At 57.3% G+C, this 57671-nt stretch carries 54 protein-coding genes and 1 tRNA gene (2 of these 55 cut by a window edge); 49 read left to right on the forward strand and 6 right to left on the reverse strand.

Annotated elements, in window-relative coordinates; all coding sequences use genetic code 11:
- The 5 genes from GJT30_16465 to GJT30_16485 form a co-directional block, all read left to right on the forward strand.
- Positions 1 to 501: the 3' portion of a (d)CMP kinase gene (locus GJT30_16465; GenBank protein ID MSM41212.1), read on the forward strand. It extends 219 nt beyond the left edge of the window; only the last 501 of its 720 coding nucleotides appear in the window; the start codon falls outside the window, past its left edge; its stop codon occupies positions 499 to 501.
- 33 nt (positions 502 to 534) lie between these two features.
- A complete protein-coding gene (gene ispH, locus GJT30_16470) occupies positions 535 to 1383 on the forward strand; it encodes a 4-hydroxy-3-methylbut-2-enyl diphosphate reductase (GenBank protein MSM41213.1) in 849 nt (282 codons plus the stop codon).
- A gap of 76 nt (positions 1384 to 1459) precedes the next feature.
- Positions 1460 to 3214 carry a 30S ribosomal protein S1 gene (locus GJT30_16475; protein ID MSM41214.1) on the forward strand — a complete coding sequence of 585 codons (1755 nt, stop codon included), beginning with the start codon at positions 1460 to 1462 and terminating at the stop codon, positions 3212 to 3214.
- Between the two features lie 50 nt (positions 3215 to 3264).
- A complete protein-coding gene (locus GJT30_16480; GenBank protein MSM41215.1) occupies positions 3265 to 3549 on the forward strand; it encodes an integration host factor subunit beta in 285 nt (94 codons plus the stop codon).
- A gap of 31 nt (positions 3550 to 3580) precedes the next feature.
- Positions 3581 to 3668, forward strand: a tRNA-Leu gene (locus tag GJT30_16485).
- 88 nt (positions 3669 to 3756) lie between these two features.
- On the opposite strand, the gene GJT30_16490 is transcribed toward GJT30_16485, so the two are convergent.
- On the reverse strand, positions 3757 to 4302 hold the full coding sequence (locus GJT30_16490) for a tetratricopeptide repeat protein (protein MSM41216.1): 546 nt from the start codon (positions 4300 to 4302) through the stop codon (positions 3757 to 3759).
- 189 nt (positions 4303 to 4491) lie between these two features.
- On the opposite strand from GJT30_16490, the gene cysE reads away from it, so the two are divergent.
- The 4 genes from cysE (at position 4492) to mtaB (ending at position 8138) form a co-directional block, all read left to right on the forward strand.
- Complete coding sequence (cysE, locus tag GJT30_16495; GenBank protein MSM41217.1) at positions 4492 to 5202, forward strand: serine O-acetyltransferase; 711 nt, start codon at positions 4492 to 4494, stop codon at positions 5200 to 5202.
- Positions 5202 to 5663 (forward strand): Rrf2 family transcriptional regulator, encoded by a 462-nt coding sequence (locus GJT30_16500; protein ID MSM41218.1) that lies wholly within the window; start codon positions 5202 to 5204, stop codon positions 5661 to 5663. The genes cysE and GJT30_16500 overlap by 1 nt, the downstream gene beginning before the upstream one ends.
- 115 nt (positions 5664 to 5778) lie before the next feature.
- Complete coding sequence (gene mnmA / locus GJT30_16505; protein MSM41219.1) at positions 5779 to 6840, forward strand: tRNA 2-thiouridine(34) synthase MnmA; 1062 nt, start codon at positions 5779 to 5781, stop codon at positions 6838 to 6840.
- Positions 6834 to 8138: a tRNA (N(6)-L-threonylcarbamoyladenosine(37)-C(2))-methylthiotransferase MtaB gene (gene mtaB / locus GJT30_16510; GenBank protein MSM41220.1), complete on the forward strand. Its 1305-nt coding sequence runs from the start codon at positions 6834 to 6836 to the stop codon at positions 8136 to 8138. Before mnmA ends, mtaB begins: the two co-directional genes overlap by 7 nt.
- Positions 8139 to 8181: 43 nt before the next feature.
- On the opposite strand, the gene GJT30_16515 is transcribed toward mtaB, so the two are convergent.
- Entirely contained in the window at positions 8182 to 9351 is a 1170-nt protein-coding gene (locus tag GJT30_16515) for an aminotransferase (GenBank protein MSM41221.1), read from the reverse strand.
- 174 nt (positions 9352 to 9525) lie between these two features.
- Between GJT30_16515 and GJT30_16520 the strand changes: the two genes are divergently transcribed.
- Positions 9526 to 9855, forward strand: coding sequence for a cupin domain-containing protein (locus GJT30_16520; GenBank protein MSM41222.1), 330 nt, complete (start codon positions 9526 to 9528; stop codon positions 9853 to 9855).
- A gap of 478 nt (positions 9856 to 10333) precedes the next feature.
- On the forward strand, positions 10334 to 11992 hold the full coding sequence (locus tag GJT30_16525) for an AMP-binding protein (protein MSM41223.1): 1659 nt from the start codon (positions 10334 to 10336) through the stop codon (positions 11990 to 11992).
- 93 nt (positions 11993 to 12085) lie between these two features.
- Here GJT30_16525 and GJT30_16530 read toward each other — a convergent pair whose 3' ends face one another.
- Positions 12086 to 12682: a methyltransferase gene (locus tag GJT30_16530; protein ID MSM41224.1), complete on the reverse strand. Its 597-nt coding sequence runs from the start codon at positions 12680 to 12682 to the stop codon at positions 12086 to 12088.
- Between the two features lie 302 nt (positions 12683 to 12984).
- On the opposite strand from GJT30_16530, the gene GJT30_16535 reads away from it, so the two are divergent.
- Entirely contained in the window at positions 12985 to 14178 is a 1194-nt protein-coding gene (locus GJT30_16535; GenBank protein ID MSM41225.1) for a M24 family metallopeptidase, read from the forward strand.
- A 273-nt stretch (positions 14179 to 14451) separates the two neighbouring features.
- Positions 14452 to 15780: a citrate (Si)-synthase gene (locus GJT30_16540; protein MSM41226.1), complete on the forward strand. Its 1329-nt coding sequence runs from the start codon at positions 14452 to 14454 to the stop codon at positions 15778 to 15780.
- 111 nt (positions 15781 to 15891) lie between these two features.
- On the opposite strand, the gene amrA is transcribed toward GJT30_16540, so the two are convergent.
- On the reverse strand, positions 15892 to 16437 hold the full coding sequence (amrA, locus tag GJT30_16545; GenBank protein MSM41227.1) for an AmmeMemoRadiSam system protein A: 546 nt from the start codon (positions 16435 to 16437) through the stop codon (positions 15892 to 15894).
- A 93-nt stretch (positions 16438 to 16530) separates the two neighbouring features.
- Here amrA and GJT30_16550 point away from each other — a divergent pair, with 93 nt between their 5' ends.
- The 4 genes from GJT30_16550 to rlmN all read left to right on the forward strand — a co-directional run bounded on the left by GJT30_16550 (position 16531) and on the right by rlmN (position 20042).
- Positions 16531 to 17958: an aldehyde dehydrogenase family protein gene (locus GJT30_16550; GenBank protein ID MSM41228.1), complete on the forward strand. Its 1428-nt coding sequence runs from the start codon at positions 16531 to 16533 to the stop codon at positions 17956 to 17958.
- A 227-nt stretch (positions 17959 to 18185) separates the two neighbouring features.
- Positions 18186 to 18380 (forward strand): hypothetical protein, encoded by a 195-nt coding sequence (locus tag GJT30_16555; protein MSM41229.1) that lies wholly within the window; start codon positions 18186 to 18188, stop codon positions 18378 to 18380.
- 153 nt (positions 18381 to 18533) lie between these two features.
- Positions 18534 to 18947, forward strand: a complete 414-nt coding sequence (locus GJT30_16560; protein MSM41230.1) for a nucleoside-diphosphate kinase — start codon at positions 18534 to 18536, stop codon at positions 18945 to 18947.
- Positions 18948 to 19016: 69 nt separating this feature from the next.
- Complete coding sequence (gene rlmN / locus GJT30_16565; protein ID MSM41231.1) at positions 19017 to 20042, forward strand: 23S rRNA (adenine(2503)-C(2))-methyltransferase RlmN; 1026 nt, start codon at positions 19017 to 19019, stop codon at positions 20040 to 20042.
- Between the two features lie 84 nt (positions 20043 to 20126).
- Here the strand turns inward: rlmN and GJT30_16570 are convergent, their stop codons facing one another.
- Complete coding sequence (locus GJT30_16570; protein ID MSM41232.1) at positions 20127 to 20717, reverse strand: protein yceI precursor; 591 nt, start codon at positions 20715 to 20717, stop codon at positions 20127 to 20129.
- 277 nt (positions 20718 to 20994) lie between these two features.
- On the opposite strand from GJT30_16570, the gene GJT30_16575 reads away from it, so the two are divergent.
- The 26 genes from GJT30_16575 to GJT30_16700 all read left to right on the forward strand — a co-directional run bounded on the left by GJT30_16575 (position 20995) and on the right by GJT30_16700 (position 48733).
- The gene (locus tag GJT30_16575) at positions 20995 to 21891 is read left to right on the forward strand and encodes an HD domain-containing protein (protein ID MSM41233.1); all 897 of its coding nucleotides are present in this window, start codon (positions 20995 to 20997) and stop codon (positions 21889 to 21891) included.
- 213 nt (positions 21892 to 22104) lie between these two features.
- Positions 22105 to 23583 carry a lysine--tRNA ligase gene (gene lysS, locus GJT30_16580; protein ID MSM41234.1) on the forward strand — a complete coding sequence of 493 codons (1479 nt, stop codon included), beginning with the start codon at positions 22105 to 22107 and terminating at the stop codon, positions 23581 to 23583.
- Complete coding sequence (locus tag GJT30_16585) at positions 23583 to 24857, forward strand: lipoprotein-releasing ABC transporter permease subunit (GenBank protein ID MSM41235.1); 1275 nt, start codon at positions 23583 to 23585, stop codon at positions 24855 to 24857. The genes lysS and GJT30_16585 overlap by 1 nt, the downstream gene beginning before the upstream one ends.
- On the forward strand, positions 24850 to 25527 hold the full coding sequence (locus GJT30_16590) for an ATP-binding cassette domain-containing protein (protein ID MSM41236.1): 678 nt from the start codon (positions 24850 to 24852) through the stop codon (positions 25525 to 25527). The genes GJT30_16585 and GJT30_16590 overlap by 8 nt, the downstream gene beginning before the upstream one ends.
- Positions 25528 to 25607: 80 nt before the next feature.
- Positions 25608 to 27872: an outer membrane protein assembly factor BamA gene (gene bamA / locus GJT30_16595; protein ID MSM41237.1), complete on the forward strand. Its 2265-nt coding sequence runs from the start codon at positions 25608 to 25610 to the stop codon at positions 27870 to 27872.
- A gap of 26 nt (positions 27873 to 27898) precedes the next feature.
- Positions 27899 to 28429 (forward strand): OmpH family outer membrane protein, encoded by a 531-nt coding sequence (locus GJT30_16600; protein ID MSM41238.1) that lies wholly within the window; start codon positions 27899 to 27901, stop codon positions 28427 to 28429.
- 78 nt (positions 28430 to 28507) lie between these two features.
- Complete coding sequence (gene lpxD / locus GJT30_16605; protein MSM41239.1) at positions 28508 to 29545, forward strand: UDP-3-O-(3-hydroxymyristoyl)glucosamine N-acyltransferase; 1038 nt, start codon at positions 28508 to 28510, stop codon at positions 29543 to 29545.
- A gap of 73 nt (positions 29546 to 29618) precedes the next feature.
- Positions 29619 to 30065: a 3-hydroxyacyl-ACP dehydratase FabZ gene (gene fabZ / locus GJT30_16610; protein ID MSM41240.1), complete on the forward strand. Its 447-nt coding sequence runs from the start codon at positions 29619 to 29621 to the stop codon at positions 30063 to 30065.
- 55 nt (positions 30066 to 30120) lie between these two features.
- Positions 30121 to 30903, forward strand: a complete 783-nt coding sequence (gene lpxA, locus GJT30_16615; GenBank protein MSM41241.1) for an acyl-ACP--UDP-N-acetylglucosamine O-acyltransferase — start codon at positions 30121 to 30123, stop codon at positions 30901 to 30903.
- The gene (locus GJT30_16620; GenBank protein ID MSM41242.1) at positions 30900 to 31838 is read left to right on the forward strand and encodes a gfo/Idh/MocA family oxidoreductase; all 939 of its coding nucleotides are present in this window, start codon (positions 30900 to 30902) and stop codon (positions 31836 to 31838) included. Before lpxA ends, GJT30_16620 begins: the two co-directional genes overlap by 4 nt.
- A 59-nt stretch (positions 31839 to 31897) precedes the next feature.
- Positions 31898 to 32989: an aminotransferase class I/II-fold pyridoxal phosphate-dependent enzyme gene (locus GJT30_16625; protein ID MSM41243.1), complete on the forward strand. Its 1092-nt coding sequence runs from the start codon at positions 31898 to 31900 to the stop codon at positions 32987 to 32989.
- 113 nt (positions 32990 to 33102) lie between these two features.
- Positions 33103 to 34233, forward strand: a complete 1131-nt coding sequence (gene lpxB / locus GJT30_16630) for a lipid-A-disaccharide synthase (protein ID MSM41244.1) — start codon at positions 33103 to 33105, stop codon at positions 34231 to 34233.
- Positions 34230 to 35951: a lipid A export permease/ATP-binding protein MsbA gene (gene msbA / locus GJT30_16635; protein MSM41245.1), complete on the forward strand. Its 1722-nt coding sequence runs from the start codon at positions 34230 to 34232 to the stop codon at positions 35949 to 35951. The genes lpxB and msbA overlap by 4 nt, the downstream gene beginning before the upstream one ends.
- Positions 35948 to 36619: a DUF374 domain-containing protein gene (locus GJT30_16640; GenBank protein ID MSM41246.1), complete on the forward strand. Its 672-nt coding sequence runs from the start codon at positions 35948 to 35950 to the stop codon at positions 36617 to 36619. Before msbA ends, GJT30_16640 begins: the two co-directional genes overlap by 4 nt.
- Positions 36620 to 36754: 135 nt before the next feature.
- The gene (locus tag GJT30_16645) at positions 36755 to 38050 is read left to right on the forward strand and encodes a 3-deoxy-D-manno-octulosonic acid transferase (protein ID MSM41247.1); all 1296 of its coding nucleotides are present in this window, start codon (positions 36755 to 36757) and stop codon (positions 38048 to 38050) included.
- Positions 38047 to 39138, forward strand: a complete 1092-nt coding sequence (lpxK, locus tag GJT30_16650) for a tetraacyldisaccharide 4'-kinase (protein MSM41248.1) — start codon at positions 38047 to 38049, stop codon at positions 39136 to 39138. Before GJT30_16645 ends, lpxK begins: the two co-directional genes overlap by 4 nt.
- A gap of 3 nt (positions 39139 to 39141) precedes the next feature.
- Positions 39142 to 40047: a glycosyltransferase gene (locus GJT30_16655; GenBank protein ID MSM41249.1), complete on the forward strand. Its 906-nt coding sequence runs from the start codon at positions 39142 to 39144 to the stop codon at positions 40045 to 40047.
- A complete protein-coding gene (locus tag GJT30_16660; GenBank protein ID MSM41250.1) occupies positions 40032 to 41066 on the forward strand; it encodes a hypothetical protein in 1035 nt (344 codons plus the stop codon). Before GJT30_16655 ends, GJT30_16660 begins: the two co-directional genes overlap by 16 nt.
- Before the next feature lie 115 nt (positions 41067 to 41181).
- Positions 41182 to 41349 carry a Trm112 family protein gene (locus GJT30_16665; GenBank protein MSM41251.1) on the forward strand — a complete coding sequence of 56 codons (168 nt, stop codon included), beginning with the start codon at positions 41182 to 41184 and terminating at the stop codon, positions 41347 to 41349.
- A 95-nt stretch (positions 41350 to 41444) separates the two neighbouring features.
- Positions 41445 to 42428, forward strand: a complete 984-nt coding sequence (waaF, locus tag GJT30_16670) for a lipopolysaccharide heptosyltransferase II (protein MSM41252.1) — start codon at positions 41445 to 41447, stop codon at positions 42426 to 42428.
- Positions 42429 to 42437: 9 nt separating this feature from the next.
- The gene (locus tag GJT30_16675) at positions 42438 to 43544 is read left to right on the forward strand and encodes a hypothetical protein (GenBank protein ID MSM41253.1); all 1107 of its coding nucleotides are present in this window, start codon (positions 42438 to 42440) and stop codon (positions 43542 to 43544) included.
- Positions 43541 to 44332: a glycosyltransferase gene (locus tag GJT30_16680; GenBank protein ID MSM41254.1), complete on the forward strand. Its 792-nt coding sequence runs from the start codon at positions 43541 to 43543 to the stop codon at positions 44330 to 44332. Before GJT30_16675 ends, GJT30_16680 begins: the two co-directional genes overlap by 4 nt.
- The gene (locus GJT30_16685) at positions 44329 to 45459 is read left to right on the forward strand and encodes a putative lipopolysaccharide heptosyltransferase III (protein MSM41255.1); all 1131 of its coding nucleotides are present in this window, start codon (positions 44329 to 44331) and stop codon (positions 45457 to 45459) included. The genes GJT30_16680 and GJT30_16685 overlap by 4 nt, the downstream gene beginning before the upstream one ends.
- Positions 45452 to 46801 (forward strand): hypothetical protein, encoded by a 1350-nt coding sequence (locus GJT30_16690; GenBank protein MSM41256.1) that lies wholly within the window; start codon positions 45452 to 45454, stop codon positions 46799 to 46801. The genes GJT30_16685 and GJT30_16690 overlap by 8 nt, the downstream gene beginning before the upstream one ends.
- Positions 46798 to 47667 (forward strand): hypothetical protein, encoded by an 870-nt coding sequence (locus GJT30_16695; protein ID MSM41257.1) that lies wholly within the window; start codon positions 46798 to 46800, stop codon positions 47665 to 47667. The genes GJT30_16690 and GJT30_16695 overlap by 4 nt, the downstream gene beginning before the upstream one ends.
- A gap of 193 nt (positions 47668 to 47860) precedes the next feature.
- Complete coding sequence (locus tag GJT30_16700) at positions 47861 to 48733, forward strand: hypothetical protein (GenBank protein MSM41258.1); 873 nt, start codon at positions 47861 to 47863, stop codon at positions 48731 to 48733.
- A 137-nt stretch (positions 48734 to 48870) separates the two neighbouring features.
- Here GJT30_16700 and GJT30_16705 read toward each other — a convergent pair whose 3' ends face one another.
- The gene (locus tag GJT30_16705; protein MSM41259.1) at positions 48871 to 49827 is read right to left on the reverse strand and encodes a glycosyltransferase; all 957 of its coding nucleotides are present in this window, start codon (positions 49825 to 49827) and stop codon (positions 48871 to 48873) included.
- Between the two features lie 305 nt (positions 49828 to 50132).
- Here GJT30_16705 and waaC (GJT30_16710) point away from each other — a divergent pair, with 305 nt between their 5' ends.
- The 6 genes from waaC (GJT30_16710) to GJT30_16735 form a co-directional block, all read left to right on the forward strand.
- Positions 50133 to 51170 (forward strand): lipopolysaccharide heptosyltransferase I, encoded by a 1038-nt coding sequence (waaC, locus tag GJT30_16710; protein MSM41260.1) that lies wholly within the window; start codon positions 50133 to 50135, stop codon positions 51168 to 51170.
- A 37-nt stretch (positions 51171 to 51207) separates the two neighbouring features.
- Complete coding sequence (locus tag GJT30_16715) at positions 51208 to 52305, forward strand: aminotransferase class V-fold PLP-dependent enzyme (GenBank protein MSM41261.1); 1098 nt, start codon at positions 51208 to 51210, stop codon at positions 52303 to 52305.
- A 31-nt stretch (positions 52306 to 52336) separates the two neighbouring features.
- On the forward strand, positions 52337 to 53353 hold the full coding sequence (waaC, locus tag GJT30_16720; GenBank protein MSM41262.1) for a lipopolysaccharide heptosyltransferase I: 1017 nt from the start codon (positions 52337 to 52339) through the stop codon (positions 53351 to 53353).
- A 3-nt stretch (positions 53354 to 53356) separates the two neighbouring features.
- Complete coding sequence (locus GJT30_16725; GenBank protein MSM41263.1) at positions 53357 to 54313, forward strand: hypothetical protein; 957 nt, start codon at positions 53357 to 53359, stop codon at positions 54311 to 54313.
- A 64-nt stretch (positions 54314 to 54377) separates the two neighbouring features.
- Positions 54378 to 55844 (forward strand): D-glycero-beta-D-manno-heptose-7-phosphate kinase, encoded by a 1467-nt coding sequence (rfaE1, locus tag GJT30_16730; GenBank protein ID MSM41264.1) that lies wholly within the window; start codon positions 54378 to 54380, stop codon positions 55842 to 55844.
- 96 nt (positions 55845 to 55940) lie between these two features.
- On the forward strand, positions 55941 to 57671 hold the 5' portion of the coding sequence (locus GJT30_16735) for an ATP-binding cassette domain-containing protein (GenBank protein ID MSM41265.1). 75 nt of this gene lie beyond the right edge of the window; the window shows 1731 of its 1806 coding nt (coding positions 1-1731); it begins with the start codon at positions 55941 to 55943; the stop codon falls past the right edge of the window.

Consider the following 57671-nt stretch of genomic DNA (forward strand, 5'->3'; position numbering starts at 1 on the left):
TCTACGGTAGCCTTTTGCCGCAAACAGGGGCAGATTTGCGTCACGCTCAATGGCGAAGACGTCAGCGACCTGATCCGCACCCCGGAGATCAGCCTGCTCACCTCCCATATTGCCGGCATGCGGGGGGTTCGGGAGCTGCTTTTGACCCTGCAGCGGGAGATGGGACATGACGGCGGCGTTGTCCTGGAGGGGCGCGACATCGGCACCGTGGTCTTTCCCGATGCGGATGTGAAATTCTTCCTCTCCGCTTCGCCGGAAGAGCGGGGGAGGCGACGCTACCTGGAGCTGAAGGCCAAGGGAGAACCGGTCGACCTGGAGCGGACCATAGCCGAGGTCATCGCCCGTGACAACCAGGATACCGGACGGGACCACGCACCGCTCCGTCAGGCAGAGGATGCCATAGCCATAGATTCGACGGCCCTTTCCATCGACCAGGTGGTGGAGAGAATGGCGGGGGTCGTCAAAGAGCGCCAGCGCTCGGCCGGCCCGGCTGCAGCCTGACCGGAAACGTTTTGTAGTTGTAGAGGAGAGTGCATGGAAATCATCCAGGCCAAGCAGGCAGGTTTCTGCTTCGGTGTGAAGCGGGCGACCCAGATGGCCTTTGAAGCGGCGGACAAGGGGGGGCAGACCTTTACCCTCGGTCCGATCATCCATTCCCCCCAGGTGGTGCAGAAGCTGGAAGAGATGGGGGTGCGGGTCCTGAAAAAGCTTTCGGAACTGGATACCGGTACCATCATCATCCGCTCCCATGGCGTGACCTCCGAGGAGTTGGAAGAGGCGGTCTGCAAGGAGCTTGAGATCGTCGATGCCACCTGCCCCTTTGTCAAGAAGGCCCAGGAACATGTGCAGAGCCTTTCCTCGGCAGGGTACGACGTGGTGGTGGTGGGAGATGCCGACCATCCCGAGGTGCAGGGGATCGTCTCCTATGCCAAGGGAAAGGTCTACGTGGTCGGTTCCGGCGAAGAGGCGGCCCGGCTCCCCCGGATGGGGAAGATTGGTGTGGTGGCCCAGACCACCCAGTCGTTCGAGAATCTTGAGGATGTGGTGCGCGAGTGCCTGAAGCGAGCCGTAGAGATCCGGGTATTCCACACTATCTGCGATGCTACGGCAGTGCGCCAGGAAGCGGCAAAGGAGCTTGCCAAGCAGGTCGATTGCATGATAGTAATCGGTGGATTTAACAGCGCTAATACCAAGCGGCTGGCTGAGGTCTGTACCGAGCTTCAGCCCCGGACCTACCATATAGAAACAGCACAACAGCTTGATCCAGAATGGTTTGTTGCCGTTGAGCGGGTGGGGGTGACGGCCGGTGCGTCGACACCCAAATGGTTGATCGATGAAGTCATGGAACGAATCAACCAACTTGACAAGGACAAAAACGGTTGAAATTTTTTCGTTTTGTGCTACCGTATGTCGGCTAAAAGCTGAGAACGCAAAGAAACGTAACGGGGGTATCGTGTTGATGAGTGAGGACAGGAACGTGGACAGAAGGAATGACGCACCGATCAAGCGCTTTGCCGATGTGGAGGATGACCACGAGCAGGGAGCGCACGGTGAGTTCGCCGAGCTGTTCAATGACAGTATAAAGCAGCTGCAGGTTGGTGAGATCGTCAAGGGTATCGTCGTGCAGGTCAACCAGGATATCGTCCTGGTCGATGTGGGATACAAGTCGGAAGGATGCATCCAGGCCAGCGAGTTCCTCGATGAGGACGGCGCCCTGACCATCAAGGTCGGCGACGAGGTCCGGGTCCTGTTCGAGCGCGAAGAGAACGAGCGCGGCTATATCGTCCTCTCCAAGAAGAAGGCGGAAAGCCATCTGGCCTGGGAAAAGGTCAATGCTGCCGGCGGCGAAGGCGGCGTTATCGAAGGGAAGATCACCGGCAAGGTCAAGGGTGGCCTCACCGTCGACATCGGGCTTGCCGCGTTCCTCCCCGCCTCGCAGGTCGATCTGCGGCCCAGCGGGAACCTGGACAAGTACATCGGCCAGTCCGGCATGTTCAAGATCATCAAGATGAACCGGAAGCGGGGCAATATCGTCCTGTCCCGGCGCGTGCTGCTGGAAGAGGAGCGGGACAAGCTCAAGGAGCAGACCCTGGGGAACCTTGCCGAAGGGCAGGTCCTGGAAGGGATCGTCAAGAACATTACCGATTACGGCGCATTCGTCGACCTAGGCGGTCTGGATGGCCTGCTGCACGTTACCGATATGTCGTGGGGGCGCCTCAATCACCCCTCCGATGCGGTGAAGGTCGGCGAGAAGCTGACAGTCAAGGTCCTCAAGTACGACAGCGCCAAAGGGAAGATCTCCCTCGGTCTCAAGCAGACACTCCCCGATCCCTGGATCACCGTGAACGACCGCTACCAGGTCGGTTCCATCGTCGAGGGAAAGGTCGTGAGCCTGACCGAGTACGGCGCTTTCGTCGCCCTCGAAGACGGCGTGGAAGGGCTGATCCATGTCTCCGAGATGTCGTGGACCCGTCGTGTCCGCCATCCCTCCGAGATTCTCACCGTCGGGGAAACCGTTCAGGCAGTGGTTCTCGGCGTCGATCCCAATAACCGCCGCATCTCCCTCGGCTACAAGCAGACCCAGGTCAATCCCTGGACGGTGATCGGCGATCGTTATCCGGTCGGGACCAAGATCGAGGGGCAGATCAAGAACATCACCGACTTCGGCATGTTCATCGGTATCGAGGACGGTATCGACGGCCTGGTGCATGTCTCCGACATCTCCTGGACCAAGCGGATCAAGCATCCCGGAGAGATCTTCAGCAAGGGACAGTCTGTCCAGGCTGTCGTGCTGAATATCGATGTCGAGGGTGAGCGGCTCTCCCTGGGGATCAAGCAGCTTTCCCCCGATCCCTGGAGTGAGATCCCGCAGAAGTACAAGCCCGGCTCCCGCATTCGCGGCAAGGTATCCTCGGTCACCGATTTCGGCATCTTCCTGGAGATCGAAGAGGGGATCGAAGGATTGGTCCATGTCTCCGAACTGACCCAGGAGAAACTGGCAACACCCAAGGGCTTTGCCGAAGTGGGGGACGAACTGGATGCCATCGTCCTGAACGTCGACGTCAACGACCGCAAGATCGGTTTATCGATCAAATCCCTGCAGTCCGCCATCGAGAAGGCAGAGCTGGAAGACTACATGGGGTCCCAGAAAGAGGTCACCTCGAACCTCGGCCAGTTGCTGAGGGAAGGGTTCAAGAAAAACGGCGATAATTAATGCGGAATACCGTCTCCCTGGTTGGCGGTGACGAAACAAGCGGAGGATGTATGACCAAGAGTGAACTGATCGATAAAGTAGCAGAATCGAACGCTTCATTGACTCGCAAGGAGTCCGAGGCCATCGTCAATATCATTTTCGATGCCATGGGGGATGCACTGCGGCGTGGTGAGAAGGTGGAGATCCGCGGCTTCGGGAGCTTCACCGTGCGTGAGCGGAGTGCCCGCGAGGCCCGCAACCCCAAAAGCGGCGAGATCGTGAAAATACCCGCCAAGCGAGTTCCTTTCTTCAAGACCGGCAAGGAACTGCGCGAACGGGTTGACATCACGTCGTAATCGACTGCGAGGCGACGGGCAGCGATGCCGAGCCCGAATGGCGGAATTGGTAGACGCAAGGGACTTAAAATCCCTCGGCACTTAGTGCTGTGCCGGTTCGACCCCGGCTTCGGGCACCACTAGAATATCTTCCTGCACAACAAAAAAGGGCTATGCGTCGGCATGGCCCTTTCATTTTTTGCATCGAGTGTCTGGATTGATGAGGCGTTACTTCTGTCGATGCTTATTCCGGTTCAGAAGGTAGCCGAGCGACCTGTTGAGGATGTGCTCCCGCTGGAGGATGGGGATGACGGGGCGACGACGGCTTCCCATCAGTTGCAGGTCGGTGATGATTTCGGGGTCCTTTCCCTGCTGCAGTCCCTGCTGGTAGGTTGCCAGAGCCTCTTTCTTTTTTCCCTGCATCAGGTAGATGCGGGCAAGGTTCAGGTAGTGGTGGGTGGTCTTTGGCTCTTTGACCATGGCGCTCTTGCACAGGGATATGGCGCGATCGTACTGGCCGCGTTCCTTGGCCAGACAAAAACCCAGACATGAGGAGAGTTCGGGGGTTTCTGCCGCTTTCTCCACCCGTTCGAGACAGACCAGGGCCAGCAGCGTATCGTTCTCCCGGTAAGCTGCCAACCCCTTTGCAATCAGTTCTTCCTGGGAGAGGACGGCCACATCCTGCTCCAGTTGACCGATCCGTTCGTGCGGGTCGATGTCGAGCAGCTTGAGAAATGTGGCAGTGTCGTTTTCGTTTACGGGAAGTGTTGCCATGTTCACCTCCTTATGGAACGTAACATTTGCACTTTATCACATAACTTCCGGATTGCCATAACATTTTTCCCTGAGTACCGTTTTGCGGCTCCGATCCGCAAATAATAGTTGATATATCTGGTAGGGTATGTTACCAGTTAGTAAACCCTGCAATTACGGCAGGTTTGCCAAGGCATGTCCGAGCCCGTTATGGAGGGGACCACGAAAGGGGACGCCATGTTTGCGCGTATGAGAGAAGATATCCAGTCGGTTTTCGATCGCGATCCAGCGGCTCGCAATGTCCTGGAGGTCTTTTTCTGCTATCCGGGACTGCACGCCGTCTGGTTTCACCGGATAGCCCACTGGTTCTGGAACCGGCAGTTCTACTTCCTGGGGAGGCTGATATCCCATTTCGGCCGTTTCTTCACCGGCATAGAGATCCATCCCGGCGCAAAGATCGGCAGGAAATTCTTCATCGACCATGGAATGGGGGTCGTGATCGGTGAGACTGCCGAGATCGGCGATAACGTGACCATGTACCATGGCGTCACCCTGGGAGGGGTGAGCTGGGAAAAGGTGAAGCGGCATCCAACCCTGGAGGATAACGTGGTGGTCGGCTCCGGGGCCAAGGTTTTAGGGCCGTTCACCGTCGGCAATGGGGCAAAGATCGGCTCCAATTCTGTTGTTGTGAAGGAGGTTCCTCCTCATGCCACGGTGGTCGGCATCCCCGGCAGGGTGGTCATGGAGGTGGAGAAACCGCATAAGCGTGTCGATCTTGAACATGGCAAGCTCCCTGACCCGGAGGCAAAGGCCATTTCCTGCCTGTTCGACCAGATCAGGGAACTGGAGCGCAAGTACGCAGATCTTGCCACTGAACACGAAGAGCTCAAGAAACGGCTCGAAAAGGACGGCGGTGTCTGATGAGGCTGTCGACAAAGGCCCGGTACGCGGTCAGGGCCATGGTCGACCTGGCGATTTACTCCAATGGTCGACCAGTTACCCTGAAGGAGATTGCCGGCCGTGAGGAAATCCCGCTCAGTTACCTGGAACAGCTCTTCTTCAGGTTGAAGTGTGTTCGGCTGGTGGAGAGCGTGCGTGGTCCCGGTGGCGGTTACCTGCTCGCCAGGGACGGCAGCGAGATCACCGTAGGAGAGATAATTGCCGGCGTGGAGGAACAGCTCAATCCGGTGGCGTGCCTCGATAGCGGCGCTGCCGAGTGCTCCCGGATGCCGGCCTGTGTGACCTATTCCGTCTGGAAGGGACTGGGCGAACGGATTCATTCGTTCCTCGATTCGATCCGGCTCGCCGATCTAGCTGCTGATGCCCGACAGCGAATGGAGGCTGGTGCCGACCGACTCGGATCCGAAACATCTGCTTCTTGACCCCGGTACGCAGGCCGGGATATACTGCCTGAACCGTTAACGCCTCATCTTTCCATTCTTTGGAAGGTGCGGCGTTTTCTTGTGCCGGACTGACACGGCCTGCGGAAGGATTATTATGACCATTGCACAGAAAGCGCGGGTTGCGGTTGCCATGAGCGGCGGGGTGGATTCGTCGGTGACGGCGGCTCTGCTCAGCTCGCAGGGCTACGACGTCTTCGGGATCACCATGCGGGTAGCTCCCATGACTGGCCAGCAGGCGATCGACGATGCTGTACTCGTCGCTGGCCGCCTCGGCATTGCCCATCACGTGGTCGACCTCTCGACACCTTTTCGCGAATCAGTGCTGAATCCCTTTGTTGCCGACTATCGCGCAGGCAGGACCCCCAACCCGTGCGCCCGCTGCAACCCGCTGATCAAGTTCGGGCTCCTCCTGGATGCTGCGGTCGCTCTCGGTGCGGATTCCATGGCAACCGGGCACTATGCCCGCATCCAACGGGCAGAAGACGGCTCCTGCCGGCTCCTGAAGGGGGTCGATGCGGCTAAGGACCAGTCGTATTTCCTCTTTGGACTGCGCCAGGAGCAGTTGGCCAGGGTGCTTTTTCCGCTGGGCGGGATGACCAAGACCGCAGTCCGCACGCTCGCCGCCGAATTGGGGCTGCCGGTGATGGAGAAGGCGGAGAGCCAGGAGATCTGTTTCATCCCGGATAACGACTATGTCAGGTTCCTGGAGGAAGAGGAGGGTGTACCAACCCTTGCCGGCAACATCGTTACCCGCCAGGGCGAGCTGCTCGGCCGCCACCGGGGCATCCATTGTTACACCGTCGGTCAGCGACGGGGGCTCGGCATCGCCTTTCGCGAACCGCTCTATGTTCTGGGTGTCGATCCCTGCCGGCAGGAGGTGATCGTCGGCACCAGGAGCGAGCTCTTTCGCTCTGGCCTTCGCGCCGGCGGCTTCAACTGGATACTGCCGCAAGCCCTGCCGCGTCCGGCCACCTGCAAGATCCGCTACCGGCATCATCCCGTATCCTGCGAGCTGTCGGACAACGGCGATGGCCGAGTGCTGATCCTCTTCCATGCCCCGGAAAAAGGGGTCACACCGGGGCAGGCCGTTGTGGCCTACGACGGGGAGACGGTTCTGGGGGGGGGATGGATCGAGGAGGCGCTGGAGGAATGCTGAGGGTTGCCATTGCCACACTCGGGTGCAAGACCAACCAGTTCGAATCTGCCGTCATGGCCGAGAATCTCGCCAAGGACGGGTTGAGTCTGGTGCCGTTCGGCGAGGTGGCTGACGTGTATGTCATCAACACCTGTACCGTAACCGCTCGGACCGATGCCGAATCCCGGCGCCTGGTCCGCCGTGCCAGCCGGCTGAATCCGCAGGCGCGTATCGTGGTTACCGGCTGCTATGCCCAGGTTACTCCCAGCGACCTGGCTGCCATGCCGGAGGTCGGGCTGGTGGTGGGGAATGAAGAGAAGAAGGGGCTGGCTGCACTTTTACGCCGGGAGGGGGTGGACAGCCGGGTGATGGTTTCCGACATCTCCCTGCAGTCCAGGGCCGAGCCGCTCTCCCTGGAGACCTTTGCCGAGCATACCCGTGCCTTTCTCCAGGTGCAGAATGGCTGCGACAGCTTCTGTTCCTACTGCATCGTCCCCTATGCCCGGGGCCGGAGCCGGAGTGTGCCCCAGCCACCGGTGCTGGAAGGGGTTGAACGGCTGACTGGCCAGGGGTTCCGGGAGGTGGTGCTGACCGGCATCCACCTGGGGAGCTACGGCCGGGACCTCGATCCCCCGGCAAGCCTTTTGGCTCTGCTGGAGCTCTTGCAACTCCGGGGTGCCACCGGCCGGCTCCGCCTCGGCTCCCTGGAACCGCTGGACATAACCCCTGCATTGATTGCGTTCCTGGAGCGGTCGCCGATGGTCTGCCATCACCTCCACATCCCCCTGCAAAGCGGTTCGGACCAGGTGCTCGCACGGATGAACCGTCCTTACGACTCCGCCTATTTCCGGGATCTCGTGACGCGGCTCATGGCGGCCCTCCCCGGGGTCTGTCTCGGGCTTGACGTGATTGCCGGCTTCCCCGGCGAGACCGATGCGGAGTTCGCCGACACCCTGCGGCTCATAGAAGAGCTGCCGGTGGCATACCTGCACGTCTTCCCATTTTCGTCACGACCGGGAACTGCGGCGGCGGCCATGACCGGACACCTGCCGAGCCGGGTCGTCACGGAGCGCGCCCAGGCCCTGCGCCGTCTGGGTGAGGAGAAGCGTAGCGTCTATCAGAGCGGTTTCGTCGGCACGGAGCTGGATGTTCTGGTTTTGAAGCAGCAGGGTGCCGGCGTCTGGAGAGGCCTTTCGCGAAACTACCTGACCGTCAGCTTCAGCGGTCATGCGGATCTTGCCAATACCGAAGTCCGTGTCCGCGTTACCTCGGTACGCGGCTCCTCCCTTTCCGGCGATTACGTCGGCCCTTTACCGTAGGCCTTTTCCGGGCATGTCCCGGATCGATCCCTCCCCACAGCCATCATGAAAAGCTTCTGAACCGCTCCACTGCCTCGGGAATGGTCGCTTCGGTAATGTTGCCGAATGCCAAGCGGAGGTAGCGTGTCAGGTCGGATCCGAAGACCTCGCCGGGGAGGGTGAGCACCCCTGCCTCCTCCACCAGCCGTCTGGCCACCTCGCGACCGCTCAGGTCGGCAAAGGGGTGGCGCACCCAGGCAAAAAAGGCGCCGCTGGTGACCAACTCAAAGGGGTTGCCGGGTTGCGTGAAGAGTCCTTTCAGAAGATTATGGCGGCGTTCCATCAGGTCCCGGTTTTCGGCCACCCACCCGTCCAGGTGCTCGGTCCCGTATTTGACGGCCAGCTGGGTGAGGCGCGGCTGACAGACCGTCATCGAGTCCTGGGCCTTCAAGACCTGGCTGATGAATTCACCTGAGGCAGCCAGCATGCCGGCACGGAAACCGGTGAGAGCATAGGTCTTGCCGAAGGACATGATATGGATGAAATGATCGTCCCAGCCGGGCCGTTCAAAGAGACGGTGCGGTTGGACCCCGCCGGGGATGAAGTCGCTGTATGTTTCGTCCAGCACCAGGGCGATCCCTCTGTCGCGGGCAAGTTCGTAGAGCTCGTCGATGATCTCAGGCGGGGTCACCGCACCGGTCGGGTTGCTGGGGGTGACCAGGAGGATGGCGCGGGTTCGCGGGGTAATGAGGCGGGCAATGGTTGCCGGCTGCGGGATGCCCCTCTCCTCTGGGACAAAGGGGGCTGCGATGGCGCGGATGTTGAGGATGGCCAGCGCCATGGGGTGGTCGAAGTATGCCGGTTCCTGGATGATGACCTCATCTCCCGGTTGGCAGAGTCCGAGCATGGCGAGCCAGAATGCCTGGCTGGCTCCGACGGTGAGGCAGAGCTGTCCGGGTGAGAGGCGTCCCCGGTACGTGCGCGCATAGCGGGAGCAGATCGCCTCGCGCACCTCGGGCAACCCTTCGTCGGGCGTGTAGCGGGCGATGGACGGGTCGTCGAGGAGCATCTTCAGGTGCTCGATCATCCCGCCTGCAGGGGGATAAGCCGGCACCGCCTGGCAGAGATCGACCAGTGGCGGTCCGCCGGGTTGGCGTCCGGCGATCCAGCCGGTTACCTCGGTGATCGGGGGAGGGTGTACCCAGGAAAAGGATTCAGCAGTGCGATAGTTCATGGCGCGCTCCGGGATTCGACGTCTGACCGTACTCTACTCGATTGCGGCCCGATCCGCAAGACAGGTGAACCGCAGGTTCTTGATTCCGGTCAAGCCAGCCGACCCCTTTTTGTGGTACGGTTATTATATAAGAAGCGAGAGAAGATGCCGCAATGCGGAACTCTGGAGGATGCCATGAGCGGAGAAGAAACGAGACAGGCACAATTGATGACCCTCAACCAGGTGGTGGACTACCAGGCCGGCGCGGTGGTCAGCAAGACCCTGGTGGACAAGAAGATCGGCACGATCACGGTTTTTGCCTTTGCCGCGGAACAGGGGCTGTCTGAGCATACCGCCCCGTTCGATGCGGTGGTGCAGGTGATCGATGGCGAGGCAAAGGTTACCGTGGCCGGCAAGGACTACCAGGTTGCGGCAGGGCAGATGATCATCATGCCGGCCAACCAGCCCCATGCCCTGCGGGCCGAACAACCGTTCAAGATGGTCCTGGTGATGATCCGGGCCTGAGGTCGTTGTCGGGTGACAGGTGGTTCTGGTATTTTGCGCCCCTACCAAAGTGTTATGAGAAAATGCTCACAAAGTCTCGCTTTGCCTTGGCAATCGAAGAATTGGAGCCTGTTCGACATTCCACAACTCCTGTGGAAAGTGCTGTGGAAAAGATGGTGGGAGCGTAACACAACTGTCACGAAAACTAACCGGATTCTGCAAATTGCATAAAAAATGTGCACGCTGGAGTTTACGCGCTTTTTTCGAAAAAACCATTATATTCCAATGTGTTGTGCAACTATTGGAAATGGCAGTACAAACCTGTTGTCAAGTGGTTTTTCACGATTTTTTTTCGTATCAGCCCCTCCATTGTTTCAGTAGCATCGTGTTTTAAAAATCTTGACTTGCCGGGCCTGCTATGTTAATAAATAACCCCTTTTAATTCAATGGGTTAATAATTGGCAGGCATATGCGTGCCCCGGTCTGCGGGAGGTAAGTCATGATGCAACAACTGGAATGGACGGTAGGCGGGCTGCTTGACCAGATTGCGGAGACCTACCCGGACAATGACGCGTTGGTTTACCACGAACGGGGCTTGCGCTATTCCTATCGGGAATTCAACCAGGTCTGTCGGCAGGTTGCCAAAGGGCTGATGAAGCTCGGCATCGGCAAGGGGGAAAACGTTGCCATCTGGGCCTACAACGTCCCGGAGTGGGTCATCCTCCAGTTTGCCACGGCCAAGATCGGCGCCATCTTGGTAACGGTCAACACCGCCTACAAGTCGGCCGAACTCGAATACATCCTCGATCAGTCCGACTCTACCACCCTGTTCATGGTCAAATCCTTCAAGGATACGGACTATGTTGCCACGCTGAATGCAGTGGTGCCGGAACTGGCGACCGCCAAAACGGGGACGCTCAGCACCCCCAAACTCCCCTTTCTCAAGAACGTGGTCTTTATCGGCGACGAAACTCCCGGCGGCATGCTCAACTTCGCCCAGATCGTCGAGATGGGAAAAGAGGTGTCCGATGCCGAACTGGCAGCCGTGGAGGCTACCCTTGACCGGCACGACACCATCAACATGCAGTACACCTCCGGCACCACCGGGTTTCCCAAGGGGGTGATGCTGACCCATCACAACCTGGTCAACAATGGCTTTGCCATTGGCGAATGCATGAAGTTCACTGAAAAGGATCGGCTCTGCATTCCGGTCCCGTTTTTTCACTGCTTCGGCTGCGTTCTCGGGGTCATGGCGAGTGTCACCCACGGTTCCACGATGGTGCCGGTGGAGATCTTCGATCCGCTCAAGGTGTTGCAGACCATTGAAAAGGAGCGCTGCACCGCGGTCCATGGCGTCCCCACCATGTTCATCGCCGAGCTGGAACATCCGGAATTCAGTAGATTCGACCTCACCAGCATGCGCACCGGGATCATGGCCGGGTCGGTCTGTCCGATCGAGGTGATGAAGCGCGCGGTCAATGACATGCATGTCACGGAAATCACCAGCGTCTATGGCCAGACTGAGTCTTCGCCCGGCATTACCCAGACCCGCACCGAGGATTCGATCGAGCTGCGAGTGGCCACGGTGGGGCGGGCGCTGCCGGGAGCCGAGGTGAAGATCGTCGACATCGAGACCGGGGCTACTTTGCCGCCGGGCAAGCAGGGGGAGCTCTGTGCACGGGGCTACATGGTCATGAAGGGGTACTACAAGATGCCGGAGGAGACCGCCAAGGTGATCGACGCCGACGGCTGGCTGCATACCGGCGACTTGGCCGTGATGGACGAGAACGGCTACTGCAAGATCACCGGCCGGATCAAGCAGATGATCATCCGTGGCGGCGAGAACATCTACCCCCGAGAGATCGAGGAGTTTCTCTACACCCACCCAAAGATCTCCGATATCCAGATATATGGCGTTCCGGACAGGAAATACGGCGAGCAGGTGATGGCTGCCGTTATCCTCAAGAAAGGGGTGGAGATGACCGAACAGGAGGTGAAGGACTTCTGCAAGGGGCGGATCGCCAACTACAAGATCCCGCGCTACGTGAAGTTTGTCGACTCCTATCCCATGACCGCCAGTGGCAAGATCCAGAAGTTCAAGCTGCGGGAGATGGCCATCAAGGAGCTCCACCTGGAGGAAGACGGAACCGCTGCCTGACCCGTCCGCCACAATCGTTGCCGTTGACCGCCCGGAGCATCCCGCTCGCGGGCGGTTTTCGTTTATGGCGTTGCGCGGCCGGAGTTTGGGGGATCAGAGCTTGCGCATGAGGAAGGTCGAGTATTCTTCCATGATACGGCTGTCGATCTGTTCGCAGCCTTCCCTGATGAACCTCTGCTGGACATCGAACTTGTCCTGGAGAGGGATGCCGGAGAGGAGGAGGTAGCCGCCGGGGCGGGTCATGGCGACCATCTGACTGCTCAGGGCCAGATGGATGTCCGCGTAGATATTGGCGAGAAGCAGGTCGAACGAGCAGTCGGCAAGGCAGGCGAGCTCGCCGCAAACGCTCACGATTTGCTCTCCCATCTCATTCAGGCGAACATTGTCCGCGCAGGAAACCGCTGCCTTCCAGTCGATGTCCAGAGCCACCACGTGGTTCACCCCCAGCCGCGCCGCCGCTATGGCAAGTATCCCGGTGCCGCTTCCCAGGTCCAAGGCATGCATGCCGTTCAATTCCGGCAATGCCGCGATAAACTCCAGACAGGAAGCGGTGGTTTCGTGTTCTCCCGAGCCGAACGCCCCCTTCTTGCCCAGGAACAGGGGGATGGTGTCCGATCCGCTGATTGTCTCCCCTTCGGGGATAATGGTGAACTGACCGATAGCAAAGGGCCTGAAGATCCGACCGTACATTGGCATGCTCCTCATGGTGGGGTGCGGCTACGGTACACGTTTTTGCCGGCTCTGTGAAGGGGCTTGCAATAAGAACCCCATTGTTTTCTCTGGACAGGCCGGGCGGAGATTGTGTATACACGTTTCTGCGGCGGACTGCTGCCAGAGTTGTCACCGGGAGGAATGCATGCAGGTACGGGGGATCATCCTCGGGAGCGTTTTTGCGCTGTTCATCATCTGTTTTATCGCCATCATCGTTGAGGAGACGCTGCTTGGCGGCCGGCGGCGCCGCCGGATGGAAAAGAGCCTCAAGGAGCGGAAACATGCGGATAACACCAACCACTGAACTGGAATACCGCTGCAGGAGTCTGCAGGATCGCATGGCCGAGGCCGGGCTTGATGCGGTCATCGTAGCCCAGAACGCCGATCTCTTCTATTTTGCCGGGACCATCCAGACCGGCAACCTGTATATTCCTGCTCAGGGGCAGCCGCTCTACATGGTTCGCCGAGATGCAGCTCGAGCACGGATGGAATCTGGCCTCAAAGAGGTGGTCTCCTTTTCGTCACCCAGGGATATCCCGAAGATTCTCGCAGAATATGGTTATCCGGCACCGTTGCGGATCGGTCTCGAGTTGGACGTCCTGCCGGTGAACTTTTTCGAGCGCTATCGCAAGATCTTCCCTGATGCAGTGTTTGTCGATGCCACCCCTCTCATTCGCCTGGTCCGGATGAAAAAGAGCAAGTACGAGATCCACTGCATGATGGATGCCGCCAATCAGGTAGACAAGGTCTATCGTCGGGCGTGCGAGGTGATCAGGGAAGGGATGACCGATATCGATCTCGCTGCTGAGCTTGAGTACGTTGCCCGCCGGGAAGGTCACCTGGGCTTGATCCGGATGCGGGTTTTCAATGGTGAGATGCTGTTCGGCCATACCTTTTCCGGTACTGACAGCGCGGTTCCTGCCTATACAGATACGCCTCTGGGGGGGATCGGCCCCAGCCCTTCCTTTGGCCAGGGGGCCAGCTACAAACCGATCGGCCGGAACGAGCCAATCGTCATCGATTTTGCCGGGAGCTATGACGGTTATCTGGTGGACCAGACCAGAATCTTTTCCCTTGGCCCCTTGTCGGACCGTTTGCGCCGGGGCTATGACGACATGCTCAAGATTCAGCAGCTGATGATTGAGCTTGCACCCCAGCGACCCACCTGGGGAGCGCTTTACAGTGCATGCCTGGAGCTGGCGGTAGCGCTCGGTTATGTGGACAGCTTCATGGGAGCCAAGGAGAGCCAGGTCTCCTTTATCGGCCATGGTCTCGGAGTGGAAATCGACGAATACCCTTTCATCGCTCGTGGTTTCGATGAGATGGTACTGGAGCCGGGGATGGCCTTTGCCTTTGAACCGAAAGTCGTCTTTCCCGGCGAGGGTGCTGTCGGGGTTGAGAATACCTTTTATCTCGCCGATGACGGTTCCCTCAAGCGGTTGACCCATTCCCCGGATGAACTGGTTATCCTCTGATCCGACGCAAAATTTTTGTTGATTTTAATTTTTGCCAATGTTATAAGTGCCTAACCATTTTTGTATACAGTATATCGAGTCGGTGTTCCAACATCACGACAGTTCTATAGAATCTGTCGCTGTCATGGCCTTTTGGGGCTGTGCATAATGTATGCAGAACCACCAGTGAAGGAAAGGAGGGGGGAAACGGTTTAGTCTAGTAGGTTTTTCTGGTTTGCAATGAAGGCTCATTTTCATCCAAAAACCCCAACAGACGAAAGGAGAGCTAGCAACATGGCACTGAAGGACACTCTTAAACAGAAAATCGAAGAATTCCGCCCTCGCACCACCAAACTCGTGAAAGAGTTCGGCAAGGTCATCATCGACCAGGTAACCATCGATCAGGCAATCGGTGGTGCCCGTGATATCCGCAGCTTGGTAACCGATATTTCTTATCTTGACCCGCAGGAAGGTATCCGTTTCCGCGGCAAGACTATCCCCGAGACCTTCGCAGCTCTCCCCAAGGCCCCCGGCTCTGACTATCCGACCGTTGAATCCTTCTGGTACTTCCTCCTCACCGGCGAAGTCCCGACCCAGGCTCAGGTCGACGAAGTAGTTGCAGAATTCAAAGTTCGCCAGGTTGTTCCCCAGTACGTTTTCGACGCAATCCGCGCTCTGCCGAAAGAGAGCCATCCGATGGTCATGCTGTCGGTCGGTATTCTCGCAATGCAGAAAGACTCCAAGTTCGCCGGCTTCTACAGCTCGGGCAAATTCAACAAGATGACCGCCTGGGAATACGTATACGAAGATGCCAGCGACCTCGTAGCCCGTATCGCCCCCATCGCCGCTTTCATTTACAACCTGAAGTATCGTGGCGACAAGCAGATTGCTATCGATCCGAAACTCGACATGGGCGCCAACTTCGCCCAGATGATCGGCCAGAGCGAGCAGTACAAAGACGTAGCCCGTATGTACTTCATCCTCCACTCCGACCATGAGTCCGGCAACGTCTCCGCTCACACTACGCACCTGGTTCACTCTGCCCTGTCCGACCCGTACTACTCATACTGCGCCGGTCTGTGCGGCCTTGCCGGTCCTCTGCACGGCCTTGCCAACCAGGAAGTTCTCGACTGGACCATCAAGTTCCAGGAAAAATACTGCAAAGACGTCGAGCCGACCAAAGAACTCGTTACCAAGGCACTCTGGGATACCCTCAATGCCGGTCAGGTTGTTCCGGGTTACGGCCACGCCGTTCTCCGCAAGACCGACCCGCGCTACATGTCACAGCGTGAATTCTGCCTCAAGACCCCCGGTCTCAAGGACGATCCGCTGTTCAAACTGGTAGCCATGATCTTCGAAACCGCTCCTGGCGTGCTCACCGAGCACGGCAAAGCCAAGAACCCCTGGCCGAACGTTGACGCACAGTCCGGCGTTATCCAGTGGTACTACGGCCTGCGTGAGTGGGATTACTACACCGTTCTGTTCGGCGTTGGCCGCGCCCTTGGCTGCATGGCCAACATCACGTGGGACCGCGGTCTCGGTTACGCCATCGAGCGTCCCAAGTCCGTTACCACCGCGATGCTGGAGAAGTGGGCTGCAGAAGGCGGCCGCAAGCTCTCCTAAGCCGTCGAGATGTTGCATGAATGAGAAAAGGGGAGGTGCTGCGGCACCTCCCCTTTTTGCTGATGGGATGAAAATTATTGAACCCTGATCACGGCAGGGCCGTGGGAACAGCTACTCGCCGAAGACCTGGGCCGAGAAGATGTAGATGTCCGTGTTCTCTTTCCAGTCATCGCGCCCCATCCCTGCCTTGAGAGCAGTCTGCTGGAGGAAGGCGTCCCGATCCCAGCCGTATTCGGTTGCCACCTGTGGCAGGAGCACACCACGGTGGAAGTTGCGTTCGAGGTAGATGCCATGGGTTCCGACTTCGATTTCCTCAATGTCGGTGATCTTCTGCAGAGGGGAAAGCACCGAAATCTCAACCGTGAAATCGGATAGGTCCTGCTTTTTCATCGGGTAGAAACGAGGGTCTTTGGTTGCTGCTGCGACAGCCATTTCCTGAACCAGCTGTATCAAAGGCTTGTCGGAGATGAAGTTGCCGATACAGCCCCGAAGCTTGCCGTTCATTTTGATGCTGACGAAGCAGCCCTGGTGGGATTGTAGATTCTCTGCCGCAACCTCGCGAGTTTGCACTGAACCCGAGGTTATAAATGAGACGATCGCTTCCCTGGCAGTTTCCAGAAGCTGTCGTTTTTCTGCCTGTGTCAGTTGATTCAGCATGTTGTACCTCCGCAGATGGTTGCTAAGGGTGTGTTAATGTACTATATTGGGAGGACCTTTGACAAGTGATACCTTATGGGATGGGAGGTCGTCATGATTAGACGATTTAAAGTACTGGTGGGCGGTGAGTGGCTGGGAGACGACTGCCGTGGAATCGAAGTGCTGAACCCCTATGACGACTCGGTGATCGGTATCGTTCCCGAGGCTGCGCCGGATGATGTGGAGCGGGCAATCATTGCTGCACGGGTCGGTTATCAAGGTATGGCCCAGTTACCTGCTTATAAAAGATCTGAAATCCTGGCTCGTACAGCTTCGTTCATAGCACGCGACCGAGAGGAAATTGCTGCCATCATCGCCCAGGAAGCCGGGAAATCCTGGCGATACGCCCTCGCGGAGGCGGACCGGAGCGCCGAGACCTTTTCCTTTGCTGCCCATGAAGCGAAAAACGCCCATGGCGAACTGGTCCCCATGGATGCCTCTCCGGTTTCCGCTGGTAGGTTCGGGTATTACCTCCGTGAGCCGATCGGCGTTATCGGCGCCATTACCCCCTTCAATTTCCCGTTGAACCTGGTCGCGCACAAGGTCGCCCCGGCTCTGGCAGCGGGGAATGCCATTATCCTCAAGCCTGCGACCAAGACGCCTCTCTCCTCGATCAAGCTGGCACAACTTCTTGAAGAGGCCGGTCTTCCAGCCGGCGGAATCAACCTGGTTATCGGTAGTGGGTCCACTGTGGGAAACCGGCTGGTCGAGGACGAACGGCTCGCCATGATCACCTTCACCGGCAGTCCGCCGGTGGGGCGTGCCATAAAATCCCGCGCAGGTTTGAAGCGGGTTACTCTGGAACTCGGTTCCAACTCCCCGACCATCATCGAAGAGGATGGCGATGTGGAAAAGGCGGTCTCTCGCTGCGTTGTGGGGAGTTTTGCCAATTCAGGACAGGTCTGCATCTCTGTGCAGAGGATCTTCGTTCATCAGAGCCGATATGATGAATTCGTTGCCAAGTTTGTCGCTGCAACGAACATGCTGAAGGTCGGGAACCCGATGGACAAGGAGTGCGATATAGGCCCGATGATCTCCCGTGAAGAGCTCGACAGGTCGGTCGCATGGCTTGAAGAAGCCAAGGCGGCCGGAGCCCGCATCGCAGCGGGAGGGAAGGTACATGGAAATTGTCTTGAACCGACCATTCTGGTCGACGTCACCCCGGAAATGAAGGTAATGTGTTCGGAGGTCTTTGCGCCCATCGTTTCGGTTGTCGCTTATCGCGATTTCGATCAGGCCCTGGCCCTGGCCGATGATTCGGTTTACGGGCTGCAGGCCGGCATCTATACCAGCGATATCAGCAAGGCGTTCAAGGCCATTCGTCGGCTTGACGTGGGGGGAGTGATCATCAACGACGTTCCAACCTTCCGGGTTGATCACATGCCGTACGGAGGCAATAAGGAAAGCGGGCTTGGCCGCGAGGGGATAAAGTTTGCCCTTGAGGAGATGACCAATATTAAGATGGTCTGCATTAACGTTTAATGAGAAATGATTTTCCAGTTTGCGTTGTTTGGATGAATATTTTTTTAGCTGTATGCCGTATACACTTTGTAACTCATTGAAATAGCAATATGAAAAAATAAAAACACCTTATAAAAAAGTCTTGACATTTGTGGCGAAGATAGTATATTTCGCTGTCGTTGAGCTTAGAAAAGCCATGCGCTGTGCGCGAGAATGGTATTCAAAAAAGAAAAGAGGTGAAAACGTCCATGAAAAAAATGATCTCCCTTGCACTTTGCCTTTCTCTGGCTCTGGCGTTCACCGCCGGCTGCAAGAAGAAGGAAGAAGCTCCGGCTCCGGCACCTGCTCCTGCTGCTGAGGCTCCGAAGGCCCCTGAGGCCCAGAAGCCGATGTCTTCTGCTCAGGCTCCGGCCGCTCCGGCTGCTCCGGCCGAGAAGCACTAAGCATCAGGTTTCCGTTTTTTGGGAACACAATGGCCTGCAGGTATCCTCTGCAGGCCATTTCTTTTGCCAGAAACACCTTGACATGCACTTTTCAAGAGTGCTATAAAAAACGACTCCGTGCAAAGGCCGGAGAGTTTTTCCGAGGGAGGCACCATGGAAAGGACATTCGCAATAATCAAGCCCGACGCGGTTGAGCGCAACCTCGCCGGCAAGATCCTCACCAAGATCGAAGAGGCCGGTTTCAGGATTGTCGGCTTGAAGAAGATCCATCTCAGCAAGGCACAGGCAGAAGGGTTCTATTATGTGCACAAAGAGCGGCCGTTTTTCGGCGATCTCTGTACCTTCATGTCGCGAAGTCCCGTGATGGTCATGGTACTCGAAAAAGAGAATGCCATTGCCGCCTGGCGGACCCTCATGGGCGCCACCAATCCTGCCAACGCAGAGCCTGGAACCATTCGCAAGGAATTTGCCAAAAATATCGAAGAAAACTCGGCGCACGGTTCCGATGCCCCTGAAACGGCGGCATTTGAAATCCCCTATTTCTTCAGTGCACTGGAACTGGTCTGAGGCACTTTTCGGAACAGCTCGCAACAACAAGCCCTCTGACTCCAGAGGGCTTTTTTTATAGGTATGGCTATGCCGGATAAGATCGACATAAAAAATTACTCCCTTGACGAACTGGAGCAGCTGCTTGCCGGCAGGGGGAAGGAGAGATTCCGGGCGACACAGATTTTCAAGTGGCTCTATCAGCGGGATGCCCTCTCCTTCGCCGATATGACCAATCTCTCCCGTGAGTTGCGCCAGGAACTGGACGAAACTGCCTTTGTCAGCAACCTGACACCCTCGGCAGTGGAGGTGGGGAACGACGGCACGCGAAAATACCTGTTCGACCTGGAGGATGGCAATGCCGTTGAATCGGTTCTCATTCCGGACGAGGGACGAAACACCCTTTGTATATCATCCCAGGCAGGATGCGCCATGGCGTGCAAATTCTGTCTCACCGGCACGTTCAAGCTGACGCGGAACCTCACCACTGCCGAGATCATCAATCAGGTCTGCGCGGTGCGACGTGACGCGGAAATACGCAATATCGTCTTTATGGGGATGGGTGAGCCGTTACATAACCTGGATAACGTGATCAGAGCTGTCCGAATACTCGTCGACGGGAATGGGCTCCAGTTTTCCAACCGGCGGGTGACCGTTTCTACCTGTGGCCTGGTGCCAGAGATGGTGGTTCTCGGCCGAGAGGTCATCGTCAATCTTGCCGTATCCCTGAATGCCACCACCGATGCGCAGCGCGACCAGTTGATGCCGATCAACCACAGATATCCTTTGGCCGCCCTCATGCAGGCCTGTCGCGAATTTCCGCTGCCCTCGCGCCGGAAGATCACCTTCGAATACGTGATGATCGGCGGGCTCAACGATTCGCTGGAGGATGCGCGGCGGCTTCTGAGGTTGATTGCCGATATCCCGCACAAGGTGAACCTCATCCCGTTCAACGAGCATGAGGGGTGCGCTTTCAAGACGCCGACCCGGGCAGCGATCGACGCGTTTCACCGGTACCTCATCGACCGCAATGTTACGGTTATCACCCGGGAGAGTCGGGGAGGGGATATCTCTGCTGCCTGCGGACAGTTGAAGGGCAAGCTGAGAGGAGTTTGAACCGGCAGTCTGTGATGATTTGCGTAGGCAATAAGAAAACCCGCCAGGAGTGACCGGCGGGTTTTCTTATTGCGGAATCGGCCGTTATTTGCGGATCATCTCGACTTCCAGGCTGATGGTCACCTCATCGCCGACCACCACGCCGCCGGTTTCCATGGCCTTGTTCCAGGCGAGACCGAAGTCTTTCCTGTTGATCCTGGTGGTTGCCGAAGCGCCACGCCGGAAATTGCCCCATGGATCTTTCACCTCTGCGGTTGGACCCTCTACATCGAGAACGACCTCTCTGGTAATGCCTCGGATGGTGAGATCGCCGGTGAGGGCAAGGGTATTTGCACCTGTCCGGTGCACCTTTCTGGAGCTGAAGGTCATCTGGGGATACTTGGCGACATCAAAAAAATCCGCACTTCGCAGGTGCTCGTCGCGCTTGGTCACTCCGGTGTTGATCGAGGCGGTTTCGATGGATACGGAGGTTTTGGATTTTGCGATATCCTGATCGTTCAGGTCAATAGTTCCGCTCACCTTGCCGAAAACGCCCTTGACATTTGACACCATGAGATGGCGCACCTTGAACTGGATGCTCGAATGGTCCGGGTCAATGGCGTAGGTTGCTGAAAAACTAGCAGCTGGCGTAATGGCGAGTGCGACGACGATAAGCAACAGAATGAACCTGTTCATGCTGTATCCCTCCTCTGTTCCGGTTTTGGGGCATACGTTTCCCGTTTCTTTTTGCTGCACCGTCATGACCGACCTGGCCGGGTCTCGTCTCCCCTGCTTGGACTCTGCAGGTAATCAGCTGCAGACTGCATAATAGTACATTTTGCATGCGGTGCGACAGGTGTCAACCTGCAGGGTAAAGTGTCACTGTTTTGACGTGCAGTTGCCGGAATTTGCTACTAAAGTTCTGTTTGAGGGCGACGATAAGTGGCCTATAGAGACATGCAAGGAGACGAATATGCGGTACAAAATACTTGCTGACCACTTTACCACCAATTGCATGGCAGTGCTGACCGTCGGGGGGTGTCTCCTCTGGCTCTGCCTGTCGGGCTATGTTGGCGGGGCGCGGCTGGAACTGGCCGGGGTCATCGCGGTTTCCATGCTCTTGATGTATTATCTGCTCGGGTACATGGAACGGACGGCACGGCTCCGGCAGATGAAGCGGAACTGGGAAATGGCCGGCGAAAAGGTACAGCTGATGGAAAGCATCAACCGACTGGAAGAGGGGCATCTGGCGACAATCCAGACCATTGCCGCTGCCCTTGATGCCAACGATACCTATGCAAATGGCCATGCCGACAGGGTTGCCGGTTTTGCCGTGAAGATCGGCAAGGCCATGGGGCTCTGTCAGGATGAACTCGACGCGCTTGAGCGGGCAGCGCTTTTGCACGACATCGGTAGAATTTTTGTGCAGGATCATATCTGGCGGAAGGAAGGGCCGCTCACCGCCGAGGAGCAGGCGCAGATCCGTCAATATCCCGTCCTCGGGGCCGAGATTATCGACTCCATCAAGCCTCTCAAGCTTGAGGCGCAGGCGGTTCTGCATCATCACGAACGCTTTGACGGCTCCGGGTATCCCTACGGGCTGAAGGGGTTGGCAATTCCGCTGGAAGCCCGTATCCTGGCCGTTGCGGACGCCTTTGACGCGATGACATCCGAACGGCCCTTCCGGAGCGCCCTCCTGATGCGAGAGGCCCTGGAAGAGCTCTATTCCAACGCCGGCAATCAGTTCGACCCGCGGGTGGTGGAGGCATTCCTTACGGTTCTTGATGATATCTCGCGTGAGACTGAGGTCATGAGCTTCTCCCAGAAGCGTTTTGGCGCCCGGCTCTACAGCATGGTTGGGAACTGTTGACGTAAGAGGACCCGGTTGGAAAGGCAGATGGCGGGGTGGTCACGAACCACCCCGTTTTTTTGTTTCCCGAACCCTGCCACATCCCCTTCAGCCCCCTGCCAGAGCGGGCTTTCGCCCCCCTTTTTACTTGACATAACAGGATGATATGGTCTATGTTGCCAGTTTGTTGAAGCGGGCGGGAAGCGACTTCCCGCAACTTGGCGAGGAGTGCACATGGAAGAGTTAAGTGAGCTGTTGCTGCAGAGGAGACGCAAGGTTGATGCACTCTGGGAGGCCGGGATCAATCCCTATCCCAACGACTTCAAGGCGGCCCATACGTCTGCCGACCTGTTTGCCACATTTGGCGCCGTGCAGGAGATCCCGGAGCAGGCAGCCACCTTTATCATAGCTGGACGGATCATTGCCCGTCGTTCCTTTGGCAAGGCCGCATTTATCCAGGTTCAGGACCGCAAGGGGCGGATGCAGCTCTACGTCCGCAAGGACACCCTGGGGGATGAGGCCTTTGCCACGTTCGACTCGTTCGATATTGGCGATATCGTCGGCGCCTCGGGGTGGCCGTTCAGGACCAAGACCGGCGAGCTGTCGCTCCATGTCACCGAGATCAGGCTGCTGACCAAATCCTTTCTCCCCCTTCCCGAAAAATTCCATGGCCTCACTGATGTCGAGACGCGCTATCGGCAGCGGTATGTCGATCTGATCGTCAATCCGGAGGTGCGGGATGTCTTTGTCAAGCGTTCCCGCATTATCAACCTGATCCGTGAATTCATGGTGGGGCATGATTTCCTTGAGGTCGAGACTCCCATGATGCAACCGATTCCCGGTGGTGCCACGGCTCGTCCCTTTGTCACGCATCACAACGCACTGGACATGCAGCTCTATCTGCGCATTGCTCCCGAGCTGTATCTCAAGCGGCTGCTGGTAGGTGGTTTTGATCGGGTTTTCGAGATCAATCGCAATTTCCGCAACGAAGGGATCTCCATCAGGCACAACCCCGAATTCACCATGATGGAGTTCTACCGCGCCTATGCGACCTTCGAGGATCTGATGGACTTTACCGAGGATCTCCTCTGCCATGTGGCGCAGGAGCTTCTGGGCTCGCTGGATTTGGCATATCAGGGGCAGACCATCAGCTTTGCGCGCCCCTGGAAGCGGCTGACAGTGCAGGAGGCGATCCTGGAGTATGGCGACATCGACGCCAAGGCGCTGCAGGACAGGGATCTCGCCTATGCCTATGCCCAGAGCATCGGGCTCGATCTGCCCGAGGATATCGGTTATGGCAAGCTCGTCACCGAGATATTCGAGGAGGTGGCCGAGACGAAACTGATCCAGCCGACCTTCATCACCGCCTATCCCACCGAGGTGTCGCCTCTGTCCCGCAAGAGCGACCTCGATCCCGAAATTGTAGACCGTTTTGAGCTCTTCATTGCCGGACGTGAGCTTGCCAATGCCTTTTCCGAATTGAACGATCCCGTTGACCAGAAGGAGCGGTTCCTGGCCCAGGTCGCGGCCAAGGACAAGGGGGACGAGGAAGCGCACTACATGGATGAAGATTACATCAGGGCTCTTGAATACGGGATGCCGCCGGCTGCCGGCGAAGGGATCGGCATCGACCGCCTGGTCATGCTGTTCACAGATTCCCCGTCCATCCGGGATGTCATCCTCTTTCCCCAGTTGAGGAAAGAAACCCGCTGATGCCCTACGAACTCCTTATTGGCCTTCGCTATCTGAAGGCAAAGCGGAAGTCCACTTTCATTTCCATCATCACGGTGATCTCCGTCAGTGGTGTGGCGCTCGGGGTACTGGCCCTGATCGTGGTGCTGGCGGTGATGACCGGTTTCGAGGAAGACCTCAAGAACAAGATCATGGGGACCAATGCCCATGTGGTGGTCCTGGGGGGGAGCGACGGCATTGCCGACTACCCTTCCCTGATGGCACGGCTGAAAAAGTTCGACGGAGTGCTGGCGACAACGCCGTTCATCTACAACCAGGTCATGCTTACAACGGGGAAGAACGTCTCCGGCGTGGTACTGCGGGGGATCGACCCGGCAACCGACCGGCAGGTCACCAACCTGTCCAAGGCGATGGTCGACGGGAATCTCGAAGATCTTGAGCGGATCACCGCCAAACCCCTGGCTGGCAGCGAGCCGCCGTCGCCCGGCATCGTCATCGGCCGCGAGCTGGCGAGAAACCTGAACCTGTTCGTGGGGGACACCGTCAATGTGGTCTCTCCCATGGGGAACATCACTCCGCTGGGGATGATCCCCAAGATGAAGAAGTTCCGGGTAGTGGGTCTGTTCAATACCGGCATGTTCGAGTACGATACGACCCTGGCCTATGTAGACCTTCGCGAGGCCCAGAGTTTCCTTGGCATGGGGGATAGCGTCACCGGCGTCCAGCTCAAGGTCAGCGACGTCTACCAGACCGGTGCGCTGGTACGGCGGATCAACCGCGAATTGGGCGCTCCCTTCTACGCCAGGGACTGGATGCAGATGAACAAGAATATCCTCTTTGCCCTCAAGACGGAGAAGATGGTCATGTTCATCATCCTGACCCTGATCGTGCTGGTTGCCGCCTTTGGCATCGCCTCCACACTCTTTATGGTGGTGATGGAGAAGAACAAGGACATCGCCATACTCAAGTCCATGGGGGCAACCGGCCGGAGCATCATGAAGATCTTCGTCCTGGAAGGTCTCATCATCGGCATTACCGGCACAGCCATCGGCATAGCCGGAGGGCTCCTGGTCGCACTCAACCTGGAGCCGATCGTCAATATGGTTCAGCGCGTCACCGGTTTCGAGCTGTTCAGCAAGGATGTCTATTACCTGGACCACTTCCCATCACAGGTGGTGCCGGGGGATGTTGTCCTGATCGCCGTGACGGCAGTGCTCATCTCGTTCGTCGCCACGCTCTATCCTTCGTGGCAGGCGTCACGGATGGCCCCTGCCGAGGCTCTGAGATATGAATAGCCTCCTGGCTGTGAGCGATCTCAATAAATCTTTCGGCTCGGGCGATGCCAAGATCGAGGTGCTGAAGGGGATCAACCTGCAGATCGCCGCAGGGGAGACCATTGCCCTGGTCGGGGCGTCCGGGGCGGGGAAGAGCACCCTGCTGCACATCCTCGGCACCCTTGACCGGCCAACGACAGGCCAGGTGCTGTTCCGGGGGGAGGATGTCTTCAGGCTGAACGACCAGGCACTGGCGACATTTCGCAACCAGGCCATCGGTTTCGTGTTCCAGTTTCATCACCTGTTGCCGGAATTCACCGCCCTGGAGAACGTCATGATGCCGCTGCTCATTGCCGGCACTGACCGCGGCACGGCGCGTGAGAAGGCATCCGGCCTGCTCGGTGATGTGGGGCTTGCCCACCGCCTTACCCACAAGCCGGGTGAGCTGTCGGGAGGAGAGCAGCAGCGTGTCGCCATTGCCCGAGCGCTGGTCGGCTCGCCGCAGGTGCTGCTGGCCGACGAGCCGACCGGGAACCTGGATATGAAGACCAGCGACGAAATTCACTCCCTGCTGTGCGACATTCATGCCGCCCGCGGGGTTACCCTGATCATCGTTACCCATAACGAGCGGCTTGCCGCCCGCCTGGGACGGACCATTAGAATGGTTGACGGCAGGATATCAGCGGAATGAGGGTCGCAACCATTAACGCGCAACGGAAACGGCATCTGGAGGTGGATTTGCTCAGCAGGCTTTGCATACTGGTGTGCTGGATGGTGCTGTTCCTGCCCACGTCGGGCTGGTCGGTCTCAGGGTCGGGAGAGCGGATCTCCGAAGTGGAGATCAGCGGAAATCGCAGGATCGAGACAGCTGCCATCAAGAGCGTCATTACGCTCAAGGCGGGGGATCTCCTCTTTGCCGACAAGGTTGATGCCGATGTCCGGGCGATCTTCAAACTGGGGCATTTCCAGGATGTGCAGGGAGAAACCGAGCCCGGTGCCAAGGGGCTCAAGCTGATCTACAAGGTTGTTGAGAAACCGGTTATCCGTGACATCAAGATCGAAGGGAACAAGGAGCTCTCCACCGAGAAGATCCGCGATGCCCTGGAGATCCGTAACAATGCCGTCTATTCGGCAAAGGATCTGGCCAAGACCATCCGCAAGATCAAGAAACTCTACGCCGACGAGGGGTATTTCCTGGCAGAGGTGGAAGGGAAGACCGAACAGAGTTCGCCGACCGAGCTCCGCGTCGTTCTGAAGATCACCGAAGGCAGGAAGGTCCTGATCCAGGAGGTCCGCTTCGAAGGGAACACGGCATTCACGCGGCGCAAGCTCAAGGGGCTCATGGAGACCACCGAGGACTGGTGGATGGCCTGGCTGACCGGCGCCGGCGTCTACAAGGAAGAGGTGCTGAAAAACGACCTCACCCTTATCGCGGATCACTACTTCAACAATGGCTATGTAAACGTCAAGGTTGCCGAGCCGAAGGTGGAGTTGCTTCCCAGCAAGAAAGGGCTGATTGTCACCATCGGGATCACCGAGGGGGATCAGTACCGCGTCGGGCAGATCGATTTCAAGGGGGACCTGCTGGAAAAGGGGGAGGAGTACGCGAAGAAGCTCAAACTGAAGACCGGCGAAGTCTTCAGCCGGGGCACGCTGCGGGCCGATGTCTTCGGTCTGACCGATCTCTATGCCGACCAGGGGTATGCCTTTGCCAACGTGAACCCTCTCACCAAGATCAATCACGAGCAGAAGATCATCGACATCACCTTTGACATGGAAAAAGGGGACAAGGTCTATATCGATCGGATCAATATCTCCGGGAACCCCAAGACCCGCGACAAGGTGGTGCGGCGTGAGATCAAGCTGTCCGAAGGTGATCTCTACAGCGCAACAGCGCTCAAAAAGACCAAGCAGTCGCTGATGAACCTCGGCTTTTTCGAGGAGGTGGCGCTCACCACCGAACAGGCGAGCGCCAGCAACCGTCTCAATCTCAAGGTGGACGTGAAGGAAAAACCGACCGGGACGTTCAGTATCGGTGCCGGTTACAGCTCCCTGGACGGTCTGATCGGCCAGGGATCGGTCCAGCAGGCCAACTTTCTCGGACTCGGCCTGAAGGCCCATGCCTCGGCTTCTCTGGGCGGGAAGTCCCAGACCTACAACATAGGGCTTACCGATCCCTACTTCCTTGATTCCCGCTGGACCGTGGGTGCCGACGTCTACCGGACGGAGCGGGAGTATCTCGACTATACCCGGCGGGCCACCGGTGGCGATATCAAGGCGGGCTATCCGCTCTCCGATACCGTGAGCACCTTCTGGGTCTATCGCTACGAAGAAAAGGAAATCTACGACGTTTCCCAGGCGTTTCTGACCAGCGGCGAATTCTTCGAGGCGAGCTCCACCACCAGCGCCATTACCGCAAGCCTGTCGCGGAACACCACCGATTACCGGCTCGATCCCACCACCGGCATGATCAACAACCTCTCCCTGGAGTTTGCCGGTCTGGGCGGCACCAACCGCTATCTCCGCTATATCGGTTCCACCACCCAGTTTTTCCCGGCCGGCTTTGCCGGAGGGGTCTTTTCCCTGCGCGGGGAACTGGGCTATATCCAGGAGCTCGGCAAGGAACTCCCCATTGACGAGAAATTCTACCTGGGGGGGATCAACACCCTGCGGGGCTACGATGGCAGGACCGTCAGCCCGTATATCATTTCCGACGTTCCCAACAGCGTCAACGGTACGGCCCCCAATACCCGAGCATACATCGGCGGCACTACCGAGGCGATCTTCAACGCCGAATTCACCATGCCGCTCATCAAGGATGCCGGACTCAAGGGGGTGCTGTTTTTCGATGCCGGTAATTCTTACGATAGTGCCAGTCGGCTCTTTTCCACCCTGCAGACCAGCTACGGCTTCGGCATCCGCTGGTTTTCCCCGATCGGGCCGCTGCGGCTCGAATACGGTATCCCGATCAACCCTCGCGCCGGTATTGACGACAAGGGGGGCAGGCTGGAGTTTTCCATCGGCAGCTTTTTCTAATCTCAGTCAGGACAAAGGAGAGACAGATGAAAAAAGGAATGTTCAGTACGGTTGTGTTATCGCTGTGCATGCTCGTTGCCTCGGTCGTGGTTGCCGGGGCTGAAGGGGTCAAGCTGGGGGCAGTCGACATCCAGAAGGTCCTGCATAACTCCGAGGCCGGCAAGACTGCCAAGGAGCAGCTGGCTGCCAAGATCGCCAAGTACGAGGCGGAAAAGAACTCCCGCGAGGACGACCTGAAAAAACTCAAGGCCGAGCTGGAAAAGCAGAACATCATCCTTAACGAGTCGGCCCGCAATGCCAAGGAGAAGGATTACCAGCAGAAACTCAAGGAATACCAGCGCTTCATCAAGGATGTGAACGACGAGCTGCAGGGGAAGGACGATGAACTGAAGAACAGGATCATCGACGACACCCTCAGGGTCACCCAGGAATACGGCCGCAAGAATGGCTACACCTTCATCTTCGTCAAGAGCGAGGTGATGATGTACATGGACGACAAGGTGGATGTGACCGAGGATATCATCAAGCTGATGAACAGCAAGAGCGACAAAAAGTAGCCGGCGCCTCGCAGCCGGTAGATTTCACACATTTTCCTTTTTTTGCTGAGCGTTTTCCGACTATAAGGAATGAGAGATATGACCAAGACACTTGCCGAACTCGCCCAATGCCTGGGTGGCAGGGTCGTCGGCGATCCCGAAGCCACCGTGCGGGGTCTGGGGACCCTGGACGATGCGGGGGAAGGGCAGATCACCTTCCTGGCCAATCCTCGATATGCGGGGAAGGTGGCCACCTGCCGGGCAACTGCGGTGGTGCTCCCTCCGGGGGCTGAGGGGTATGGCCGCAACGTGATCGAGGTTGCCAATCCCTATCTGGCGTTTGCCAAGCTGTTGCAGATCTTCCATGTCGAACCCCGCAAGGCGCTGGGGGTGATGGCAGGAGCCCATATAGGCGCTGACGTGCGACTCGGTGCCGAGGTGACCATACATCCCGGCGCCACGGTCATGGATGGGGCGACACTGGGTGACCGTGTGACCCTCTATCCCGGCGTGGTTCTCTACCCAGGGGTCGTGGTGGGTGACGACGTCACCCTGCATGCCAATGTGACGGTGCGCGAACGCTGCCGCATCGGCAACCGCGTCACCATCCATGGCGGCACCGTCATTGGCAGCGACGGCTTCGGCTATGCACCGGACGGCAGGGAGTGGTACAAGATCCCCCAGATCGGCATCGTTGTCATTGAGGACGATGTGGAGATCGGCGCTAACGTGGCCATTGACCGGGCAGCCCTCGAAGTGACCCGCATCGGACGAGGGACCAAGATCGACAATCTGGTGCAGATCGCCCACAACTGCATTATCGGCGAGAACTGCATGGTCATCTCCCAGGTGGGGATCTCCGGCAGCACCACGCTTGGCGATCATGTGACCCTTGCCGGGCAGGTGGGGGTCGCCGGACACCTGACCATCGGCGACAATGCCATGGTCGGCGCGAAATCGGGCATTCCGGGAAACCTTCCGGCTGGCAGCATGGTGAGCGGTCTTCCCGCCTTTGAACACCGTGACTGGCTCAAAGCGATGGCGGTGGTACCGCGTCTCCCCGAGCTGCGAAAGACCATTTCCTCTCTGGAAAAAAGGATTGCACAACTGGAAGAGTCCGTAAAACGCGAGGCATGAAGCAGCCCATGCCCCGACGTTTCGCCGGCCCTTGACCGTTTATGTTTCATTGACCGTTATCAGGAGGTAAGCCATGCTGCTTGACGTGAACCAGATCATGAAGATCCTGCCCCACCGCTACCCGTTCCTGCTGGTGGACCGCGTGGTCGAACACGAACCGGGACAGAAGATCGTGGGAATCAAGAATGTCACTATCAACGAGCCGTTTTTCCAGGGGCATTTCCCCGGTCATCCGGTCATGCCGGGTGTCCTGATTATCGAGGGAATGGCCCAGGTGGGGGGCATCCTCGCCTACCTCGCCTCCAGCGACGAGATCAAGAAAAAGGTCTGCTATTTTGCCTCCATCGACAATGCAAAATTCCGCAGGCCGGTGGTCCCCGGCGACCAGCTCCGCATCGAAATGACCGCCACTGCCTGCAAGCGCGGCATGTGGGTCTTTGCCGGCAAGGCGTATGTTGAAGACAAACTGGCAGCCGAGGCCGATCTCAAGGCCACCTTTGCCGACATGAACAGATCGTAATATCCATCCGACACAATCGGGAATGGTTTCAAGCGCCGTTCCGACAGGAGTTGACATGATACATCCAACAGCCATAGTCCATCCAGGTGCAGAACTGGCCGCAGATGTGGAGGTCGGGCCCTATGCCGTGATCGGCGAACATGTGAAGATCGGCCGGGGAACCAAGATCGGTGCCCATGCCGTCATCGACGGCTGGACCACCATTGGCGAAGAGAACCAGATCTTCCAGATGGCGGCCGTGGGCGCTGCCCCGCAGGACTTGAAATACAAGGGTGAAGAGACCCTGGTCATTATCGGAGACCGGAACGTCATCCGCGAATTTGCCACGATCCACCGTGGCACCATGAGTGGCCGCCGCCAGACCGTTGTGGGGAGCGGCAACATGCTCATGGCCTATTCCCATGTCGCCCATGACTGCATCCTCGGCGACGGCATTGTCATGGCAAACGCCACAGCCCTTGCCGGGCACGTGACCGTGGACAGTTTCGCCATTCTCGGCGGGTTGGTGGCGATCCATCAATTCGTGCGGATTGGCGGCTATGTCATGATCGGCGGCGGCACCATGGTGGGGCATGATATCCCGCCCTTTACCATCGCGGCCACCTGCGACAAACGCGACGCTTCCCTGCGCGGTCTGAACCTGATCGGACTCAAGCGGCGCGGTTTCAGCCCCGAGCTGATTACCGACCTGAAGCGGGCGTACCGGATCCTGGCCTTCTCCAAACTGAAGCTTCCCGAGGCGCTGGCAAAGATGAAGAGCGACCTGCGCCAGTCGCCGGAGCTCTCCTACTTCATCGAGTTCATCGAGAAGTCGGAGCGGGGGATCTGCCGGCCATGAGCAGGTTGCGGACGGCAGTCATAGGTGTCGGCTACCTGGGGAAATTTCATGCCGACAAGTACGCAGTGTGCGCGAACGCCGAGCTGGTTGCCGTGGTGGATGCCGATGCGGCGCGTGTCGCCGAGGTAGCCGGTTCGTTGTCGGCGCGTCCGGTGATCGATTACCGCGATCTGGACGGGCAGGTGGATGCGGTGAGCATTGTCGTGCCGACCCGGGCCCATTTCGAGGTGGCCGAGTTCTTCCTCTCCCGCGGCGTTCATGTTCTGCTGGAAAAGCCGATGACTGCGACCCTCGACGAGGCGCGGGCATTGAACCTTCTGGCACGCGAGAAGGGGCTGGTCCTGCAGGTAGGCCACCTGGAACGGTTCAACCCGGTCTACGCGGCACTCCGCAGCAATCTCTCCCGCCCCCGTTTCATCGAGGCGAGCCGGATCGGGCCGTTCAAGGCGAGAGGTACCGATGTCAGTATCATCCTCGACCTGATGATCCACGACCTGGACATCATCCTGTCGCTGGTCAGATCGCCGGTCTGCGAGGTCCGCGCCACAGGGGCGCCGGTCTACAGCGACCGGGTGGATATCGCCAATGCCCGCCTGGCATTCGAGAACGGCTGCGTTGCCAATGTGACCGCCAGCCGGATCAGTCTCAAGAGCGAGCGGCGCATGCGGATATACCAGGAAGATTCCTACCTGAACGTCGATTTCCAGGATCGCAGGATCGTCACCTTCCGCAAGGGGGAGGGGGAGCAGATGCCTGGCGTCCCCAATCTGGCCAAGGAAGAACAGACCTTTGCCCAGAGCGATCCGCTTCTCTCCGAGGTGACGGCCTTTCTCGATGCCGTGCAGAGCGGCAAGCCGCCGCAGGTAAGCGGCGAGGACGGCCAGTTGGCGCTGGAAGTCGCATTGATGATCGAAGAAGCAGTGAACAAGGGGTAGGGAGCAGGGCAGGCCGTGTCCCGTCCCTGAACCCTGATCCCATTACACGAGGTGTTACTATGATTCCAATGGTTGACCTGAAGGTTCAGTACCACGCGCTCAAAGACGAGATCGATGGCGGCATCCTGACCGCCCTGGAGAATACCCAGTTCATCCTGGGTCCCAATGTGACGGCGCTGGAGCAGGAAACCGCCGCCTATCTCGGCGTCAAGCACGCCATTGCCTGCGCCTCGGGGACCGATGCCCTCCACCTCGCCCTGGCCGCAGCAGGGGTCGGACCGGGCGACGAGGTCATAACCACCCCGTTCACCTTCATTGCTACGGCTGAGGCGATCCGTTACGTGGGGGCGACCCCGGTCTTCGTTGACATCGATCCCCAAAGCTTCAACATCGATCCGCGCCGTATCGAGGCAGCAATCACGCCCCGGACCAAAGCGGTGCTGCCGGTTCACCTGTTCGGGCAACCCGCCGATCTGCGCGCCATTGCCGAGATCTGCACCCGTAGCGGGCTTCTGCTGCTGGAAGACTGCGCCCAGTCCTTCGGCGCATCCATCGATGGCGTCATGACCGGCGCCTGGGGACTGTTCGGCTGTTTCAGCTTCTTCCCCAGCAAGAACCTCGGCTGTTACGGCGACGGTGGCCTGATCACCACCAATGACGATGCCATGGCCGAGCAGGTGAAGATGCTGCGCAACCACGGCAGCAAGGTCCGTTACCACCACGACGTGATCGGCTACAACAGCCGCCTCGACGAGCTGCAGGCCGTCATCCTGCGGGTCAAACTCAAGCATATGGATGCCTTTACCGCGGGGCGGCGCCGGGTAGCCCATCTCTACAGCTCGCTGCTTGCGGGCTCGGTCCTCGCCCCCCCCTGCGAAGACGGCATCGGTCTCCATGTCTACCACCAGTACACGACCCTGACCGGCTGTCGCGATGCCGTCATGGAGGCGCTTTCCAAGGCGCAGATCGCCTCGGCCATCTACTATCCGATCCCCCTGCACCAGCAGAACGTCTTTAGCGCCGAGTGCGCCGGTCTGCGGCTTCCGGTGACGGAAGATGTGGCATCGCGTTGCCTCTCGCTGCCGGTCTTCCCTGAAATGACCGACGACCAGGTCCGCCAGGTGGTGGAGGTAGTCAAATCGGTCTGCTAGCGACAGGCCGGCATTCTATCATGGGAGACGCCCCGGCGGGGCGTCTCTCTGTTTAAGACCGGAATTTTTCAACAACCTGTCAAGGATGTTATGTGGGATCTGCACAACGGATCATGATAGTTGCCGGTGAAGCATCCGGTGATATGTACGGTGCCCGCCTGGTGAGCGAAGCCCTCCGGCTCAGGCCCGACCTGACCTTCTTCGGCATCGGCGGCCAGCGGATGCGCGAGGCAGGGGTTCAGATCCTGGTAGATGCCGCTGAGATGGCCGTGGTGGGGCTGGTGGAGGTCATTGCCCACTTCGGCATCATCAAGCATGCCTTTACGACCCTGCGCGATATCATCCGCACCGACCCGCCCGAACTCCTGATCCTGATCGACTATCCCGACTTCAACATGCTGCTGGCGCGGCAGGCACGGAAACGGGGGGTGAAGGTCCTCTATTACATCAGCCCCCAGGTCTGGGCCTGGCGAGCGGGCAGGGTGCACAAGATTGCCCGGCTGGTGGACCATATGGCCGTGGTCTTTCCGTTCGAGGTCCCCTTTTACGAGCGTGCCGGTGCTCCGGTCACCTTTGTCGGCCATCCGCTGGTCGACATGGTCCGACCCACCATGACGCGCACTGAGGCGCTGGAGAGTTTCGGTCTCGACCATGCCCGCAAAACCGTCGGGCTCTTCCCCGGCAGCCGCCGGGGTGAGATGCGGCGGCTGCTGCCGGTTATCCTGGAGACTGCCGCAAGGCTGCACCGGCAATTCCCCGAGGTGCAGTTCATCCTCCCCCTGGCATCGAGCCTTACCAGGGAAGAACTCGCCCCGTACCTTGCTGCCTGCAGTCTTGATATCACCGTTGTGGAGGGGAAGGTTCACGACGTGATCCAGGTCTGCGATGCCATCGTTACCGTCTCCGGCACCGTCACCCTTGAAATCGCGCTCATCGGCGTGCCGATGGTGATCATCTACAAAGTCTCCCCCTTTACCTACCATGTGGGGAAGCGGCTGATACGGGTCGACCATATCGGCATCTGCAATATCGTCGCCGGTGACCGGGTCGTGCCGGAGATGATCCAGGACGATGCCGAACCGGGGAGGATCGCTGCCGAGATCGGCCGCATGCTGACCGATGCCACCTATGCCGCATCGATACGAGAAAAACTCGGCGCAATCCCCGCACTGCTGGGGCGGAGCGGGGCCTCGGAGCGGATTGCCCGTCTTGCCCTCGATATGATAAGGACACCCGCATCATGAAGAGTTACCTGCGTCTCATCAGATATATAAAGCAATATTGGGTGCGGATTGTCGTGGCAGCGGTGGCATCCACCGGTGTCGGCGCCATGGACGGCGCGTTCGCCTACCTGGTGGAGCCGCTGCTCAAGCGGATCTTTGCCGAAAAGGACCTGCTGGTCTTCTCGCTCCTTCCCCTCGGCATCATCCTGTTGTTCCTGTTCCGGGGGCTCTGCCGCTACCTGAACGATTACTACATCCGCACTGCCGGCCAGATGGCGGTCCAGCACGTGCGGAACGACGTCTATAGCCGCTCCATGCACCTCTCGCTCGGGTTTTTCCATCGCCAGACCACCGGCGGTCTCATGGCCCGTGTCCTGAGCGATGTGGGGACCATGCAGGAAGGCGTGGCAACGGTGGTCACCGGCCTGTTCCGTGACTGCATCTCGGCAGTGTCGCTCCTGGGGGTGGTATTCTACCGCAACTGGCAACTGGCGCTGATTTCTCTTGTTGTTGTGCCGCTGACCATCTATCCGGCGCAGAAAATTGGCCGTCGAATCAAGAATCTTTCCCGCCAGGGGCAGGAAAAGTTGGGTGACATTGCCGGTATTCTTCAGGAAACCTATGCGGGCATCAAGGTGATCAAGGCATTCGGCCTGGAAGAGCGGGAAGTGGCGAAGTTCTCCGCCAACAATACCCAGTTTTACGGTGTGATGCGACGATCCATCAAATACGAGGCGCTTTCCACGCCGATGATGGAATTCATCACCTCCTTCGGGGTTGCTGCCGTGGTCTGGGCCGGTGGCGCCAGCGTCATGGGGGGGAAGATGACCGCCCCCGAGTTCTTCTCATTCGTGACAGCCATGGTCCTTATGTACAATCCGATCAAGAAGCTCTCCGGGACCTACAATTCCATCCAGCGCTCTCTCGGTGCTGCCGAACGGGTCTTCGAGATCATCGATGCTCAGCCGGAGATCGTTGACTCGCCCCATGCGAAGCCGCTCGACAGGGTGCGGGGGGACGTGGAGTTTCGCGATGTCACCTTCAGTTACCAGGATGAGAATGTGCTGCAGGGGATAACCCTTTCTGCGAAAAAGGGTGATGTCATCGCCCTGGTGGGGCCGTCCGGGGCGGGCAAGACCACCCTGGTCTCGCTGATATCTCGATTCTACGACGTAACCGGCGGTGCCGTGCTCATTGACGGCCATGATGTCCGCAACGTGCGCCTGACCGACCTCCTGCGCCAGGTTGCCCTGGTCGACCAGGAAACCACGCTGTTCAATGACACCATCGCCAACAACATCCGCTATGGCAAGCCGGATGCCAGCGATGCCGAGGTGGAAGCGGCAGCCAGGGCGGCCTTTGCCCACGACTTCATCGTGGATCTTTTGCCCGAAGGGTATGCTACCAACATCGGCGATCGCGGGGTGCGGCTTTCGGGCGGTCAGCGGCAGCGACTCTGCATAGCCAGGGCGATCCTCAAGGATGCGCCGATCCTGATTCTCGACGAGGCGACCAGCGCCCTGGACACCGAGAGCGAGCAGATGGTGCAGCAGGCCCTGGAAAACCTCATGGCCAATCGGACCACCTTTGTCATCGCCCATCGCCTCTCCACCATCTACCGGGCCGACCGGATCGTGGTGCTGGAAAACGGTGTCACCCGCGAGAGCGGTACCCATGGTGAACTGTTGGCGGCAAACGGTCTCTATCGCAAGCTGTACGACATGCAATTCAAGGAATGAAAGCACTACGCCGCGCATTTGTCCGCAAGCTGTCGGGCCGGCCTCTGGCCGTGATCATCTACCTGCTGATCCATCTGCTTCGTCTGACCCTGCGGATCGAAACGGTGGGGGGGGAGATCTTCAGGGATTTTGTCAGCCGTGCCGAAGGGGTCATCGGCATCTTCTGGCATGGCCGGCTGCTGATGGTCCCGTTTGCCTATCCCGGCAAGAGGCTGCATGTCCTGATCGGGATGCATCGTGATGGACAACTGATCGCGGACGTCATGAAATGTTTCCGGTTCGGTCTGGTACGGGGGTCATCATCCAGGGGGGGAGTTGCGGCGCTGCGGGAGTGTGTACGCCTGCTGAATGCCGGCAATGATCTGGCCATTACCCCGGACGGGCCCCGAGGCCCAGCCGAGGTAGCAAAGCTCGGTGTTGCCCAGGCGGCCATGGTCAGTGGCAGGGCGATCATACCGGTAGCGTTTTCCGCGTCCCGGAGCTGGCTCATCGAGAGCTGGGACCGTCTCTTGATTCCCAAGCCATTTTCACGGGGCGTCTATGTTATCGGCCAGCCTCTCCGTTACCAGAAGGGTGAGGAGTTGGAGGCGTTTCGCCAACGGATCGAGTCGGCCCTCCGGGAGACGACGAACCGGGCGGACCAACTGGCCCTGAATCGTGCAGCGTGAAACGTGAACCTGCCTGCATCCGGAGCACCAACGCGGATGAGATACCAGCTCCTCAGGCAGCTAGTCTCTTCCGGTTCGGGATGAGAGCGGCGCGTACTTCTTGTCTCATGTCACACGGCCTTTGCGAGCTCATACATGTACCTGCTCTATAATATCCTGCTCCTGTGTGCCCTGCCGTTCATCATCGGCTATCACCTGTACCGTTCTGTGAGCAGGGGGCGTCCGGCAGCTTTGCTGGAGCGGTTCGGGTTTGTCGATCAGGCACCGGTTTTGACCCCTGGAGGACCTCCCCCGATCTGGGTCCATGCCGTATCGGTGGGTGAGACCATAGCTGTCCGTCCTCTGCTCAAGGCGCTGAAGGAGAGGTTCCCGGAGCGCCTTCTGGTGCTTTCAAACATGACCGAGACCGGCCGCGTGGTTGCCCAGGAGATCCCTTGGGTCGACCATTGCATCCGCTTTCCCTTCGATTACCCCTGGGCGGTGCGCCGCCTGCTGCGCCAGATCGACCCCGGCCTGGTGGTCATCGTGGAGACCGAGCTCTGGCCGAACTTCCTGCGCGAGGCGCGCAACAGGTCCATCCCGACCCTGATAGCCAATGGTCGGATCTCTGATCGTTCGTTCGGGCGCTATCTAAAGGCCCGGCGGCTTTTCCGGCCGGTGCTGGACACGGTCGGTGCCTTCTGCATGCAGAGCAGCGAGGATGCCCGGCGGATCATCGCCATTGGCGCCGACGAGGCAAGGGTACAGGTGGCCCGCAACCTCAAGTTCGACATCCCTGTAGGGAACGTCTCCGCGGCGGAGCGTCTCGCCTGCAGACTACAGTATCGTCTGCCGGAAGCGGCAACTGTCATCGTTGCCGGCAGTACCCATCCCGGCGAAGAGGGGCAGGTCGTTGCCGCTTTTTCCCGGCTGGTCGGTGCGGGAAAAGAGGCTGTGCTGGTCCTGGTACCGCGGCATCCAGAGCGGGCAGCGGAGGTGGCCGATCTGCTGCAGCAGGCAGGACTGGCATATGTCCGTCGATCCTCCCTGGCCGGGCGTGAGGCGGAACTCGCCGCGGGCGAGGTGCTGCTGGTGGACACCATCGGCGAACTGATGCGCCTCTATGGTCTGGCGGACGTGGCCTTTGTAGGAGGGAGCCTGGTGCCGGTGGGGGGGCACAATGTGCTGGAACCGGCTTCGCTGGGGGTACCGGTCATTATCGGCCCGCATATGACCAACTTCCGCGAGATTTCAGCGCTGGTTCTTGCCGCTGATGCCGCGCTCCAGGTTGCCGACGGCGAGCAGCTGGCAATGGCACTGACGACCCTGCTGGACGATGCCGCCCGCAGGGCCGGCATGGGAGAGAATGGCCGGCGGCTGGTCCTGGAACAAGGGGGGGCAACCGCCCGGCACCTGGCAGCGATCGAACAATGTCTCAGGGGTGAAGCGTGAAAGGCGAAGCGTACTTCAGGGAGCTGGTCGCCGGTTCGCGGCGGGGTCTGGTCGACCGGCTCGTCTTTGCCCTCCTTGTGCTCTGTTCCTTCCCCTATGGATTGGTCATGAAGATCAGGGCGTTCGGGTACCGGACCGGAATCATCCCTTCCCGCCGGTTGCCCAGGCCGGTGATTTCAGTGGGGAACATCACTGTCGGGGGGACCGGCAAGACCCCGACGGTCCTGCTCATCGCCCGGCTCCTGCTGGAGAGGGGGAAGCGGGTGGTGGTCCTGACCAGGGGGTATGGAGGATCGCTGGAGGGGGAAACCAGGATCGTCGCGGATGGCACCGGCCTGCTCCTTTCTCCTGCCGAGGCGGGTGACGAGCCCTGCCTGCTGGCTTCTGCCCAGCCCGGATTGATGGTGGTAATGGGACCGGATCGCTACCTGGCCGGATGTCTGGCCATGAAACAGCTTGCCCCGGATATCTTCCTCCTCGATGACGGATTCCAGCATCAGCGGCTCGGACGGGATCTGGACATCCTGCTCCTGGACGGCACAAATCCCTTTGCCACGGGGCATACCCTGCCCGCCGGCATGTTGCGTGAACCGCCATCTGCTGCACGGCGGGCAGACCTGGTCATCTTTACCCGCTCTGCAGGCGCGCTGCCACCTGTTCACGAGCTGTTGCCATCCCTGCCGTACTGCACCTCGACGCACCGCCTGACCGGATATGCCCCGCTGGGGGGAGGGGAGCCGCACCCTCTGGCAGATCTGGTCGGGCGCCGGGTCATTGCCTTTGCCGGCATTGCCAATCCAACGGCATTCTTTAACGGCCTCGAGGAGCAGGGGATCAGCCTGGTGGCAACGGTGGCGTTTCCCGATCATACCCCCTACGGGAAGGACGAACTGGAGGCGCTGGGCCGGCTCAAACAGACAAAGAAGGCCAACTGCCTCATAACAACTGCAAAGGATGCCGTGAAGCTCCAGACGTATCGCGGCATCCTGGGCGATTGTTGCGTTGCCTTGCTGGAACTCTATCTGGATGACTCGCTGCCACTTGAACATGCCCTTGAAAATACAGTGCATGCCAAGCATCCGGTTTAGTTGATGGAATTATTGACTGTATTTATACTTTGTCACAACAGGCCTGATTTTGCGCGGCAGGCAATTCGGTCGGCCATTCACCAGACCTGCCAGGCCTTCAGGCTGGTAATATCAGACAATTCAAGCAACGACGATGTCGAGCAGATGGTCAGGTCTGATTTTCCTGGGGTGCACTATATTCGCCGGTCTCCAATGCTGCAGCCGCTGGAACATTTTAACTGCTGTATCGAGGAGGCCCTAAGCGAGTATTTCTGCCTGTTTCATGATGATGATATGATGGAATCGGGTTTCGTCGAAGAAATGCAACGATGCATGGCTACCTATCCGATGGCTATTGCTTGTGGTTGCAATTCCAGGATTGAGACGTTCGGTGTGCTGGAATCGCGCACCTCATTTTGTTCTTTCAGAAATCAGGAAGTGATCACCAGACCGAGAGACTTGGCCCGGCGATATTTTTCACGCGCCCAATCGGGAATCGCTCCATTTCCCGGCTATATCTATAATCGTCGGCTGGTCGGCGATCTCCGGCTCCCTGTTCGTGGGGGCAAGTATGCCGACGTGACATGGCTTCTGAACCTTGTACGACAAGGCCCTATCGTTTGGATCAATAAGCCGCTCATGACCTACCGGATTCATGAAAATAGCGATGGGAAAGTAGAATCGATGCGGGATCGTCTCCGTTTTCTCGGATACATCAAACAGTACAAAGCAGAACTTGGTGAAGGATTGTTGAGTGATTACCGCTCGTTTATATACAAGAAGATTCTCAAGTCCCATGTCGACTCTCATACGAAAAGGCATCGCTTGTTCAGTGCTTTTATGAAAAACTATCGTTTGCGGCACTATTGCAGGTTTGATTACTACAAGGCTCAGGCAATCCGCTTGGTGGTTAAATGGAGTGCGAAATGAAGCTCTACGGGAATATCATTGCCGAAGGTCATGGCAATAACTCGATGTTTTCGTTGGAGGACAGAACGCACCGCTATAATCCAACCTATACCTTCAGGCTTCTTCGACAGGCTTTTCTCGACAACGGGATAGAAATCAACACTCCCGATGTCAATCAGGGAAGAAAGATCGCTTTTGATCTGCATGTGGAAGGGCGGCCGTTTGTCGCAGACGGCATTCCAAAGTATCTCATTGCACTGGAAAACCCAAATATCAACAGACTGAATGAAGATCGAGAGTACTGCAGGAGATTCACCAAGGTTTTTGCCTGGGATGCCAGGTTGCTCGATTTGCCGAATGTTCGGAAAATACTGGTTCCAAATCAGCTCACATTTGAGCCGACGCCCTCGTTTGCAGAGCGAGATATCTTCAGTTGCATCATCAACGCAAATAAAGCCTTTCGCGAGGCCTTGGCTTCGGATCTGTATCTTGAACGTATAAATACCATACGCTGGTACGAGGGAAACGCGCCTGAAAAGTTTGAGTTGTATGGTATGGGGTGGGCCAAACCTTCGCCTGCCTTTGGTTTCTGGCCAAAGGCCAAACGGCGCATTGCTCGACTGAGAAGCCAGCTCTTTGGCCATAAACCGTTCCCCAGCTATCGGGGAGAGGTGCATGACAAAAGGGAAGTGCTGAAACGGAGCAGGTTTTCCTATTGTTATGAAAACACCCGCGATTTATCCAACTACATTACCGAAAAGATCTTCGATAGCCTTCTGGCCGGCTGCGTACCCATCTACTGGGGAGCAGACAACGTGACGGACTATATTCCAGCAGGCTGTTTCATAGATCGTCGCAGATTTGCGGATACGGCAGCAGTGCATGAATTTCTCGTTTCGATATCATGTGAGGAGTATGCTCGGTATCAGTCGGATATCGCAGAGTTTCTTAGGGGTGATAATTCCAGGATGTTCAGTTCGGAATACTTTGTCTCCACAATCGTCGAGCAGGTGACTCGGGACGTGCTGGAGAAAAAATAGGGTATTGGCACCCTGGGCTCATTTATTAGCAGGTTGTTCAATATCAATCAGATCGTTGCCCCCGCAGAAGCCCCGCGGAGGTATGCGTCTGAATTTGATGGGAGAGGACTAATCTATGCCATTGTCACCAGAATTACTATCCATCCTCGTCTGCCCTCAGTGCAAAGGCAAGCTTGACCTGGAGGCGAACGAAGCGGCTTTCACCTGTCCTGCGTGCCGGCTCCGCTATCCCGTTCGAGAAGGGATTCCCGTGATGCTCGTGGACGAGGCAGAGAAGATTTGACCATTGTGACATGCGGTGTGAAAGCTAACTGTATCGACCGGAACGGAATTCAGCGGATTCTGGTCCGCGCCACGAATTGGATTGGGGATGCGGTGATGACAACCCCTGCCATTGGCTTGGTGCGGGCAGCGTTCCCCGATGCCCGCATTACCATCCTGGCCAACCCAATGGTTGCCGAGCTCTTTTCCCCCCATCCATGGGTGGATGAGGTTATAGTGTACGACCGTGCGGAGAGGCACAAGGGGGTTTCCGGACGTTTCCGGCTGGCTTCAGAACTAAAACAGCGGCAGTTCGATCTTGCTGTTCTGTTGCAAGATGCCTTTGATGCCGCACTGATCACCTGGCTTGCCGGAATCCCCCGTCGTCTGGGAAACCGTAGCGATGGCCGCGGTTTTCTCCTGACCCATGGTTTTCCCATGTCCCTTCAACCGCAGGGTGAGCACCAGACAGTCAATTATCTGGCCATGCTCCGGCATTTTGGCATATCGGGCAATGATCAAGGCCAACTTCTGGCAACCACATCTGATGAAGACCTGGGCATGGCAAAACGGTTGGAGAATCGGGGTATTGCTCCCTCAGACTTCGTTGTCGGCATCAACCCCGGTGCTACCTATGGTTCGGCAAAGCGCTGGTATCCCGAACGGTTCGCCGCTGTTGCCGCTGAGCTTGCAGTTGCCTGGGATGCCCGGGTCGTGATTACTGGTGGTCCTGGCGAGATCGCGATTGCCGCTGACATCGAACGGGAGCTTTCCGGAAGCTGTGTGAACCTGGCAGGGACTATGACGGTGCGTGAATTGATGGCGTTGATCAAACGTTGCGATTTTTTTATTACCAATGATTCCGGGCCGATGCACATTGCTGCTGCCTTTGGCGTACCGTTGGTGGCCATTTTTGGCCCTACCGACCATGCTTCCACCTATCCTCTGGCCGAACATGCCATAGTGGTCCGCGAAACGGTTGCATGTGCACCGTGTATGAAACGGGAGTGTCCCACCGACCATCGTTGCATGACATCGGTAACGCCTGAGGTCGTGGTCGCCGCAGCGTTGGAACTCCAGAGACGGGTGTCTCTGGGATGAAGGTCTGTTTTGCAGGGGTTCTGGGGTATTAAAATGCAAGGTCCACTCCACATCATTGAACCGACCCTGGTGAGCGATGCCGGACACTGTTCCAGTTTTGTCCGGAGCATCTGTGGAGCGGCAGGAACTCCAGCGCAGATCATGCTTTGGGCGGGGAAGGAATATACCCCCTCCGATTTTCTCCCACTGGTCAAGGTTAAGGGGTATTTTCACCGGCGGTGGCGAAAGGTGCAGGGGTATTTCCTTTACCGTGCCCTTCTCCGCCAGCCCGGTCGAGTCTTTGTCGCAACTGCCGGTCGGACAGACCTGCTGCTGCTGGATTGGGCGGCCAGAGGAGAAATCCCTCCAAGGAAAGTATTTTGCTTTATTCACTGGCTGCGTCTCGATGAAAAAAAACAGCTGCAGCTGAGACGGATCGCTCTGCGTCAGCCTGGTCTCGTCCTGCTTGCACCGACAGAACTGATTGCGGCTCAGTTGCGCGATTGCGCATTTAAAAACGTCCAGGTGGTGCCCTATCCCATTACCTCCTGCCCTGTGGCGGAGCAGCAGGCTCCGGGATTCAGGCACATTCTCAGCGCAGGTGCAGCGCGGGCAGACAAAGGCATAGTGCATATTGCGGCTTTTGTCGCTCATCTCGAGGAATGCGGCGAGAATATTCCCATGATCGTTCAGTCTTCGCCCGACCACTACGGAAAATACGACGACGCAACGCGTCAGGCTTTGGCACGAATGGCGGCTCTCAGTTATCCACCACTCACCTTCCAGTCTGAAACTCTCCCCTTGGATGAGTATTTCTGGCTCTTTAACGGGGCCATCTGTCTTCAACTCTATGACAGGCAGGATTTTGCGGATCGCATCAGCGGCATCACCCTTGACGCCATGAGCTGCGGCGCACCTGTAGTAGCCTTGTCCGGGACCTGGATTGCACGTGTAGTCTCCCGATTTTCCGCCGGAGAGGTAGTTGCAGAAGTTGAACCGGTTGCTGTTCTGGATGCGGTACGCCGCATCATGGCGGACTACGAAACGTATCGGGGAAATGCGCGGCGGGCAGGAGAGGCCCTCCAGGCGGAAAACAGCGGCGAACACCTTTACCGGATATTGATGGCAGAACCATGAACGAGGTTGCAGTGGGTGAACCCAGGAAAATTTCGGTAGTTGTCATTGCATTCAATGAGTCCCGCCATATCGGCGACTGCCTGGAGAGTGTGAAATGGGCAGACGATATCGTGGTGCTGGATTCGGGAAGTACGGACGACACAGCCGCAATAGCTCGCAGTAAGCACGCCAGGGTCTTTGACATCCCCTGGAAGGGGTTCGGACCTCAGAAGCAGGCAGCTGTCGACCTTGCCCTTCATGACCTTGTGCTCAATATCGATTGTGATGAACGGGTGACTCCGGAACTTGCCGCCGAGATCAAGTTGATCCTCTCCGGCAATAATTTGAGAACAGCCTATTCCATTCCCAGGCGCACCTTTCTCGGAACCAGCGAGATTCGCCACTGCGGCTGGTATCCTGACCGGACAGTGAGGCTTTTTGACCGGCGCAAGGCAAGATTTTCTTCGGAAATGGTCCATGAACAAGTCGTTGTGAGCGGAGAAACGGGGCAGTGCAAGGGGGAGTTGCTCCATTACTCTTTTGACGGTTTTACTGACCTTATTGCAAAAATGAACCGGTATACGGATATTGGCGCAACGCAATTACTTGACAGAGGGAGAAGGAGTCGCCTCAGCCAGGTCGTTTTCAGGCCGTTCTATGCCTTTATAAAGACCTTTTTTCTCCAAAAGGGGTTTATGGATGGTTTTGCCGGATTTGCCATCTCTGTATCAAATGCCGTATCGGTATTTTACAAGTATGCGAAACTGCGCGAATTGGCCGCTGCTCAGGATACTGGGAAAAAACCGTGATCAAGCCTCCAGAAACCATCCTGATTGTCTGCATACGTCTGATCGGCGACGTAATCCTGATGACTCCGCTTATCGGCCTGTTGAAGGAAGCTTATCCGGAGTCAAACATAGATATCCTGGTGGGGAAGGGTACCGGGGAGTTTCTGGAACAGGACCCCCGGGTGCGTCGGGTACTTTATTCGGCTAAAGAGGGAAAAAATTATTTCCGGGAGATATTCCGTCGTTACGACCTCGCCATCAATATGAATGCGTCTGACAGGGGGAATTCAGCCGTTCTGTTTGCCGGCAGGCACCAGCGTGTGGGGTTCTATCGGGGAGGGTCATTCTGGAAAGATATTTGGAAAAGGGCTCTTTTTACCCATCCCCTGAAATTTCCTGAAGATATACCGGTAGCCAGATACTGCGAGTTGGTGGCCGATTCGCTGGGGATACCGGCAGAACGCCTGACAGTCAAGGTTTTCTGGGATGCAGAAGACGAATCCAGGGTGGAAGCCCTTCTCAGAAGGGAAAACTGCAGTGGCCGGTTTTTTGTGGTACATCCGTTCGCCCGCTGGATTTACAAGTATTGGAAATTGGATCGCTTTGCCACAGTGAGTGACGAAATTGCACGTCGATACGGTTTGCAGCCGATCTGGACCTCTTCTCCCGCACCAGAGGAGAAAAGACTCTTGGTTGATACCGCGGGACGATGTCGAATCAGGCCTGTATTGATAGAGGGTGAGCTGACACTCAATCAAATAACCTGTCTCTTGAGCCGGGCTGCGTTCTATCTCGGCCTTGACACTGCCGTGACCCACCTTGCCGCAAGCACCGGGATACCTATGGTCGCTCTGTACGGCCCGACTTTTACGTCACGTTGGTTTCCTTGGTTCAATCCGGGCGAACCTGGCCAGTGCTGTCCTGAGACCAGAGGGGTGTTGCGGCGGGGGAATATTGCGGTTGTTCAAAAGGATATGGAATGCGTGCCGTGTGGTAAGGCAGGGTGTGATGATGGAGGCACGTTTGAAAGCCCATGCATGACAGAAATTACTACTGACGAGGTGTTGGCGGCCGTCGACCTGCTCCTGAAGCATGGAGTTGCCGGGAATTTTGCGCCAACCAATGAGGACAAGGTGAAGCATGCCTGAACCGTTGCACAAACCAGCAGGCCAGACGTGGCTCATCATTTCGCACGCATTCAATATGGATGGCCGGGCAGCAAGCCAGACAATTACCGATAAAATTCCCTATCTGATTGAAAAAGGCATCGTTCCGATTGTGATAAGCGCCCAGACCGGAGAGAAGGACAGCGCGCTGGAGCATTATCAGGTCCCTGCAATAGCCCCTTCAGGGTTAAAGTTCGACCTTCGGCATATCCTGAAAAAGCATTTTCGCAACCCAGCGAGTTATCGGCTTGCAAAAGGCTTGGCAAATGTTCTGCTCCTTCCGCTCTATTTTGTGGAAAGAGCGTTCATTCATCTGGAGAGCCAATGGTCATGGTTTTTCATGGCTTATCTCAAGGGATGCCGAATCGCACGCGAGAAGCGCCCTCTGCTCATCTATTCAACCGGCGGCGCCAACTCTGCCCATTTTGCCGGCTATTTGCTGGCTAAAAAATTCTCCATTCCATGGATTGCGGAGTTGCATGATCCCATGATCCATGGCGACTGGAGAGGGACCGGTACGGCATATAAATGGGCAGCCTACCTGGAGAGAAAGATCTGCGAGCGGGCTGATGCTGCCTGGTGGTTTACCGAGGGGGCTCTGGCCAAGGCACTAGCGAGAAACCCAACACTGGGTAACCGTGGGTATATGATAATTCCCGGTGTCCAGGAACCGGACTTCCAGGGTGTTGTCTATCGCCGTCAAGAGAAAGTTCATTTCGGGCATTTCGGTTCCTTGGCTGAAACCAGAAACCTTGCTGTTTTCATTGAAGCGCTGTATCGGCTTTTGCAGGACTATCCCGAGTATAAGCGGCTGGTGCAGGTCGATATCTACGGTGCACACCTTGATTCACTGTCACGAAAAGCGCTCCAGCAGTTTCCCCTGCAGGAGGTCGTTGTAGAACATGGTCGGCTCGAGAGCAATCCACTTACCGGGAAAAGCGGCAGGCAACAGGTTTTGGAGGCGATGCGCCAGGTCGATGCCCTGATCCTTCTGCATGGCAGTGATCCGTTCTGCGAAGAATACATCCCGTCAAAGTTGTTTGAATATCTCTGGTCAAAGCGCCCGATTATCGGTCTGATCTGGAATAATCAACAACTGACAAAGATATTACAGCAGCGGGGGCAGATTTCCCTCAATGCCCTTGATGTGAAAGGTCTCAAGGATGCGTTGTATCTTCTGCTCAAGAAATGGGAAGCGGGCGAGTTGACCGATTGTGAAACACTTGCGCCGTTCACTGTGCAAAATGCCGTTGATAAAATAGTGGAAATAGCTGCCAGTGTTGCACGCGAACCCCGTAAACGAGAGGACAGACCCGTATCATGAAGACGATTGTCTTGTTCTGCAAATCGTACAGAAACGATCTGCTCCGCGCAAAGCGCCTGGCAGAGAGTGTGAAGCGGTTCAATAGGGACGGTATCCCGTTTTATCTTTCAGTGCCGCGCAGTGATCTGCCGTTATTTCGTAAGGAACTTGCCGGCATCGATGAACTTACCCTGCTTGTGGATGAAGAGATATTATCTGCAAACCAGCTCCATACTGAGTCCTTGGTGGGGAGTATGCCGGGGAACCACCTGCAGCAGGTCGTGAAATCTGAATTCTGGCGATTGGGCGTGTGCCGGAACTATCTCATGATCGACTCCGATTCTTATTTCATTCGCGATTTCGGTGTTAATGATTTCATGTACGATGATGCCATCCCATATACCGTGATGCATGAAGGGAAGGAACTGTTGGGGTTTGCCGCCAGAAACGGATTGGCCAAGATCAGGAGAAATTTCATCAAGGATCGGTCAACCGCGCAGAAATATTTTGAGCGCCCCGGGAGGATATATGATTTTGGGCCAACTCCGATCATCTGCAATGTCGAGGTTTGGAGAATGCTCGCGGACGGTTATGCAGCATCCAACCAGTTGAGTTTTGCCGAGATGATCACCATGTTCCCCAATGAAATGCTGTGGTATGGGGAGTCATTGCTTTATTACAAACCAATTCCATTGATACCGGTAGAACCACTTTTTAAAGTATATCATTATAAAGAACAGTATGATGAGAGTGTTGCGTTAAAGGAGACAGAAAAAATTCTTGCTGAGAATTATCTTGGCATTATCACGCAATCAAATTGGGACAAGTCGCTTGATACGCATCCAAGAAAATCAAGAAGCTGGAAGACATTGTGGCTTAAAAAATAAATATTTATACTGCGTAATTACCTGTTATGTAATTAAAACTTTGAACAATAATCTGATTGTGATAGTACTTTATGTGAGTGATAGATGATGCCTGCTAGCTGTTACGCTAGCTTTTTTTATATTTGAGTATTCCGTTTGATTCCTTCGGTGTAAGCAGTTTCATCTGCCATGTTTCTTGGGAGGATTGCGCCAGATGGTGATTGTGAAAATCCATGGCGGACTCGGCAATCAGATGTTTCAGTATGCCATGGGGAGAAGAACCGCGTTGATCAACAATGTTGAACTGAAATTTGATTTGCATTGGTTTGAAGACTTTGGAGCATCTACGCCGAGAACGTTTGCGCTGAATAAATTCGATATTCAGGGGCAAGTTGCGAGTGACGATGAGATCTGCCGGCTTGTTAGATGGGAAAAAAGGTTAGGCAGAAAGCTGTATGGAATGATTCCCATAAAATGGCGAAATTATATCCGGGAACCATTCCGGGAACCTTTTAACTCTCAGTTGCTGGGTGTTAACAAAAATGTTTATCTTGACGGTTATTGGGCCAATGAAAAATATTTTGCGGATATCTGTGACATTATCAAGAAGGAATTTGTCCTGAAGCATTTTGATGTAAGAGACGAATCGCTTGAAAATAAACTGGCAACGTCTACCGCAGTTTCCATTCATGTAAGACGGGGGGATTACGCTACACTCGATGAAGTTGTACACCTTGATAGTAATTATTATAATGATGCGATAGATATAATAAGTAATAAACACGGTAATTGTGATTATTATGTATTTTCAGATGATGTTGAATGGGTCAAGTCAAATATAAATTTCAAGTGCAAAGTCAATTATGTAGCACCACAAGATGCTTTCAGGCCAAATTATGAAATTGTGCTGATGTCAATGTGTAGGTGCAATATTATTGCTAACAGTACATTCAGTTGGTGGGGGGCATGGCTGAACAATAATCCGGATAAAACCGTTGTTGCGCCTGCGAAATGGTTCAAGGACAAGACATATGGCACGCACTGTAACGCACCGGAAGGCTGGATTCGACTGCAACCACATCATTGAGGAGCCGATTCTCAATGTTGATTAAAGCGGGAACGTTATGGCCATGTAGTTCCCCGTGATATTTCATGGTTATGCTGCCTGATGCTGCAGTTGCAGACATGGATATTGTGGCAGCGGAGGTTTTTTCTGATATGTTGCTATTTGCTGGCAGGTTTTAGCAGAGAAAAAACTTTTTTACGGTATTTTCTGAATTTATTGTATGTAGCAGAACTTTTTATTTTATTTTTAATGGTATAAAAATACCAGACGTTGAATTTTGCAGGCCAGCAATTGAATGTGTTACCGACAAAGCACACATATTTTACGAGCTTTTTTTCGATATCAATTAAAGGGTCATGAAAATCGGCTCTAATGTCACGTATTTTGATAATTTTATTATCTTTCCCGCAGACGTAGACACCCCCGTGTCTCAGGCCGTTCATGATGCCATACATGTGGCCATAATTTGTTGGTAAATGGGTACGAGCAAAATCTATGTCGAATATCTGTTTTAAAAAAACATTGGCTGTTATAAGGGTATGCACAACAGGGAAAAGCCGGTCTATTTTGAGCGAATATTTCAATGCATCCGAATATGATTCAAAATAGCGGGATTCTTTAAAAGCGCTTTCTGTAATCAGTAGGGCAATGTCGTATTTCAATAGAATACCCGCCACATTTTTTACAGAATTGGGGCATAACAATTCATCGTCACCGAAGAGCCAGATATACTTACCTTTTCCCCTTTTTACACATTCAATGAAATTTGCATCGGCACCAATGTTATTGACGTTGCGGAAATATGCAATCCTGTCGTGATCAAGTCTGCGAAAATAGTCGCCTGTTTCATCAGTTGAGGCATTATCCGATATGACTATTTCTATAGTATCAGCACCAGGATCAGCTTCGTCGCACTGATTGAGTAATTCCGGGATTAGTTCTTTGACATATCTGTACCTGTTGTATGTTGGGATCGCGATGGTTAGTAAATACTCGTGGCACATGTGACTAAAGCCTTTTTCGTTTGATGGTGGCAATGGACCCAAGCCATTATCTGTAAACCGATTGCTGCATATGGTGCTCGGAGAATATAATAAAATCGGCGTTGCGGCCATAATCACAGGCACGGGACCTGTATAACATACGAATCATGCCGATGTGCCGGGAAAAGAACATCAAATTTATGCTCTGCCACGGGCAAAGTCAATTCTTATTGCGGCATGTCAGGAGGACTGCCCGGTGCTAACATGCCGATATGCCTGGGTTTGAAAAATATAGTGTCCGCGAGAGTGGAAAGAATCGCTCCGTTTTGCTATAGTTTGCTCCCTGCTTAAGAGGCTTCGGCCCAAGTTTTTCTGAGCGACATTATGCCGGCTGTTCTGGATACGATGTGAAACATCCAAAAGTGTTGATAGTCAAAATGAGCGCCCTCGGGGACGTGGTGCACGCCCTTCCGGTGTTGGACTATCTGCACAAGGTGAGACCTGGGATAGAAATCGGATGGGTTGTTGAAGAGCGGTTCAGGGGGCTATTGGAAGGGAATCCGCAGCTTGCGCATATCCACTGCATTCGGACTAAAGAATGGAAGAAGCATCCTTTCTCTCGCAAGACATGGCGTGAGGCGACAGCCCTTCGCGAGGAGATCATGGGGTGTGATTACGACATTGCGTTCGACCTGCAGACCAACACCAAGAGCGGCATCGTTGCCTGGCTTTCCGGGGCTCCACGCCGGGTGGGGGTGACGCCCGATCAGGCACGTGAGCCGTTGAATCGTTATTTCATTACATCTTCGGTTATGTTCAGGCGACAGGACTACCATGTGACTGACCGCTGCCTGCGAATCGTCTCTTCTGCATTTGGTCGCGACTATTCAGGAATGCAGCTCTGCACGGACATTCATACGGATAGCCTTGAGGAGGGTGAGGCCGAGGCGTTCCTTGCAACGCTAGGTGATGGGCTTGTGGTGTTGATTCATCCGGGGACCACATGGGAAACCAAGCTGTGGTACGAACAAGGGTGGGTTGAGTTGGGGAAAATGATAATTGCCGAATTCTCCGACAGCACCATACTCCTTTCATCGTCAGGCGAAAGGGAGCGTAGCGTGGCTGAGGGAATTGCCGCCGGCATAGGCCGTCAGGCAAGGCTGCTTCCCGAAATGTCACTGAAAGGTTTCACCGCTATTTTGAGAAAAGTCGATTTGGTTGTCGGATGCGACAGTGGACCTGTGCATATGGCTGCAGCGGTCGGCACACCTACGCTCTCGCTCTACCGCGCTACAGATTCCAGACGAACGGGACCCCGAGGTGCTTGTCACATTACACTGCAATCTCCATTGAAATGTACTGACTGCCTAAACAAGCAGTGCGAGAAAGACACTGATTGCCGGTTGAGCATCTCCATTGATGCCATGCTGGAAGGGGTCAGGAAACTGCTTCAACGTACTGCGCCCGGGCAATAATGGCGATTGGGCGTAACAACTAGCGTGGAGAATGGCTATGACGATCCCTTTTCTCGACCTGCAGGCCCCCTACCGGGAGCTGAAGACTGAGCTCGATGCCGCGTATCGGCGGGTCATGGAGAGCGGCTGGTTCATCCTCGGTAAGGAAGTGGCCGCCTTCGAGGAGGAGTTTGCCGCCTATTGCGGGGTGCGGCACTGCATAGGCGTGGGCAACGGTCTCGATGCCCTGCATCTGATCCTGCGCGGGATGGGGATCGGGGCGGGGGACGAGGTCATCGTTCCCTCAAATACCTATATCGCCTCTTGGCTGGCCGTCTCCTATACGGGGGCGATCCCGGTGCCGGTGGAGCCGGTGGAAGCAACCTGCAACATCGATCCCACCCGGATCGAGGCGGCGATCACCCCCCGCACCAGGGCGATCCTTGCCGTCCACCTCTATGGCCAGCCCGCCGACATGGACCCGATCAACGAGATTGCCCGGCGCCACGGCCTGAAGGTGGTGGAGGATGCGGCCCAGATCCACGGCGCCCGCTACCGGGGGCAACGTGCCGGCAGCCTGGGGGACGCGGCGGGATTCAGCTTCTATCCCGGCAAGAACCTGGGGGCATTTGGCGACGGCGGCGCCGTCACCACCAACGACGACCAGTTGGCGGAGCAGGTGCGTATGCTGCGAAACTACGGCTCGCGGGAGAAGTACGTCAACGAGCTGCCGGGGTTCAACAGCCGCCTGGACGAGCTTCACGCAGCCCAGCTCCGGGTGAAGCTTACGGTGCTGGACGCCTGGAACGCCCGCCGCACGGAGCTGGCCGCTCTCTACGGCGAGCTGCTCTGCGGAACCGAACTGGTGCTGCCGGCTGTTCCCGCCTGGGCCGATCCTGCCTGGCATCTGTACGTGATCCGGTGCGGCCGCCGCGATGGGCTGCAGCGGCGGTTGCAGGAGGCGGGGATCGGCACCCTCATCCATTACCCGATCCCGCCCCATCTGCAGCAGGCGTATGCCGACCTGGGGCACGGGAAAGGTGATTTCCCCCTGGCGGAGCAGATCGCCGACGAGGTGCTGAGCCTTCCCATGGGGCCCCACCTTGCCCCGGAAGCGGTCGAAAGGGTTTGCGCCGTCATCCGGGAGATGCCGTGACCGGATCGGCACAGTGGGGGAATTCTCTCCCATGAAGATCGCCATTGTCAGGCTCTCGTCGCTGGGGGACATCATCTTCTGCGCGGCGTCGCTGCAGCTGATCCGGCGCCATCACCCCGACGCGGAGATCACCTGGGTGGCGGACAGCAGGTTCGCCGACATCCTGGATCACAGCCCTGATCTGCAGCGGATCGTCAAGCTCGGCCTGAAAGGGCTGAAGAAGAACTTTTCCCTGGCATCGCTGCGGGACGAATTGGGAAAGCTCAGCGGACTCGGGCCGTTCGACTGCGTCATCGACATGCACGGCATGATCAAGTCGGCACTGGTCGCCCGCCGCCTCGGCGGCCGGGTGGTCGGTTTCCGGCGCGGGGTGGCCAAGGAGCCGCTGGCGACCCTTGCCTATGGAGAGGCCGTGGCCATGCCGGCCGAGGTGATCGGCGTGCGGCGCTACGCCCGGCTGGCCGGTGTTGCCCTCGGGTTTGCGGTCGACGACGCCGAGCTGGCCTGCCATGCCCCGTTCCTCGATGCTGCCGACGAAGATCGCGTCGCAGTGGCGCAGTATTTCGACCCCGACGGCAGGAACGTCGTCATGGTTGCCGGTACCAGCATCGCCTACAAGGACTACCCGGAGGATCGGCTCGCCGAGGTGGCCCGACGGCTCGGTGTATCGATCCTGATCTGCCACGGCAACGACCGCGAGGAGGCCGCGGCCCGGCGGATAGCTGCGGCTGCTCCCAATAGCCGGGTATTGCCGCGCCTTTCCCTCAACCGGCTCAAGGCCGCCATCGGCCGGGCAGACCTGGTGATCGGCGGCGATACCGGCCCGACCCACATCGCCTGGGCCATGAACGTCCCGTCGCTGACCCTCTTCGGTGCCACGCCTGCCGGTTGTATCGTTGCCACGGAGCGAAACCGGGTCATCACGGCAGGCGGCAGACCCAATTACGGCAAGCCCGATCCGAGCGACCTGTCGATCCGGGAGATCCCTACCGATGCGGTGTTGGGAGAAGCACGCTCATTGCTGGGAATTATTGACAAGGGAGAATGAATCATGCGTTACCGGCCCATCGATCTTGAAGGGGTTACCACCTATCCGCTGTCCGAGCGGAAGAACAAGGTCGTCATGGCCGAGCACAAGGCCGGTGAGATCCGGGCTGGAATGACAGTGGGAGAGCTCTTGGCGGCATTGCCGGATCAGCTCGGCAGTCAGTCTTTGCGCGGGGTCATCGATGCCATGGCAGCGGCGCGCGAAAAGGGGAAACCGGTGATCATGGCCATGGGTGCCCATGTCATCAAGTGCGGGCTGCAGCCGGTGCTGCGCAGCCTTGTGGAGGCCGACCTGATCACGGCCTTTGCCCTGAACGGCGCCGGTTCGATCCACGATTACGAGATTTCGCTCATCGGCGCCACCAGCGAGGATGTGGGGGCAGTGCTGCATGCCGGGCTGTTTGGCATGGCCGAAGAGACGGGGCGCGATATCAATCGGGCGCTGAAGGAGGGGGTGGCTGACGGTCTCGGCTACGGCGAGTCAGTCGGCCGGTTCATCAATGCGGAGCAGAACCCGTTCCGGCACTGGAGCCTGCTTGCGCTCTGCGCCGAGAGGAAGGTGCCGGTGACGGTCCATGTTGCGGTCGGCACCGACATCATACACCAGCATCCCTCGGCGGACGGGGCGATCCTGGGGGAGGCGACCTTCCGCGACTTCCGTCTCCTTACCTCGGTGGTTGCCGAACTCGGGGATGGTGGCGTTTACCTGAACGTGGGAAGTGCGGTGCTGTTGCCCGAGGTCTTCCTGAAGGCGCTCTCCATTGCACAGAATCTCGGTCATCACGTGGATCATTTCACTACGGCGAATTTCGACATGCAACAGCATTACCGCCCGCTGCAGAACGTTGTTAAACGGCCCACCGCAGGGAAGAGCATGGGGTACACCATAACCGGGCATCACGAGATCATGCTGCCGCTTTTGGCTGCCGGGGTGCTGGACCGGGTAATAGGAAGAAAATAGCAATGGGAGGAGGGGGTGGCGATGCTCTCCCTTTTCCCTTGAGTTGATGTTGAGGAGAACTCTCATGGAACGCAAGGATATCGAATCGTTGTTCACCAAGGCGCCGGAGATCCGGGCCCTGGTGGTCGGCGACCTGATGCTCGACGAATATCTCTGGGGCAAGGCGGAGCGCATCTCGCCGGAGGCGCCGGTGCAGGTGGTGGAGGTACAGCGCGAGGAACTCCGTCTCGGCGGTGCGGGGAACGTGGTCAACAACCTGGTGGCCCTGGGATGCCGGGTATCGGCCTGCAGTGTCATCGGCGACGATGAGAATGGCCAGCTGCTCTTGGAGGCCTTCATGTCGCGGGGGGTCAATGTCGCCGGCATCTTTGTCGACCACCAACGTAAGACCAGCAAGAAGACCCGGGTGCTGGCATCCAACCAGCAGATCGTCCGAATCGACCGGGAAACCAGGGATGCTGTGGCCAGGGAGAGTGAAACCCGCCTGATCGAGTTCATCCGGGACGAGGTGCCCCACTGTGACGTGATCCTTGTCTCCGACTACCTGAAGGGAGTGCTTACCCGCGACGTGCTTGCCACAATTGTCGCGGCCGGCTATTCGGTCGGCATTCCGGTGGTGGTCGATCCTAAGGGGAGCGATTACGGCAAGTATGCCGGCGCAACCGTGCTGACCCCGAACCGCAAGGAAGCGGAAGCGGCGACCGGGATCGCCATCCGCGACGAGGAAAGCCTCTGCCGGGCAGCCGCCAGGCTCCTGTCCGAGGTCACCCTTGACGCGCTGCTGGTGACCCGGAGCGAACAGGGGATGTCGCTGTTCCAGGCAGATGGCACCACCGACCATATCCCGACCGTTGCCCGCGAGGTGTTCGATGTGACCGGCGCCGGCGATACGGTGCTGGCAATGCTCGGGGTGGCGATGGGGTGCGGGCTCGGAGTTGCCGAGGCTGCCCGTCTGGCCAACACGGCCGCCGGCATTGCCGTAGGCAAGGTGGGGACCTCGACCGTGGCACCGGCGGAGATCATCGCCGAGATTGGACGTGGCCATCAGGACAGCGACACGAAGATCAAGAACCCGGATGTACTGGGCAGTCTTGTCAAGGAGCTTAAGGACCGGCGCAAGCGGATCGTCTTCACCAACGGCTGTTTCGACCTGCTCCATGTGGGGCATGTCAAATATCTGCAGGCGGCTCGCTCCTTCGGCGACCTGTTGATCCTTGGCCTGAACAGCGATGCCTCGATCCGGCGGCTCAAGGGGGAGAAGCGGCCACTCATCGGCGAGACCGAGCGAGCCCATCTGCTGGCCGCCCTCGACTGCGTCGACTTCGTGGTGATCTTCGACGAGGATACTCCGCTGAATCTGATCGAGGCGATTCGACCCGACGTGCTGGTCAAGGGAGGCGACTACACCCGCGAGGGAGTGGTCGGCCACGAACTGGTCGAGTCCTATGGCGGCAGGGTGGAGCTGGTGCAGTTCGTGGATGGCCGGTCCACGTCGGGCATTATCGAAAAGATCCTGGATCGCTACCGGTGAAAGGTAGCGATCCAGGATCCTCTGCCTGTGGGGGGCTGTATTTTTTCGCAGCAGATATGTATCTGATGCTTCCGTCTTGCCAAGGGTAGTCTTCTGATGATCCTGTCCACCTATGCAAAGACCTTTTCGCTGTTGTCGAAGCCTGAACGGCGCCGACTGTTTTTCCTCCTGTGCTGCATGGTCGTGACCGCACTGGTCGAGACGTTTGCCGTTGCCTCGGTGATGCCGTTCATGGCACTGGTTGCGCAGGCGGACAGCCACCAGCTTCACCCTATCCTGGAACGGTTCGTCTCGATTGCCGGCTTTGCCGATACCGCACACGCCACATTCTTCGTCGGTGGCTCGGTTCTCTGCCTCATCGTCGTCGGCAATCTCATTGCCGCCTTTACTCTCGCCTTCCTGCACCGGACCGGCGCACTCCTGATCCACAGGCTCTCCCACCGCCTGCTGGCGGTCTATCTCTGTCGCCCCTTCGAGCATTCGCTACGCGACAACAGTTCCCGCCTGAACAGGAATATTATCGTCGAGGTCAGCAATGCGGTGAATTTCGTCATCCATCCGACCCTGTTTGCTTCTGCACGGCTCGTCACCGTCTGCGGCATCCTCCTTCTGCTCCTCTTTTTGCGACCGCTCCTTTCGCTGCTGTTGGTCATAGTTCTCGGCTCTCTCTACCCGCTCCTCTATCTCATGGTGCGAAAGGTGCTGAAATGGAATGGCGAGCAGCATCTCGTGGTGAACCGGGAAATGGCAGGGATTCTTGCCGAATCGTTCGGAGGGATCAAGGAGATAAAGCTGTTCGGCCGAGAACAGGAGTTCCTGTCCCGCTATCACCGTGCATCATTTCAGGTTGCCAGGCATCAGACCATCGGGAGCGTGGTCCCGCAGATGCCACGCTATCTCATGGAGATCGTCGCCTTTGGCGGCGTGATCATGCTGATCCTCCACCTGATGGGTTCCGGTCGGCCAATCGGGGCGGCCCTGCCGCTGATCACCCTCTATGCCATGGCCGGCTACCGGCTCATGCCTGCACTGCAACAGGCATTTTCCAGCCTCGCCACTGCGCGGTTCCACCGGCCGTCGCTGGACCTGCTCTGCCGCGACTTCGCAGGCTCTGATCCGGCACTGCTTGTCCTGCCGGATTCTCCATCGGGCGAACGACTTCCCTTCTCCGGGGAACTCCGCCTGGAAGACGTATCGTACCGCTATGCCGGGAGCGCCGCTCCTGCAGTGCAAGCCCTTGACCTGACCATCCATGCCTGCACCACCGTGGCCTTTGTCGGGCCATCAGGCGCTGGCAAGACCACGGTGGTCGACCTGATCCTGGGGCTGCTCGACCTGCAGCAGGGGTGCATACTGGTGGACGGTACCCCCCTTGACGGGGAGAACCGTGCTGTCTGGCAGCGGAACCTGGGGTATGTCCCCCAGAGCATCTTCCTGGCCGACGATACGGTGGCTCGCAACATCGCCTTCGGCATTCCGGCAGCGGAGATCGACCGTGCAGCGGTGGAACGCGCTGCCAGGAGTGCGAACCTGCACGACTTCGTGGTCAATCAGCTTCCCGCCGGTTACGACACGGTGGTGGGTGAGCGGGGGGTGCGCCTGTCGGGCGGGGAGCGGCAGCGGATCGGCATTGCCCGCGCCCTCTATCTCGATCCGCCGGTTCTGGTCTTGGACGAGGCGACCAGCTCCCTGGACGGAATTACCGAAGATGCAATCCTTGAGGCCATCCAGACCCTGGCAGGACGGAAGACCATCATCATGATCGCCCACCGGTTCACCACCATCATGGATTGCGATCAGATCTTTCTCCTGGACAAGGGGAGGCTC

This window comes from Geobacter sp. (assembly GCA_009684525.1).
GTDB lineage: Bacteria > Desulfobacterota > Desulfuromonadia > Geobacterales > DSM-12255 > Geoanaerobacter.

Bases quoted from the DNA above. Each gene is read 5' to 3' on its own strand.
- ispH (MSM41213.1), top strand. From the start codon at position 535: ATGGAAATCATCCAGGCCAAGCAGGCAGGTTTCTGCTTCGGTGTGAAG.
- GJT30_16475 (MSM41214.1), top strand. From the start codon at position 1,460: ATGAGTGAGGACAGGAACGTGGACAGAAGGAATGACGCACCGATCAAG.
- GJT30_16480 (MSM41215.1), top strand. From the start codon at position 3,265: ATGACCAAGAGTGAACTGATCGATAAAGTAGCAGAATCGAACGCTTCA.
- GJT30_16490 (MSM41216.1), bottom strand. From the start codon at position 4,302: ATGGCAACACTTCCCGTAAACGAAAACGACACTGCCACATTTCTCAAG.
- cysE (MSM41217.1), top strand. From the start codon at position 4,492: ATGGAGGGGACCACGAAAGGGGACGCCATGTTTGCGCGTATGAGAGAA.
- GJT30_16500 (MSM41218.1), top strand. From the start codon at position 5,202: ATGAGGCTGTCGACAAAGGCCCGGTACGCGGTCAGGGCCATGGTCGAC.
- mnmA (MSM41219.1), top strand. From the start codon at position 5,779: ATGACCATTGCACAGAAAGCGCGGGTTGCGGTTGCCATGAGCGGCGGG.
- mtaB (MSM41220.1), top strand. From the start codon at position 6,834: ATGCTGAGGGTTGCCATTGCCACACTCGGGTGCAAGACCAACCAGTTC.
- GJT30_16515 (MSM41221.1), bottom strand. From the start codon at position 9,351: ATGAACTATCGCACTGCTGAATCCTTTTCCTGGGTACACCCTCCCCCG.
- GJT30_16520 (MSM41222.1), top strand. From the start codon at position 9,526: ATGAGCGGAGAAGAAACGAGACAGGCACAATTGATGACCCTCAACCAG.
- GJT30_16525 (MSM41223.1), top strand. From the start codon at position 10,334: ATGATGCAACAACTGGAATGGACGGTAGGCGGGCTGCTTGACCAGATT.
- GJT30_16530 (MSM41224.1), bottom strand. From the start codon at position 12,682: ATGTACGGTCGGATCTTCAGGCCCTTTGCTATCGGTCAGTTCACCATT.
- GJT30_16535 (MSM41225.1), top strand. From the start codon at position 12,985: ATGCGGATAACACCAACCACTGAACTGGAATACCGCTGCAGGAGTCTG.
- GJT30_16540 (MSM41226.1), top strand. From the start codon at position 14,452: ATGGCACTGAAGGACACTCTTAAACAGAAAATCGAAGAATTCCGCCCT.
- amrA (MSM41227.1), bottom strand. From the start codon at position 16,437: ATGCTGAATCAACTGACACAGGCAGAAAAACGACAGCTTCTGGAAACT.
- GJT30_16550 (MSM41228.1), top strand. From the start codon at position 16,531: ATGATTAGACGATTTAAAGTACTGGTGGGCGGTGAGTGGCTGGGAGAC.
- GJT30_16555 (MSM41229.1), top strand. From the start codon at position 18,186: ATGAAAAAAATGATCTCCCTTGCACTTTGCCTTTCTCTGGCTCTGGCG.
- GJT30_16560 (MSM41230.1), top strand. From the start codon at position 18,534: ATGGAAAGGACATTCGCAATAATCAAGCCCGACGCGGTTGAGCGCAAC.
- rlmN (MSM41231.1), top strand. From the start codon at position 19,017: ATGCCGGATAAGATCGACATAAAAAATTACTCCCTTGACGAACTGGAG.
- GJT30_16570 (MSM41232.1), bottom strand. From the start codon at position 20,717: ATGAACAGGTTCATTCTGTTGCTTATCGTCGTCGCACTCGCCATTACG.
- GJT30_16575 (MSM41233.1), top strand. From the start codon at position 20,995: ATGCGGTACAAAATACTTGCTGACCACTTTACCACCAATTGCATGGCA.
- lysS (MSM41234.1), top strand. From the start codon at position 22,105: ATGGAAGAGTTAAGTGAGCTGTTGCTGCAGAGGAGACGCAAGGTTGAT.
- GJT30_16585 (MSM41235.1), top strand. From the start codon at position 23,583: ATGCCCTACGAACTCCTTATTGGCCTTCGCTATCTGAAGGCAAAGCGG.
- GJT30_16590 (MSM41236.1), top strand. From the start codon at position 24,850: ATGAATAGCCTCCTGGCTGTGAGCGATCTCAATAAATCTTTCGGCTCG.
- bamA (MSM41237.1), top strand. From the start codon at position 25,608: ATGGTGCTGTTCCTGCCCACGTCGGGCTGGTCGGTCTCAGGGTCGGGA.
- GJT30_16600 (MSM41238.1), top strand. From the start codon at position 27,899: ATGAAAAAAGGAATGTTCAGTACGGTTGTGTTATCGCTGTGCATGCTC.
- lpxD (MSM41239.1), top strand. From the start codon at position 28,508: ATGACCAAGACACTTGCCGAACTCGCCCAATGCCTGGGTGGCAGGGTC.
- fabZ (MSM41240.1), top strand. From the start codon at position 29,619: ATGCTGCTTGACGTGAACCAGATCATGAAGATCCTGCCCCACCGCTAC.
- lpxA (MSM41241.1), top strand. From the start codon at position 30,121: ATGATACATCCAACAGCCATAGTCCATCCAGGTGCAGAACTGGCCGCA.
- GJT30_16620 (MSM41242.1), top strand. From the start codon at position 30,900: ATGAGCAGGTTGCGGACGGCAGTCATAGGTGTCGGCTACCTGGGGAAA.
- GJT30_16625 (MSM41243.1), top strand. From the start codon at position 31,898: ATGATTCCAATGGTTGACCTGAAGGTTCAGTACCACGCGCTCAAAGAC.
- lpxB (MSM41244.1), top strand. From the start codon at position 33,103: ATGATAGTTGCCGGTGAAGCATCCGGTGATATGTACGGTGCCCGCCTG.
- msbA (MSM41245.1), top strand. From the start codon at position 34,230: ATGAAGAGTTACCTGCGTCTCATCAGATATATAAAGCAATATTGGGTG.
- GJT30_16640 (MSM41246.1), top strand. From the start codon at position 35,948: ATGAAAGCACTACGCCGCGCATTTGTCCGCAAGCTGTCGGGCCGGCCT.
- GJT30_16645 (MSM41247.1), top strand. From the start codon at position 36,755: ATGTACCTGCTCTATAATATCCTGCTCCTGTGTGCCCTGCCGTTCATC.
- GJT30_16655 (MSM41249.1), top strand. From the start codon at position 39,142: ATGGAATTATTGACTGTATTTATACTTTGTCACAACAGGCCTGATTTT.
- GJT30_16660 (MSM41250.1), top strand. From the start codon at position 40,032: ATGGAGTGCGAAATGAAGCTCTACGGGAATATCATTGCCGAAGGTCAT.
- GJT30_16665 (MSM41251.1), top strand. From the start codon at position 41,182: ATGCCATTGTCACCAGAATTACTATCCATCCTCGTCTGCCCTCAGTGC.
- waaF (MSM41252.1), top strand. From the start codon at position 41,445: ATGACAACCCCTGCCATTGGCTTGGTGCGGGCAGCGTTCCCCGATGCC.
- GJT30_16680 (MSM41254.1), top strand. From the start codon at position 43,541: ATGAACGAGGTTGCAGTGGGTGAACCCAGGAAAATTTCGGTAGTTGTC.
- GJT30_16690 (MSM41256.1), top strand. From the start codon at position 45,452: ATGCCTGAACCGTTGCACAAACCAGCAGGCCAGACGTGGCTCATCATT.
- GJT30_16695 (MSM41257.1), top strand. From the start codon at position 46,798: ATGAAGACGATTGTCTTGTTCTGCAAATCGTACAGAAACGATCTGCTC.
- GJT30_16700 (MSM41258.1), top strand. From the start codon at position 47,861: ATGGTGATTGTGAAAATCCATGGCGGACTCGGCAATCAGATGTTTCAG.
- GJT30_16705 (MSM41259.1), bottom strand. From the start codon at position 49,827: ATGGCCGCAACGCCGATTTTATTATATTCTCCGAGCACCATATGCAGC.
- waaC (MSM41260.1), top strand. From the start codon at position 50,133: ATGAGCGCCCTCGGGGACGTGGTGCACGCCCTTCCGGTGTTGGACTAT.
- GJT30_16715 (MSM41261.1), top strand. From the start codon at position 51,208: ATGACGATCCCTTTTCTCGACCTGCAGGCCCCCTACCGGGAGCTGAAG.
- waaC (MSM41262.1), top strand. From the start codon at position 52,337: ATGAAGATCGCCATTGTCAGGCTCTCGTCGCTGGGGGACATCATCTTC.
- GJT30_16725 (MSM41263.1), top strand. From the start codon at position 53,357: ATGCGTTACCGGCCCATCGATCTTGAAGGGGTTACCACCTATCCGCTG.
- rfaE1 (MSM41264.1), top strand. From the start codon at position 54,378: ATGGAACGCAAGGATATCGAATCGTTGTTCACCAAGGCGCCGGAGATC.